General features: G+C 45.8%; 48 protein-coding genes (1 of these 48 cut by a window edge). 18 read left to right on the top strand and 30 right to left on the bottom strand.

Annotation, left to right across the window (positions count from 1 at the left end; all coding sequences use genetic code 11):
- Both HUX74_RS06140 and HUX74_RS06135 read right to left on the bottom strand, forming a co-directional pair.
- Positions 1–988, bottom strand: the 5' portion of a protein-coding gene (locus HUX74_RS06140; protein ID WP_138346400.1) for a RagB/SusD family nutrient uptake outer membrane protein. 602 nt of this gene lie to the left of the window's left edge; only the first 988 of its 1,590 coding nucleotides appear in the window; the start codon lies at positions 986–988; its stop codon lies off the left edge, out of view.
- A gap of 31 nt (positions 989–1,019) precedes the next feature.
- Positions 1,020–3,986 carry a SusC/RagA family TonB-linked outer membrane protein gene (locus HUX74_RS06135; protein WP_174646369.1) on the bottom strand — a complete coding sequence of 989 codons (2,967 nt, stop codon included), beginning with the start codon at positions 3,984–3,986 and terminating at the stop codon, positions 1,020–1,022.
- 696 nt (positions 3,987–4,682) lie between these two features.
- Here HUX74_RS06135 and HUX74_RS06130 point away from each other — a divergent pair.
- Positions 4,683–5,744 carry an IS5 family transposase gene (locus tag HUX74_RS06130; protein WP_174646368.1) on the top strand — a complete coding sequence of 354 codons (1,062 nt, stop codon included), beginning with the start codon at positions 4,683–4,685 and terminating at the stop codon, positions 5,742–5,744.
- Between the two features lie 396 nt (positions 5,745–6,140).
- On the opposite strand, the gene HUX74_RS06125 is transcribed toward HUX74_RS06130, so the two are convergent.
- Positions 6,141–7,331, bottom strand: a complete 1,191-nt coding sequence (locus HUX74_RS06125) for a site-specific integrase (protein ID WP_131225754.1) — start codon at positions 7,329–7,331, stop codon at positions 6,141–6,143.
- Positions 7,332–7,784: 453 nt separating this feature from the next.
- Here HUX74_RS06125 and HUX74_RS06120 point away from each other — a divergent pair, with 453 nt between their 5' ends.
- The 7 genes from HUX74_RS06120 to HUX74_RS06090 all read left to right on the top strand — a co-directional run bounded on the left by HUX74_RS06120 (position 7,785) and on the right by HUX74_RS06090 (position 20,433).
- The gene (locus HUX74_RS06120) at positions 7,785–11,003 is read left to right on the top strand and encodes a TonB-dependent receptor (RefSeq protein WP_254592835.1); all 3,219 of its coding nucleotides are present in this window, start codon (positions 7,785–7,787) and stop codon (positions 11,001–11,003) included.
- A 27-nt stretch (positions 11,004–11,030) separates the two neighbouring features.
- On the top strand, positions 11,031–12,659 hold the full coding sequence (locus HUX74_RS06115) for a RagB/SusD family nutrient uptake outer membrane protein (protein WP_226791303.1): 1,629 nt from the start codon (positions 11,031–11,033) through the stop codon (positions 12,657–12,659).
- 34 nt (positions 12,660–12,693) lie between these two features.
- Complete coding sequence (locus HUX74_RS06110; protein ID WP_138346406.1) at positions 12,694–13,611, top strand: hypothetical protein; 918 nt, start codon at positions 12,694–12,696, stop codon at positions 13,609–13,611.
- Between the two features lie 163 nt (positions 13,612–13,774).
- The gene (hflX, locus tag HUX74_RS06105; protein ID WP_119961765.1) at positions 13,775–15,031 is read left to right on the top strand and encodes a GTPase HflX; all 1,257 of its coding nucleotides are present in this window, start codon (positions 13,775–13,777) and stop codon (positions 15,029–15,031) included.
- A gap of 108 nt (positions 15,032–15,139) precedes the next feature.
- Positions 15,140–17,131 (top strand): DUF4954 family protein, encoded by a 1,992-nt coding sequence (locus tag HUX74_RS06100; RefSeq protein ID WP_165491381.1) that lies wholly within the window; start codon positions 15,140–15,142, stop codon positions 17,129–17,131.
- 132 nt (positions 17,132–17,263) lie between these two features.
- On the top strand, positions 17,264–18,904 hold the full coding sequence (locus tag HUX74_RS06095; RefSeq protein WP_005824254.1) for a fumarate hydratase: 1,641 nt from the start codon (positions 17,264–17,266) through the stop codon (positions 18,902–18,904).
- Positions 18,905–19,275: 371 nt separating this feature from the next.
- The gene (locus HUX74_RS06090; protein ID WP_174646367.1) at positions 19,276–20,433 is read left to right on the top strand and encodes an acyltransferase; all 1,158 of its coding nucleotides are present in this window, start codon (positions 19,276–19,278) and stop codon (positions 20,431–20,433) included.
- 47 nt (positions 20,434–20,480) lie between these two features.
- Here the strand turns inward: HUX74_RS06090 and HUX74_RS06085 are convergent, their stop codons facing one another.
- From HUX74_RS06085 to HUX74_RS06035, 11 genes are all read right to left on the bottom strand, one after another.
- Positions 20,481–22,121: an amino acid permease gene (locus HUX74_RS06085; protein WP_044467866.1), complete on the bottom strand. Its 1,641-nt coding sequence runs from the start codon at positions 22,119–22,121 to the stop codon at positions 20,481–20,483.
- Between the two features lie 48 nt (positions 22,122–22,169).
- Positions 22,170–23,495 carry a TolC family protein gene (locus HUX74_RS06080; RefSeq protein ID WP_117599267.1) on the bottom strand — a complete coding sequence of 442 codons (1,326 nt, stop codon included), beginning with the start codon at positions 23,493–23,495 and terminating at the stop codon, positions 22,170–22,172.
- Positions 23,492–26,524, bottom strand: coding sequence for an efflux RND transporter permease subunit (locus tag HUX74_RS06075; protein ID WP_131225758.1), 3,033 nt, complete (start codon positions 26,522–26,524; stop codon positions 23,492–23,494). The genes HUX74_RS06080 and HUX74_RS06075 overlap by 4 nt, the downstream gene beginning before the upstream one ends.
- A gap of 40 nt (positions 26,525–26,564) precedes the next feature.
- Positions 26,565–27,647 (bottom strand): efflux RND transporter periplasmic adaptor subunit, encoded by a 1,083-nt coding sequence (locus tag HUX74_RS06070; RefSeq protein ID WP_117599269.1) that lies wholly within the window; start codon positions 27,645–27,647, stop codon positions 26,565–26,567.
- A 121-nt stretch (positions 27,648–27,768) separates the two neighbouring features.
- Positions 27,769–28,701: a ribosome small subunit-dependent GTPase A gene (gene rsgA, locus HUX74_RS06065; RefSeq protein ID WP_117599270.1), complete on the bottom strand. Its 933-nt coding sequence runs from the start codon at positions 28,699–28,701 to the stop codon at positions 27,769–27,771.
- Positions 28,702–28,810: 109 nt separating this feature from the next.
- Positions 28,811–29,371, bottom strand: coding sequence for a ribosome recycling factor (gene frr, locus HUX74_RS06060; RefSeq protein WP_025834253.1), 561 nt, complete (start codon positions 29,369–29,371; stop codon positions 28,811–28,813).
- A 129-nt stretch (positions 29,372–29,500) separates the two neighbouring features.
- A complete protein-coding gene (gene pyrH, locus HUX74_RS06055) occupies positions 29,501–30,211 on the bottom strand; it encodes a UMP kinase (protein WP_174646366.1) in 711 nt (236 codons plus the stop codon).
- 82 nt (positions 30,212–30,293) lie between these two features.
- Positions 30,294–30,809: a nucleoside 2-deoxyribosyltransferase domain-containing protein gene (locus HUX74_RS06050; RefSeq protein ID WP_117964922.1), complete on the bottom strand. Its 516-nt coding sequence runs from the start codon at positions 30,807–30,809 to the stop codon at positions 30,294–30,296.
- A gap of 21 nt (positions 30,810–30,830) precedes the next feature.
- Positions 30,831–31,769 carry a DMT family transporter gene (locus HUX74_RS06045; protein ID WP_117964920.1) on the bottom strand — a complete coding sequence of 313 codons (939 nt, stop codon included), beginning with the start codon at positions 31,767–31,769 and terminating at the stop codon, positions 30,831–30,833.
- Positions 31,770–31,857: 88 nt separating this feature from the next.
- A complete protein-coding gene (locus HUX74_RS06040) occupies positions 31,858–34,356 on the bottom strand; it encodes a heavy metal translocating P-type ATPase (protein WP_174646365.1) in 2,499 nt (832 codons plus the stop codon).
- A gap of 129 nt (positions 34,357–34,485) precedes the next feature.
- Positions 34,486–35,838, bottom strand: coding sequence for an MATE family efflux transporter (locus tag HUX74_RS06035; RefSeq protein WP_174646364.1), 1,353 nt, complete (start codon positions 35,836–35,838; stop codon positions 34,486–34,488).
- 163 nt (positions 35,839–36,001) lie between these two features.
- On the opposite strand from HUX74_RS06035, the gene HUX74_RS06030 reads away from it, so the two are divergent.
- The gene (locus HUX74_RS06030; protein WP_117599444.1) at positions 36,002–36,682 is read left to right on the top strand and encodes a hypothetical protein; all 681 of its coding nucleotides are present in this window, start codon (positions 36,002–36,004) and stop codon (positions 36,680–36,682) included.
- Positions 36,683–36,803: 121 nt separating this feature from the next.
- On the opposite strand, the gene HUX74_RS06025 is transcribed toward HUX74_RS06030, so the two are convergent.
- The 3 genes from HUX74_RS06025 to HUX74_RS06015 are packed head-to-tail and all read right to left on the bottom strand — an operon-like array spanning position 36,804 to position 38,204.
- Entirely contained in the window at positions 36,804–37,274 is a 471-nt protein-coding gene (locus HUX74_RS06025; RefSeq protein WP_117599276.1) for an HlyD family secretion protein, read from the bottom strand.
- A 3-nt stretch (positions 37,275–37,277) separates the two neighbouring features.
- On the bottom strand, positions 37,278–38,018 hold the full coding sequence (locus HUX74_RS06020) for an ATP-binding cassette domain-containing protein (RefSeq protein WP_165853600.1): 741 nt from the start codon (positions 38,016–38,018) through the stop codon (positions 37,278–37,280).
- Between the two features lie 27 nt (positions 38,019–38,045).
- Positions 38,046–38,204, bottom strand: a complete 159-nt coding sequence (locus tag HUX74_RS06015) for a hypothetical protein (protein WP_158562813.1) — start codon at positions 38,202–38,204, stop codon at positions 38,046–38,048.
- 505 nt (positions 38,205–38,709) lie between these two features.
- Here HUX74_RS06015 and HUX74_RS06010 point away from each other — a divergent pair.
- From HUX74_RS06010 to HUX74_RS05995, 4 genes are all read left to right on the top strand, one after another.
- Positions 38,710–39,771, top strand: coding sequence for an IS5-like element IS1169 family transposase (locus tag HUX74_RS06010; protein WP_005794453.1), 1,062 nt, complete (start codon positions 38,710–38,712; stop codon positions 39,769–39,771).
- 333 nt (positions 39,772–40,104) lie between these two features.
- On the top strand, positions 40,105–41,229 hold the full coding sequence (locus tag HUX74_RS06005; protein WP_165491383.1) for an SH3 domain-containing protein: 1,125 nt from the start codon (positions 40,105–40,107) through the stop codon (positions 41,227–41,229).
- Between the two features lie 12 nt (positions 41,230–41,241).
- Positions 41,242–41,970: a zinc ribbon domain-containing protein gene (locus tag HUX74_RS06000; protein WP_117599278.1), complete on the top strand. Its 729-nt coding sequence runs from the start codon at positions 41,242–41,244 to the stop codon at positions 41,968–41,970.
- A 34-nt stretch (positions 41,971–42,004) separates the two neighbouring features.
- Complete coding sequence (locus tag HUX74_RS05995; RefSeq protein WP_117599279.1) at positions 42,005–42,421, top strand: zinc ribbon domain-containing protein; 417 nt, start codon at positions 42,005–42,007, stop codon at positions 42,419–42,421.
- A 188-nt stretch (positions 42,422–42,609) separates the two neighbouring features.
- Here the strand turns inward: HUX74_RS05995 and HUX74_RS05990 are convergent, their stop codons facing one another.
- The 6 genes from HUX74_RS05990 to HUX74_RS05965 form a co-directional block, all read right to left on the bottom strand.
- Positions 42,610–42,789 (bottom strand): hypothetical protein, encoded by a 180-nt coding sequence (locus HUX74_RS05990; RefSeq protein WP_117599280.1) that lies wholly within the window; start codon positions 42,787–42,789, stop codon positions 42,610–42,612.
- 391 nt (positions 42,790–43,180) lie between these two features.
- Positions 43,181–43,954, bottom strand: coding sequence for a biotin--[acetyl-CoA-carboxylase] ligase (locus HUX74_RS05985; RefSeq protein WP_005835105.1), 774 nt, complete (start codon positions 43,952–43,954; stop codon positions 43,181–43,183).
- The gene (locus HUX74_RS05980) at positions 43,938–44,294 is read right to left on the bottom strand and encodes an MmcQ/YjbR family DNA-binding protein (protein ID WP_025834268.1); all 357 of its coding nucleotides are present in this window, start codon (positions 44,292–44,294) and stop codon (positions 43,938–43,940) included. Before HUX74_RS05980 ends, HUX74_RS05985 begins: the two co-directional genes overlap by 17 nt.
- Before the next feature lie 75 nt (positions 44,295–44,369).
- Positions 44,370–44,735, bottom strand: a complete 366-nt coding sequence (locus HUX74_RS05975) for a YraN family protein (RefSeq protein ID WP_117599281.1) — start codon at positions 44,733–44,735, stop codon at positions 44,370–44,372.
- Positions 44,736–45,081: 346 nt separating this feature from the next.
- On the bottom strand, positions 45,082–46,143 hold the full coding sequence (locus tag HUX74_RS05970; protein WP_008657074.1) for an IS5-like element IS1169 family transposase: 1,062 nt from the start codon (positions 46,141–46,143) through the stop codon (positions 45,082–45,084).
- An 84-nt stretch (positions 46,144–46,227) separates the two neighbouring features.
- The gene (locus tag HUX74_RS05965; RefSeq protein WP_254592834.1) at positions 46,228–47,826 is read right to left on the bottom strand and encodes a S41 family peptidase; all 1,599 of its coding nucleotides are present in this window, start codon (positions 47,824–47,826) and stop codon (positions 46,228–46,230) included.
- 180 nt (positions 47,827–48,006) lie between these two features.
- Here HUX74_RS05965 and HUX74_RS05960 point away from each other — a divergent pair, with 180 nt between their 5' ends.
- Positions 48,007–48,240 (top strand): hypothetical protein, encoded by a 234-nt coding sequence (locus HUX74_RS05960; RefSeq protein WP_005824205.1) that lies wholly within the window; start codon positions 48,007–48,009, stop codon positions 48,238–48,240.
- Between the two features lie 40 nt (positions 48,241–48,280).
- On the top strand, positions 48,281–48,715 hold the full coding sequence (locus tag HUX74_RS05955; protein ID WP_117599445.1) for a nucleoside deaminase: 435 nt from the start codon (positions 48,281–48,283) through the stop codon (positions 48,713–48,715).
- Positions 48,716–48,739: 24 nt separating this feature from the next.
- On the opposite strand, the gene HUX74_RS05950 is transcribed toward HUX74_RS05955, so the two are convergent.
- From HUX74_RS05950 to HUX74_RS05940, 3 genes are all read right to left on the bottom strand, one after another.
- Entirely contained in the window at positions 48,740–49,039 is a 300-nt protein-coding gene (locus tag HUX74_RS05950; protein ID WP_016274162.1) for a DUF4834 family protein, read from the bottom strand.
- Positions 49,040–49,106: 67 nt separating this feature from the next.
- The gene (pssA, locus tag HUX74_RS05945; RefSeq protein WP_117599282.1) at positions 49,107–49,814 is read right to left on the bottom strand and encodes a CDP-diacylglycerol--serine O-phosphatidyltransferase; all 708 of its coding nucleotides are present in this window, start codon (positions 49,812–49,814) and stop codon (positions 49,107–49,109) included.
- A gap of 13 nt (positions 49,815–49,827) precedes the next feature.
- Positions 49,828–50,514: a phosphatidylserine decarboxylase family protein gene (locus HUX74_RS05940; protein ID WP_174646363.1), complete on the bottom strand. Its 687-nt coding sequence runs from the start codon at positions 50,512–50,514 to the stop codon at positions 49,828–49,830.
- Positions 50,515–50,684: 170 nt separating this feature from the next.
- Between HUX74_RS05940 and dnaE the strand changes: the two genes are divergently transcribed.
- The 3 genes from dnaE (at position 50,685) to HUX74_RS05925 (ending at position 55,414) form a co-directional block, all read left to right on the top strand.
- The gene (gene dnaE / locus HUX74_RS05935; RefSeq protein WP_174646362.1) at positions 50,685–54,482 is read left to right on the top strand and encodes a DNA polymerase III subunit alpha; all 3,798 of its coding nucleotides are present in this window, start codon (positions 50,685–50,687) and stop codon (positions 54,480–54,482) included.
- A 166-nt stretch (positions 54,483–54,648) separates the two neighbouring features.
- Positions 54,649–54,963: a thioredoxin gene (trxA, locus tag HUX74_RS05930; RefSeq protein WP_005824191.1), complete on the top strand. Its 315-nt coding sequence runs from the start codon at positions 54,649–54,651 to the stop codon at positions 54,961–54,963.
- A gap of 118 nt (positions 54,964–55,081) precedes the next feature.
- Positions 55,082–55,414: a hypothetical protein gene (locus tag HUX74_RS05925; RefSeq protein WP_005824189.1), complete on the top strand. Its 333-nt coding sequence runs from the start codon at positions 55,082–55,084 to the stop codon at positions 55,412–55,414.
- 61 nt (positions 55,415–55,475) lie between these two features.
- Here HUX74_RS05925 and HUX74_RS05920 read toward each other — a convergent pair whose 3' ends face one another.
- From HUX74_RS05920 to HUX74_RS05905, 4 genes are read right to left on the bottom strand one after another with little or no spacing between them, the layout of a single operon-like run.
- Entirely contained in the window at positions 55,476–55,694 is a 219-nt protein-coding gene (locus HUX74_RS05920; RefSeq protein WP_117599285.1) for an immunity 17 family protein, read from the bottom strand.
- Positions 55,695–55,743: 49 nt separating this feature from the next.
- Positions 55,744–56,169: a tRNA (adenosine(37)-N6)-threonylcarbamoyltransferase complex ATPase subunit type 1 TsaE gene (tsaE, locus tag HUX74_RS05915; protein WP_057097246.1), complete on the bottom strand. Its 426-nt coding sequence runs from the start codon at positions 56,167–56,169 to the stop codon at positions 55,744–55,746.
- A 17-nt stretch (positions 56,170–56,186) separates the two neighbouring features.
- Positions 56,187–56,999 carry a metal ABC transporter permease gene (locus tag HUX74_RS05910; protein ID WP_055288494.1) on the bottom strand — a complete coding sequence of 271 codons (813 nt, stop codon included), beginning with the start codon at positions 56,997–56,999 and terminating at the stop codon, positions 56,187–56,189.
- 50 nt (positions 57,000–57,049) lie between these two features.
- The gene (locus tag HUX74_RS05905) at positions 57,050–57,478 is read right to left on the bottom strand and encodes a phospholipase (RefSeq protein ID WP_138345846.1); all 429 of its coding nucleotides are present in this window, start codon (positions 57,476–57,478) and stop codon (positions 57,050–57,052) included.
- Between the last annotated feature and the right edge of the window lie 193 nt (positions 57,479–57,671).

The raw sequence follows: 57,671 nt of genomic DNA, 5'->3' as shown, positions 1-57,671 counted from the left end.
TACGCCATCCGCCTACAGAAGCATAACCATAATTCAAAGATCCCATGTGTGACGGGAAGTTACAAATACCGGTTGTACTTACACGGTCCTGTTCTGTAATCAAGATACCCCACATCCATGAATTGTCTTCGATATTAATGAATGAAGGCTTGCTTACATCAGCACGGGAGTATGGAGTGGCAGTAGTTTTGGCCAGTGCGGCTTCCGCATCCTTTAAAGCTTCTGCATAGTTGTGCATTGCCAAGTAGACACGCGCACGGATACCGTAAGCGACATCCAAGCTGACATAGCGCTTGTCAGCACGTTCTTTTGTAGTGGCTGTCAGCAACTCAATAGCTTTATTCAGGTCTGCCAAGATAAAATCATAAGTTTCCTGCACCGTAGAACGGGCGCAACCATTGGCTGCAACTTCTGTTGCATTCTGCTCTGTAATCAAAGGCATACCCATGGCACTCTCATGTCCTTTGTAATTGAACTGATACAACTGTATCAACGTAAAATAGTCAAAAGCACGGACAGCTAATGCCTGCGCCAGATAATATTGTAACGTAGGATCTTCAGTTTCGTTATCTACAGTACCGATTACGTTATTGGCTGTAAAAATCTGATTGTACAATGTACCCCAGAATTCAATGGTAGCTGTACTTGTATTCAAGCAGTCACTGTAATCGGCTGAATTGGAATACCAGTTATAACCAGTAATATCTGCCACCATGTCCGTACCTCTTGATTCCGTGGCCAGCATAATGGTCGGATAACCTATATCACTATGCACATTGTCATCTTCTGTGTAGATTTTGGCATATTGGGTGAAATTTGCAGCCACGGCTGCTACGCTGGCTTCCAATCTGGAAGGATCAGATTCAACAACTTCTTCCTTTTGGTCAGATGTAATAGTCGAACTCAGCGGTTCTGTATCCAGATCTGTACATCCAGCTACCATCAAACCGAGCATAACATACGGTGTTATCTTATATAATTTCTTCATATTTTTTCTGTATTTTATTATTGAACTATTATCAGAATGTTACTTTCAAACCGCCGGAAATAGTACGTATAGGCGTATATCTATCTGTAGAAGCTGTTGTGTAGCTCATACGTGGATCAAGCCCTTTACGGGCAGAGAAAAGAGCCACATTGTCAGCCGCACCGTAAATACGCAAGCTTCCGATACCCAGACTTCTCAACCATCTCTTAGGTAAAGTATAGCCCAGGGTGATGTTGTTGATAGAGAAATAATCAGAACTTGTCAACCAACGGTCTGATGAAGAGTTGGTGTATTTATCAATGGCATCTACACGCGGAATATTGGTATTTCTATTCTCCGGTGTCCATGCATTCAAGATATCCTTGTGCCAGTTATATCCCATGTAGTGGGAGTCACCGCCATGCATGAAAGCTTGATAGCCACTATCATAAATCGTACCACCCAACTGATAAGCACACTGGATGGAGAAATCAAAGCCACGGAACTCCAATGTTGTACCGACACCGCCATAGATAGTAGGCAACAGGTCACCGGAAGCTTGTCTATTGGAATTGTAGGCAGCAGACCAATCTTTATCCTTATACTCTACACCGTTTTCGTCCTTTGCCCAATACAGAGCTTCGCCGGAATCAGGATCTACCCCTGCATATTTTGTCAAATACATCTGGTACAAAGATTCACCTTCACGATAAATATAGGAACCATCAATCATCTCTCCTTTCAAATCCGGATGCAGCTCAAGAATCTTATTTTTCATCAATGTTCCATTCCAATTGATCACCCACTTTAAATCATTAGTTTCAATAGGAGTATAGTTCAATTCAATTTCCACACCGGAGTTGCGTACCGAACCGATATTCATAGGAAGTTGGGTATAACCGTTAGACATCGCTACCGGTTTATAATACAACATATCCTTAGTCTGGCGGTTGAAGTATTCGATTGTACCGTCAATACGTCCTCCCAAAAGAGCGAAATCCACACCTACATTGAATGAATTGGATGTTTCCCAAGTGATATCTTTGCTTCCCTTGTAGTAGAGCACACCATCAGAGAATACACCGTCAGACCCGCTAACCGTGAACTGATCCAGATACGGATAGTAGTTTGTATATCCTTTATAATAGAGGTTGTCATTACCCTGCTGACCGAAAGAAGCCTTCAGCTTCAGCATGTTGATCCAATCGTATTGACTGATAAAGTCTTCTTTTGCCATATCCCATGCTGCACTCACACTCCAGAAGTTACCCCAACGGTTATCCGGATGGAAGCGTGAAGAAGCATCACGACGATAAGAAACACTGCCATAATATTTTTCATTGAAATCGTAGCTGGCACGTGTAATGATACCGATTGTGGCATATTCATTGTAACTGCCAGAACCATTCTTGCGGTCGATAACATTAGATGCAGTCCAGTTCTTGTCACTATACATGTTATATCCTAAAATATAGTGACTTTCCGTGTTGAAGTCCATACTTTCATAGCCGGCAAGAATATCCAAGTTATGGTTGCCGAATGTCTTTTTGTAATTCAACAGATATTGTTGGTCAAGCGAATAAACGCGTGAGGAGTATTGCATAACAGAACCGCCATAGGAAGCCGACTGACCATAATACTTGTTACCCACACTATGCTGGCGTGTGTTGTCAATATGCAAGCCCAAAGAAGCTGTCAATGACAAACCGTCAATGATATCAATCTTTGAATACCATTTCCCATTCAGGATATCCATCAGATATTTTTCAGTATCATAAAGGAAACCGCTCATAGGATTGGACATACTCATAAAATTACGGGTGAAGTTTGTACTTGAACCATCACCATAGTCGTATACATGATAGCCGGTATTGGCATTATATTGGAAGCTGCCGTCTGCATTCCGTACATACATCGGATAGATTGGTGCAATAAAGTTACCAACAAAGAACGCATTGCCGGAAGAAGTAGCGGCATCGGTATCCTGATCGCCCGGTGAACGGCTTGTTACATTCGAATAGCTAAGATTCACTCCAAGTTTCAACCACTTTTTAGCCTGATAATCCACGTTCATACGAGTGGAGATACGTTCGAAACCTGAATTTTCAATAATACCTTCATCATTCAAATAACTGGCAGACAGATAGTAACTTAATTTGTCCGAACCACCAGAAACACTAAGATTATACTCTTGGCGCAAATTACTTTGGAACATCTCATCAGACCAGTTGTCCGGTGTATAATAATAGTCACCGTCACTATATCCCAAAGCTGCATGAGGGTTTAACTTGCCGTTCCGACCAATAAGATATTGTCCATCAGGTATGGTATAAACTTGATAGCCCAGCTTGGGAAACAAGTCTGCATTGGCCAATTGATAAGCCTGTTCTGCTGTATATCCGCTATTATATAGGTATCCGTTGTACAAAGCAGAATATGCAGTCTCCATATAGGTATTTGCATTCTGCAATACATCATAGTTTTTTACTAAGCGGGAGTTGACTCCCCAACGGGCGTCTAAAGAAATCTGCGTATCACCGCTCTTACCTTTTTTTGTAGTAACCAAAATAACACCGTTTGCACCACGTGCGCCATACAGAGCAGCAGCTGCAGCATCTTTCAATACGGTCATCGATTCAATATCTTGTGAATTGACAGCGGAGATATCTCCTTCATAAGGAATGCCATCCACTACATACAAAGGATTGTTGCTGGCATACATAGAACCAATACCGCGAATACGAACTGTCGCACTCGTACCCGGCTGGCCATTTGTACTTTGTGTCTGCACACCAGATACAGTACCGGAAAGTGCGTTCGATAAGTTGGAGACTTGACGCTTCTCCAATGTCTCAGACTTGATCACAGAGGCTGAACCAGTAAAAGCGGACTTCTTTGCTGTTCCGTAAGCTACCACCATTACCTCATCAAGCATCTCAGAATCGGAACGCATGAATACTTTTATATTCGGCTTAATCTCAACCTCTTGAGTCTGCATGCCAATGTACGAAATCACCAAAGTTTTCGCGGAACTATATTGTTATTTATTTCGCTAATAATCAGGTAATTATACTGTGTGATAGAAATAACTATAGCGAAATTTTCTTTCTTACAAGGTATGTGTATGGGGGGCAACGCATAAAACCTTACTGCTGTGATACTATTTGTTGGATTAACAACCAAGTTATCAGATGTATACCATAAAGTTAATACACTGCTTAAAGATTTTAAATGATTCTTCCTCTTATATGAAGCATGTCTTTTGTCAATATCTATCATCTTAGCTGCTTTCAATGAAGTATTTATTCTACATTGTCACTTTATTAGCGAAACTACTAAAGTCTATGTAAAAGAATATTTCAATAGCTTCAGAAAACAGCAAATTCAAAACTTTCTGATTGGCTAAACAATCAAGACAACAATTGTTTCCTCATAACAGTTTTCATCATTTTTGCTTCCACGCTTCCACCCGTTCCTTATATCCCTCTATTCATCGGCATCACAGATGCTGTGGAAGCAATGCAAAAGTGTGGAAGCAAATTTAGCTTCCACACCTCCAATCAGTTTAAATATTGATAAAACACCAATGTTAATCTTCTATTCACACTATGCTGTATCTAATTGATTATAGAGGAGTTCTATAAATTAAAATATTGTAGTACAGTTGTTTATATGGTTCCAAGAGCGTAAATTTGCAGAAAATAAGAATTTTATAATGAACAAGTTATCCCGATACCGTAAGCTTCGTTATAATCAACTATTTGAGTCAGAGAATCGTGAATTGCGTTTGAATGAAATGGGCAATCCTCTTGAAGTGTTGTCTCAGTATGTTGATTTTGAGATCTTTCGTCCTACTCTTGAATCAGCCCTTTTTACCGGAGAGCGCAAAAGTAATGCCGGTCGTCCGCCGATAGACTGTGTGCTGATGTTCAAGGTCTTGTTTCTTCAGCGTTATTATGGTTTGAGTGACCATCAGATAGAGTATCAGATAGTTGACCGTACGAGTTTCCGCAAGTTTCTTGGTATTGAATGTGTTGACGATGTTCCTGACGAGAAGACGGTGTGGAAGTATCGCGAACTCCTGACAAATACAGGCGTTTATGACAAGCTTTTTTCGGAATTTCATAGTTTCATGGAAAGTAAGGGTCTGCAATTCAATGAGGGTCGCATCATTGATGCCAGTTTTGTTATTGTCCCATGCCAACGTAACACCCGTGATGACAATGAGCAGATAAAACAGGGAGAGGGTAATAAGTTGTGGAATGACAATCCCCACAAGAAGTGCCACAAGGATGTAGATGCCCGCTGGACAAAGAAGCGTGATGAGACTTTTTACGGCTACAAGCAGCATACTAAAGTTGAGAAACGCAATAAGATCATACTTTCTTATGATACCACGTCGGCAGAAGTGCATGATTCCAAAGGCTTTGAAGGACTGCTGGATGAAAAAGACGAAGGCAAGGACTTGTATTTGGACGCCGGTTATGTCGGACAAGAGGAGATTGTAAAACAGCATAAGATGAATCCGATAATTTGCGAAAAGGGCTACCGTAACCGTCCGCTTACCAAGGAGCAGAAATCAGACAATAGGAAAAAATCCAAGACACGTTGCCTTGTCGAGCATGTATTCGGGTTTGAGGAACAAACCATGCGTGGACTTGTGGTGCGTACAGTAGGGCTTATTCGTGCTAAAGCCAATGTAGCACTCACCAGTCTTGTGTATAACATCAGTCGTTACACGCAAATAATCAGGCTGAAACCTGAGTTGTTGGGGTGAATTATGCCTGCACATCCAATTTTTACAACAAACACAAGTTAATTATTGTAAAAATTGGGGGGGGTAGAAAATATTCGCTAAATTTGAAAGACTAAAGCTCACAAATTGGGCAGTTAAAGAGTTCTGCTGTCTGATACAAGAGGATAAATTGAATTGATAGAACTCACCTATAAATAGTTTCTTGCTGCAAGATTTTGCAAACCTATTGCAGTGATACTGCAAAGCTGTTGCAGTGGTACTGCAAGCAATATGCAGTGGTACTGCAAACAATATGCAGTAATACTGCAAAACGTATGCAGTGAGTTTGCAGCGAGCAGGTTGAAACAGAATAGTGAGTGAATAGACTTTAAAGGAGAAGTATATGACTAATGATATGAAAGTGCAGTATTGACTATGCTAAGTTCGTGTTTTTTTAGGCAAAGGCATGAGTGCATGGCTCTTTTCTAAATCATGTACTATAGTCATATCCATTACATTCGTATACACTTGTGTGGTTTTAACACTTTTATGCCCCAACAATTTTTGCACCGTTGTAATGTTTACTCCATTATAAATCAATAGAGTTGCATTAGTATGGCGAGCGGTGTGAAATGAAATCTTTTTTGATAAACCGGCTAGGCGGGAAATCACAATTAAATTTTTGTTCACATTAGAGTTATCCCTTAAATGAAAGAAGCTTTGTAAGTCATCCCGATATTTGTCCAGAATAACAAGCCCTTTTCCTTCGAATAAGAGATAAAGAGGCAATCTGACTTCTGTACTCGTCTTTATGGATTTATAAATTAGCCAGGTTTCTTGACGGATCTCCACGATGTTATCGGGTGATAAACTGATAAAATCAGAATATCTCATTCCTGCATAGCAACAAAACAAGAATGCATCTAAAGTCTTCTGCAATTTAGTATATCTGCCAGCCAAGCTTAATTTCTCCAACTTCTCCAGCTCTTCAGGGGATAAGTGCGTATGCTTGTTTTCTATAGTTTTAATCTTGTACTTTCGAAAAGCGTATTTTTGTATCTCTATATAATCCTTGTTGATGGCAACATTTATATGCCGCTTCAGATGCTTCATATGTTTGGCTATCGTATTTGTGTGATAGCCTCTTGATTGCAAGAAATATTCAAAGGAGGATATGAATTCGAATGTTAAATCAGAAAAGGTTACATCCTTTTTGAACTGTTGTAATAATGAAAGAGTGGAGAGGTGATTTCGTTTTGTACTTTCTTTCAGAGCAGAGTTTGCTATCTCTTGTCTACAAAAAGAAATAAAAGAGGTTTTGTTTTCGCTTGTGCTCAAAACGTCCTTTAGTAATTCTAATGAAATACGCCTTCCTTGCTGCCACAATTCCAACTCTTTTTTTTCTATCATAGCCATAAATTCATATATCAATCTATTCAGTGCATCCGCATTAGGATGATTCTTCACGATAAGCTTTTTATTGTCCCATTGTTCTGGCTTTAGATAAACTTTGGTGGAGAAATACTTTTTTTTTCTATCCAAATAGGCTTCTACTTGCACTAACGCCATTCCTTTTTTATTCAGGCTTCTTTTTCTGTTGTACACTAGATTGTAAATAATTTTACTCATTTTGTTTGGTTTTAATTAATACTAATAACAAATAAGACGATATTCTGTGCTCGGTGAGAATAGAATAAGAATTAATATCTCTAAAAAGTGTCTTTTTGTGTTTAGCTATTAATTGGTATTTAATCTCCGGAAATTCTCATTTTGTTTCAAAATCAGGTATGTTTTTTGTTTTAGCGGCTTGTTTATTAACCATTTTGTTTTAAAATATGTGTATTTCTTGGAAAAATCACCTTGAAAGAGGGAATCATAGTGATAGTAAACATAAGCCGGTTTAGGTTTTTTAAGTATGAAAAATCTGTTATTAAGCATAAAGTAGCGTATTTAATTAACAGATTGATAGATTTACAAGGTTTTTTCAATAAAATAGTTGTTCGTTTCAGTTTTATTAATATATTTGCACTTTGTTAGAGTAAAGAAACAATTAATGTAAAGTTAAACTTTAAGAGAGAATTTATGAAAAGAAAATTAATGCTGTTATTGGCCTGTCTTTTTGTTGGAATAGGCCTAGTAACTGCCCAAACCCAGAAGGTTACAGGTGTTGTAATTTCTGAAGAAGACGGGCAGCCAGTTATTGGAGCCTCTGTATTGGTAAAAGGTACACAAGTTGGTGCTATTACCGGTGTAGATGGTGATTTTACATTACCAAACGTACCAAGTTCCGCGAAAACTCTGGTAATTTCGTATATTGGTATGCAAACCCAGGAGGTGACAATAAAACCTAGCGTAAAAGTGGTGATGAAGTCTGATACAGAGATGCTTGATGAGGTAATGGTAGTTGCTTTCGGTACAGCAAAGAAGTCTGCATTTACGGGTTCGGCTAAGGTGATAGGTACGGAAAAGCTGGAGCAGTCGCAGGTGACAAACGTTACCGATGCTTTGGCTGGTGCTGTGCCGGGTGTGACATTGACATCCAATGACGGTGCTCCTAGTTCAAAGTCATCCATCAAGATCCGTGGTTTCAGTTCACTCAATGCAGGAAACGACCCTCTGATTATTGTGGATGGTGCTCCTTATAGCGGTGATATCAATAATATCAATCCCAACGACGTTGAATCAATGACGGTATTGAAGGATGCGGCTTCCAATGCTCTTTACGGTGCGCGTGGTGCTAACGGTGTAATTATCATCACTACCAAGAAAGCCAATATGTCGGGTGAGGCCAAAGTAACTTTCGATGCCAAGTGGGGAGCAAATACCCGTGCGTTGCAGAAATATGACGTGATTGACAATCCTGGCATGTACTATGAGACGCACTATGAGGCAATGAAAAACTACTATAAATATGAGGGGGGAATGAGTGATCAGGCTGCATGGCTTGAGGCAAATAACAATTTGTTTGGCTCTAACGGTGGCTTGGGTTACAATGTCTATACGGTTCCCGAAGGACAATACCTTATCGGTCAGAATGGCAAGCTTAATCCCAATGCCACATTGGGTAGAGTTGTGAATTATAAAGGACGCGACTATCTGCTTACTCCGGATGATTGGGACGATGTAGGTATGCGTACCGGTTTACGTCAGGAATATAACTTCTCAGTGAGCGCAGCTAATGAAAAATCTTCTTTCTATGTTTCTTTAGGCTATCTTGGAAATGAGGGTATCACTGAAGGTTCTGACCTGAAACGTTTGACTGGCCGTTTAAAAGCCGACTATCAAGCCAAGAAGTGGTTGAAGATCGGTGGTAATATGGCATATGCGCGATTTGATTCCAATTCATTGAGTAATAATGGTTCCAGTAGTTCTCAAGGTAATGTATGGGCATTTATTACCCAAATGGCTCCCATCTATCCTGCTTACGTACGTAATGCTGATGGCAGTATCATGGTTGATAAGAATGGTATTGGAATGATGGACTACGGTAGCGGTATCAATGCAGGTATGCAACGTCCTTTCATTCCTGATGCCAATCCTATTCTGGACAACAAACTTAACACCCATAATGCTGAAGGAAATGCTATCAGTGGTAATGCTTTTGTAGACATAACTCCTATAGAAGGGTTAAAGGTGACATTCAATGGTACTTTCAACTTGGATGAGACACGCTTTACATATGTTTATAATCCTTATTATGGACAGTTCGATTCTACCGGTGGTACAGTAAGCAAGAGCCATCAGAGAACTTACGACTACAACTTGCAACAACTTGTCTCATATGCCAAATCATTCGGAAGCAATAATTTCGATATTTTGTTAGGACATGAATATTATGACTACCGCCTTTCTTATTTGGGAGCCAGTAAGTCACAGATGTTCTCTCAGGACAATCAGGAATTGGATGGTGCCATTATAGATGGACAGAGTGCTTCTTCATATAAGAGTCGTCGTAACAACGAAGGCTTCTTCGGACGTTTGCAATACAACTATGACGAACGAATCTTCGGCTCAGCTTCCTTGCGTCGTGATGCTTCCAGCCGTTTCCATCCAGACCACCGCTGGGGTACATTCTGGTCGGCAGGTGGTGCATGGCTCATCAACAAAGAAAGCTGGTTTGATGCTTCTTGGGTGCAGGAACTGAAGTTGAAGGCTTCAATCGGTTCACAAGGTAACGATAATATCGGTGATTTCCGCTATACGGATAGATTTAATATTATTAATTCCAATAATAGTCTCGGCACTTCGTTCTACTCTAAAGGTACTAAGGACATCACTTGGGAAACCAATACCAATTTCAATATCGGTGCGGAATTCCAATTGTGGGACCGCGTTACCGGTAGCATAGAGTACTACAGACGCAAGACTTCAGATATGTTATTCTCATTCTCCGTGGCTCCTTCATTGGGTTATTCTTCTTATCTGGACAATGTTGGTAACATGGTCAATAGTGGTGTAGAAATGGATTTCAATGTGAATATCTTCGATACACGTAACTTTACGTGGGACGTAAATTTGAACATCTCAACTTTGAAGAACCGTATTACGATGCTTGATCCTGACAAGTTGATTACTACTGAGTATACAGCTGACGGAAAGGGATATAAGGGTTATTCTAACGGAAGCTTCTTCATTGGTGAAGATTTGTCTATGTTTACATGGCGTATGAAGGAATATGCCGGAGTGGACGAAGAGGGAAGAGCCTTGTATTATAAGAATGTTAAGGATGAGGCCGGCAACATCACCGGACGCGAAACGACTTGGAACCATGCTGAAGCTGACTATTACATCACAGAAGAAAGCACGATGCCCAAGGTATACGGTGGTTTCGGTACCAAACTGAAAGTATATGGTGTAGATTTCGGTATTAACTTCACTTACCAGATTGGCGGCAAGCAGTATGATGGCACGTATGCATACTTTATGTCATCACCCAAAGGCACGGCAGGTTACAACTATCACAAGGATATCCTAAAGTCATGGACTCCCGAGAACACCAACACTGATATTCCGCGTTTCATGATGAATGACCCTTCATATCCGGCTTCATCATCTACACGTTTCTTGACCGATGCAAGTTTCTTGAATATCCAGAACATAAATGTGGGCTATACATTGCCTTCCAAGTGGACAAAGAAACTGGCTATAAGCTCTTTGCGCGTGTACATGTCGGCAGAAAATGTTTTCTACTGGTCTAAACGTAAAGGGTTCGACCCGCGTCAATCATATGACGAGACGACCAACGCTACTTTCTATTCACCGATGCGTACCATCTCCGGTGGTGTGTCATTCGAGTTCTAAAACTAAATATTATAGATAACAATGATTATGAAGAAAAATATATTCAAGTTGTTTTCAGCCATGGTGGTATCGGCTACAGTACTAACCGGCTGTATAGAAGAGGTTTTTCCCGAAGATTCTACTGCGACCTCCGAGCAAATCGGTGCGTCAGCTACGGCGCTTGAGGCTGCAGTCAGTGGCATGCCGTCACAAATGGTACAAGGCTATCTGGTATATGGTAGCCAAACCCATGAAACCGACCTTGGCTATCCTTCGCTGATGTTGGCACAGTCTGAATTGTTGGGCGATGTAGTGGACACAGACTATGGGTATGACTGGTGGTGGCCCTTCAATGCAAGCTTGCAGATGTATGACAATGGTTATTACTCATATTTGCCTTACTTTACTCTATATAAGTTTGTTAAATCGGCCAATGACGTGATTTCAGTTGTTGACGTTACCGATCCCACGATTACCGATGAGATACGTGGACTCGGCAGTATATCCCATGCTTTCCGTGCGTTTAGCTATTATACGCTGATGGTGCTTTTCGAGCCAGTAGAGAATATCTATACTGATTGTAGCAAGGTGTTGGGACTGACAGTGCCCATTGTAACTGAGGAAACAACTAATGACATTGCGAAGAGCAATCCGCGTGCGACTCACGAAGAAATGGTGAACTTTATCCTTTCTGACCTTGACAAAGCAGAGATAGGTTTGGAGTCTTATATACCTACTAGCAAGAATTTTCCCGACTTGGCTGTAGTATATGGTCTGAAGGCTAAGGTATATATGTGGGATGGCCAATTTGATAAAGCTGCCGAGTATGCCCGCAAGGCTATTGATAAGTCGGGTGCAACTCCTATGAACGAAGCACAGTGGCATAACCCCACTACAGGTTTCAATACGGCTACTTCTGCATGGATGTGGTATCTTCACCCCACAGCTTCCAACATGGGTAACCTTGCTAATTTCATCGGTCACATTTCCAATGAAGCGGATTGGGGATATGCTTCTTTGTCTAAACTCCAAATGGCACGTTCACTTTATGACGCGATTCCTACTACCGATTTCCGCAAATATTCTTACCTTGACCCGGACAGATCTGTTTACGCTTACCAGTCTGTGAGAGGCAATGAGTGGTTGGACGAACAGCCGGATTATATGTCATTGAAGTTCCGTCCCGTGGGCGGTGACTATAGCACTTATTCTGTGGGTGCGGCTGCTGATATTCCCGTGATGCGTGTGGAAGAGATGTATCTCATAGAGGCTGAAGCTGTAGGTGCCAGCCAGAGTGTGGCAGCAGGTGTACAACTGTTGAATAACTTTATGAAGCAAAATCGTCAGTCTGATTACAGTTTTAACGCAGGCGATTTGCGCAGTTTCCAACTTGAGGTCTTGAAGCAGATGCGTATCGAGTTTTGGGGAGAGGGGGTTGCATTCCCTACTGCCAAGCGTTTGAAACCGGATGTTATTCAGCACTATGAGGGTACCAATTTTAAAGAAGATAACTTCAAGATCAACTGTAAAGGTGTGAAGCCTAACTGGACGCTGATGATCCCCAAGACCGAGGTGGATTCAAATATCGCGCTTCAAGGAATGAACAATCCGGACCCGACCGGTGCTATTCCTAAGCGTCCTACTCCGATAGGAGAGTTTGCGCCTGGTAACAATTAAATTAAATGAACTAACTTTATAATTGAATTTGTATATGAATAAGATATTTAATAAACTGTTTTGGGTCATGGCTGTATGCGGCTTGACAATGACGGCTTGTTCAGACGATATTGACTGGAATCCCGGTGCTGCTGCCGATGGACAAGGGGTCTTCTTCCCTTCGAGTCAATCAAGCAGTATAACGCTGACCGAGACGTCTGGTTCTTTCGAGGTAAGTGTATTTCGTACAGTAAGTTCAGGAGCCTCCACCACACAAATAACTGTTACTCCCGGTGAGAATGCTGCTGGCATTTTTACAGTTCCTACCGAAGTAAGCTTTGCTGATGGTGTGACAGAGGCAAAAATAACGGTGACTTACCAGAATATGAAGCGTGATGTCCCCTATACTTTGACCCTCTCTGCAGTGGACGGCACTCCGTATGGCATTACTGACTTGACGATCAGTGCCATTTGTCCATTAGTTTGGGAAGTGGTAAGTACTAATGCCACATTGATAGACAATATGTTTGAGGCATTTGGTGCTACCGGTGTTAAACTGACCGGTATTACGGTGGAAAAGCATCCCGAACTTAACAAATATCGTTTTAAGAGTCCTTATGACAATTCTTATTTTAACTCTTTGTTTGGCATAGGAACTCTTCTTCCTGATGATTTTAAACTTCCTTATATTGAGTTGGACGGTAATACTTATCCGGGTGGATATTATATCACTGTTACAAAATTGGGATGGAAAATGGTAAATGGTGTAGGTCCTGAGGCCAATAGCGATTGGGGAACTTTCGGTTCTGTTTATGGAAATCTTTCCGAAGACCTTGGTACTTATCCATTGGGAAGCTACAACGATGCTGAGAAGGTATTTGATTTGGGAGCTCTCTTCTTTTGTATAGATGACAGTGGCTCTGAATTAAATTATCCTCTTAAGGGTACAACTTTGCTGTATTTGAACAACTGATTTTTGTTTGTATTCCGTGTGATACGGAACTTATGAATGTGGAGGGTGAATTATAATAGAATTCATCCTCCCTTTATTTTATCTCCCTTTCTAAGGAGCTTCCGCTAAAATTATATATATTTGCTGCCCGAACCAACAATATATATAATAAGGTATAGAAACTATGAAAGAATTTGTAATCTCCGAAGTGCGGGCAGAAACAGCGGTATTGGTAGGTCTTGTCACGAAGACTCAGGATGAGCGTAAGACCAACGAATACCTAGACGAGCTTGCATTCTTGGCTGAGACAGCCGGGGCGGAAGTAGTAAAGCGGTTTACCCAAAAGCTGGACCAGGCGCATTCCGTGACCTACGTCGGCAAGGGCAAGCTGGAAGAAATCAGAGAGTATATCCGGAATGAAGAAGAAGCCGAACGTGAAGTCGGCATGGTGATTTTTGACGATGAACTTTCTGCCAAACAGATACGTAACATTGAAGCGGAGCTGAAGATTAAGATATTGGACCGTACTTCGCTCATTCTCGATATTTTTGCCATGCGTGCCCAGACTGCCAATGCAAAAACGCAGGTGGAGCTGGCTCAATACAAGTATATGCTTCCTCGTCTGCAACGTTTGTGGACCCACTTGGAACGCCAGGGTGGTGGCTCCGGTGCCGGTGGAGGTAAAGGTTCCGTGGGACTTCGCGGTCCGGGTGAAACGCAGCTGGAAATGGACCGCCGTATCATTTTGAACCGTATGTCATTATTGAAGGAACGCTTGGCTGAGATTGACAAGCAGAAGTCTACCCAGCGGAAGAACCGCGGACGCTTGATTCGTGTGGCATTGGTGGGATATACCAATGTAGGAAAATCCACATTGATGACTTTGCTTTCGAAAAGTGAAGTCTTTGCCGAGAACAAGTTGTTTGCCACGTTGGATACTACGGTGCGTAAGGTGATTATTGAGAACCTGCCGTTCCTGCTTTCTGATACAGTGGGCTTTATCCGTAAATTGCCGACGGATTTGGTAGACTCCTTCAAGTCTACTCTGGACGAGGTACGCGAGGCAGACTTGCTGTTGCATATCGTAGACATCTCTCATCCGGATTTTGAAGAACAGATAGAAGTTGTGAACAAGACGTTGGCAGATATCGGTGCCGCCGGTAAGCCTATGATTCTTGTATTCAATAAGATAGACGCTTATACCTATATAGAGAAAGCGGCTGACGACCTTACCCCCAGAACCAAGGAAAACTTGACACTCGAAGAACTGATGAAGACGTGGATGGCTAAGATGGAGGATAACTGCCTCTTTATTTCTGCCCGCGAAAAAATCAATATGGAGGAACTGAAGAGTGTGGTTTATCAGCGTGTGAAGGAATTGCACGTGCAGAAGTACCCCTATAATGACTTTCTTTATCAGACCTACGAAGAAGAAGTTTAATTTTAGTTATGAGTGATAAGTTATGAGTTATTTGCTGGCAGCGGTTTGAATCGGTAGTGCCGGCAAAGGCAATAACTTATAACTCATAATTCATAACTCGTTATAAGGATGAATTACAGAAGACTGACCGAAGATGAAATTCTCCGGTTGAAGAGCCAGTCATGTCTGGCTGATGATTGGGGAAAAGTAGCTGTTGCAGAAGAGTTCTCAACGGAATTTGTGCATCATACCCGTTTTTCGGGTGAGGTGCGTTTGGGAGTGTTCCATTCAGAATTTATGTTGCCGGGAGGAATCAGGAAGCATTCCGGTTTGCGGCATGTGACGCTGCATAATGTAACGGTGGGAGATAACTGTTGCATTGAGAATATCCAGAACTATATTGCCAATTATGAAATAGGGCATGATACTTTTATTGAGAATGTGGATATTATTCTGGTAGACGGTGTGTCGAAGTTCGGTAACGGGGTAGAAGTGTCTGTCCTGAATGAGACGGGAGGCCGTGAGGTGCTGATTAATGATAAACTCTCCGCACACCAAGCCTATATTCTGGCGCTTTACCGCCATCGTCCGGAACTGATTACACGGATGAAGGAAATCACGGATTTTTATTCCAACAAACATGCTTCTGCTGTAGGAAGCATCGGGAACCATGTAATGATATTGAACACCGGTTCCATAAAGAATGTGCGCATCGGTGATTATTGCCGCATCTGTGGTACATGCCGTCTGTATAACGGAAGCATCAACAGCAACGAGGTGGCGCCGGTACACATTGGGCATGGGGTGATTTGCGATGATTTTATCATCTCTACCGGGTCTCATGTAGATGACGGAGCTATGCTGAGCCGCTGCTTCGTGGGGCAGGCATGCAAGTTGGGACACAACTACTCTGCTTCGGATTCTTTGTTTTTCAGCAACTGCCAGGGAGAGAACGGGGAGGCGTGCGCTATTTTTGCCGGACCTTATACGGTGACACACCATAAATCCACGTTGCTGATTGCCGGTATGTTTTCCTTTATGAATGCCGGTTCGGGGTCCAATCAGAGCAACCATATGTATAAGTTAGGACCTATCCATCAAGGCACTTTGGAGCGTGGTGCCAAGACGACTTCCGATTCGTACATCTTGTGGCCTGCAAGGGTGGGAGCGTTCTCCTTGGTAATGGGGCGCCATGTCAACCATTCTGATACTTCGAACCTGCCGTTCTCTTACTTGATAGAGCAGAATAATACCACCTACCTTGTACCCGGTGTCAACCTGCGTAGTGTGGGTACCATCCGTGATGCCCAGAAGTGGCCGAAACGTGACGGGCGTACCGACCCGAACAAACTGGATTACATCAACTATAATCTTCTCAGCCCCTACACGGTGCAGAAAATGTTCAAGGGACGGGAGACGTTGCAGAATCTGCGTCATGCCAGTGGCGAGCTTTCGGATATCTATTCTTTCCATAGTGCGAAGATACGTAACTCGGCTTTGGTGAAAGGTATCCGCTTCTATGAAATAGCCATTCATAAGTTCCTCGGAAACTCTGTCATCAAGCGCTTGGAAGGCATTGACTTCCGGAGCAATGAAGAAATACGTGCCCGTTTGAAGCCCGATACTGCCATTGGCAGCGGCGAATGGGTGGATATTTCCGGATTGATAGCCCCGAAGAGTGAGATAGATGCGCTGATAGACGGTATTGAGTCCGGTAAAGTCAATCGCTTGAAGTCTATCAATGCCGAGTTTGAGAAGATGCACAGCAACTACTATACCTACGAATGGACCTGGGCGTATGAGAAGTTGGAAGAGTTCTATGGTATCAAGCCGGAAGGTATGACGGCAGAAGACGTCATACATATTGTCGAAAAATGGAAAGAAGCAGTAGTTGGCCTCGACCGCATGGTTTATGAGGATGCCAAGAAAGAATTTTCACTGGCTTCCATGACGGGCTTTGGAGCCGATGGCTCACGCTTGGAAAAGGAACTCGACTTTGAGCAGGTACGCGGCGACTTTGAAAGCAATCCGTTTGTAATGGCTGTGTTGAAACACATTGAGGTGAAGACGGCGCTGGGCGATGAACTGATAGGGCGGATGCAGCGGGTGTCAGAAAATTAATTATGATTTGCCGCCTTTTTACTCTAATTAAAGAATTATTTCAATAATAGTTTTTACCTTTGCTCGGTAAAGGCGGTTTTGTGCTGCCTTTGCTACCCGAATCACTTTTAAACATTAAATATACGAGTAATTATGGCAACAACACCTCCGTTCAAGTATCAGCCCATGTTCGAGAAGGGGAAAGATACTACTGAGTATTATCTGCTTACAAAAGATTACGTGTCAGTAAGCGAGTTTGAAGGAAAACCTATCCTGAAGATTGAAAAAGAAGGTTTGACGGCAATGGCCAATGCGGCTTTCCGTGATGTATCGTTCATGTTGCGTCGTTCGCACAACGAGCAGGTTGCTAAGATTCTGAGTGACCCCGAAGCAAGCGATAACGATAAATACGTGGCACTCACCTTCCTGCGCAATGCAGAGGTAGCATCCAAGGGGGTACTTCCTTTCTGCCAGGATACGGGTACGGCAATCATCCACGGCGAAAAGGGACAACAAGTATGGACCGGCTACTGTGATGAAGAAGCTCTCTCACTGGGTGTTTACAAGACTTATACCGAAGAGAACCTGCGCTATTCGCAGAATGCTCCTCTCACCATGTACGATGAGGTGAATACGAAGTGCAACCTTCCCGCACAGATTGACATCGAAGCTACGGAAGGTATGGAGTACGAGTTCCTCTGCGTAACCAAGGGTGGTGGCTCTGCCAACAAGACTTATCTCTACCAGGAGACAAAGGCTATCCTCAACCCCGAAACATTGGTTCCCTTCCTTATCTCAAAAATCAAGACTTTGGGTACGGCAGCTTGTCCTCCCTATCACATCGCATTCGTTATCGGCGGTACCTCTGCCGAAAAGAACTTGCTGACAGTGAAACTGGCTTCCACCCACTTCTACGATAACCTACCCACTACCGGCAATGAGTTCGGCCGCGCTTTCCGCGATGTGGAACTGGAGAAGCTGGTACTGGAAGAAGCTCATAAGATTGGCCTCGGTGCCCAGTTCGGCGGCAAGTATCTGGCTCACGACATCCGCATCATCCGCCTGCCGCGTCACGGTGCGTCCTGCCCCGTGGGTCTGGGTGTTTCCTGCTCTGCCGACCGTAACATCAAGTGTAAAATCAATAAAGAAGGTATCTGGATTGAAAAGCTCGACAGCAATCCGGGTGAACTGATTCCCGAAGAACTCCGTAAGGCCGGTGAAGGCGACGTGGTGAAGATTGACTTGAACCAGCCGATGGCCGATATTCTGAAGGAACTGACCAAGTATCCGGTTTCCACCCGTTTGTCTCTGAATGGAACCATTATCGTAGGCCGTGACATCGCACACGCCAAGCTGAAAGAACGTCTGGACCGTGGCGAAGACCTGCCGCAGTACATCAAAGACCATCCCATCTACTACGCCGGTCCTGCCAAGACCCCTCAAGGCATGGCTTGCGGCTCCATGGGCCCGACTACTGCCGGACGTATGGACCCGTATGTAGACCTCTTCCAAAGCCACGGCGGCAGCATGATTATGCTTGCCAAAGGTAACCGCAGCCAGCAAGTGACAGATGCCTGCCAAAAGTATGGCGGTTTCTACTTGGGCTCTATCGGTGGTCCTGCCGCTATCTTGGCACAGAACAACATCAAGAGCATTGAGTGCGTGGAATATCCCGAACTCGGTATGGAAGCTATCTGGAAGATTGAGGTGGAGAACTTCCCTGCATTCATCTTGGTGGACGATAAGGGCAACGACTTCTTCAAGCAACTGAAGCCCTGGAATTGCAGCAAGTAAAACAGAAGCCTTTTAGAAAGGCATAATATAAGGAAAGCCGTAACGGAGAAAATCTTGTTACGGCTTTTTTGTTTTGTAGAGGAAAACAAAGTGTTTCGCGGCATAGAACACTCTGTTTCATCAAGCAAAACAAACTGTTCCTTTATGTTGAAACAAATTGTTTCTTCCTATTGAAACAAACTGTTCTTTCATGTTGGAACAAAGTGTTCTTCCCTATTGGAACACTCTGTTCTGCCTTGATAAAACAGATTGTTCTCTATAGGAGAATAAAACTGAAACTCGTTTGTTGTCGTATTTTTGTTACATTCTCCTTTTCATTTCTCAGTTAACTTCTTTATCTTTAGCCCTCCAAACAACCAATTTAATAAAACATGGAACTGACTCTTACACGACAAACTCCGGCACAACACATCGTATGGCTGGATGTGGTACGCCTTGTTGCAATGTTTACAGTAGTTTGCTGCCATTGCACAGACCCTTTTAACTTCTATCCGGGCACATCGCCCGACATTGTTGACATCAAGTTCTGGGGAGCTGTCTACGGTGCGGCGCTCCGTCCTTGCGTACCGCTTTTTGTAATGATTACCGGTGCATTGCTGTTGCCGGTACGGGGTGACGCCTCGGCATTCTACAAGAAACGTATCCCCCGCGTATTCTTTCCTTTCCTCATCTGGTCTGTGATTTACAATCTGTTCCCCTGGATAACGGGACTGCTGGGAGTGGAGCCGAAAGTGATTCTGGATTTCTTCCCTTATTCGGGTGAGGAAGTGATGCGCCAGTCTCTGGCAGTGAGCCTGGGATATATTGCAGAAATGCCTTTTAATTTCTCTCTATTGGATGTACACATGTGGTATATCTATCTGCTGATAGGGCTTTATCTCTATCTTCCGATATTCTCGGCATGGGTGGAGAAGGCCTCGGAACGTGCCAAACTATGGTTTCTTGCAGCATGGGGAGTGACACTGCTGCTGCCTTATTATACCGAGTTTGCCGCTCCGTACCTTTGGGGGACTTGCTCGTGGAACTCGTTCGGTATGCTGTATTACTTTGCCGGTTTTAACGGCTACCTATTGTTGGGCCATTATCTGAGGAACCATAACTGGACGGGCCGGCAACTCTGTGGCATCGGCATTCCCATGTTTGCCATTGGCTATGCCGTAACATTCCTTGGTTTCCGTCGTATGACCTCCTTGCCGGATTTTACGGATGAGATGCTCGAACTCTTCTTCACCTACTGTTCGCTGAATGTAGTAATGATGACCATCCCCGTGTGTATGCTTTGCAAGCGGGCCAATTTCCGTTCGGAGCGCATCAAGAAAGCTTTGGCAAATTTGACGCTCTGTGGTTTTGGAGTCTATATGATACACTATTTCTTTACCGGACCGAGCGTAGTCCTGATGCGTGCTATCCATGTTCCTATCTATCTTCAGATACCTTGTGCCGCAGTCGTCGCTTTCTGTACTTCCTGGTTTCTGGTGGCAATGGCATACCGTTGTTTCGGGAAGCGGACCAAGTGGGTGCTGGGGTAGTTTGGATGAAAGATTGTTTATCTTTAAAGGAGGAGATTTAGGGCTTATTATCTCCTCCAGATTCTCCACATATAGTAAGCGCAGTGCGTGAATGCGAAAACAAACGAGATAATCAGCAGCACTTTGCTTTCTCCCCATCCCACAGTCTGTTGGTGCCACAGTCCGGTGATGACACAAAGAACGGCAAGGATAAGTCCAATCATGTTCAAGGTCACCTGCCCGTGGCGGGTGTCGCCTCCATGCTCCAGCTTACTGTGCTTCATGCCGTAGCCCACGTAGATGTCCAGACCGATGAGCATCCACAGCACCAGGCGTATCCATGTATCGGCAGGAAGGAACAACATCATGCAAAGGCAAGTAAGAATACCCAGTATGGGGATAAGTGGAACAAGTGGGGTTTTAAAGGAACGGGGCACGTCAGGCATGGTTCTGCGTACTACCAGTACAGCGGCACAGACCAGCGTGAAGGCCATCAGCGTGCCGATGCTTGTCATCTCTCCGGCCAGCCGTGCGGGTACAAAAGCTGCCAGCAGGCCCACAAGTACCATGAAGAGCAGGTTGCTGCGTGCCGGAGTACGGAACTTTTCGTTGATATGCGAGAAGAAAGGAGGCAGCAGCCCGTCATGGCTCATGCTTAGGAATACGCGGCTCTGTCCCAGCAGTGTCACCATGATGACGGAGCAATATCCGAACAGAATGGACAGCACGATGGCACGGTTCAGCCAGGGATAGTCCGGCTGGATGATACCTGCAGCATCAGCCTGCCCCATGTGCTCTATGGCTATGGCAACGGGAGCAATGCCTTGCTGTCCGCTGAAGGCGGTGTAGTGTGCCACTCCCGTCATGACGTGGGCAAAAACCATATAGAGCACGGTGCATACCAGCAAGGAGACCAGAATGCCGATAGGCATGTTCCGCTTCGGGTTCTTCGTCTCTTGGGCGGCTGTGCTCACAGCGTCGAACCCGAGGAAGGCGAAGAATACGATGGCCGCCCCTCGCAGGATGCCGGAGAAGCCATATTCGCCCAGCACGCCCGTATTGGCAGGGATGTAAGGTGTATAGTTGTCGGTATTGATGTATTTCCAGCCGAGTATGACAAAAATCAGTATGACGGAAACCTTCAGGAATACAATGAAGCCGTTGAAGATGGAGCTGCCTTCCGTACCCCGTATCAGGAAGAGGCTCATCAGCACGACGATAAGGAAGGCGGGGATATTTACGACTCCACCATCCCAGGGACAGGCGGTGAGGACTTGCGGTAGATGTATGTCCAGTCCCTCGAGAAAGACGACCAGATAGCGGCTCCAACTGATGCTTACCGTGGTTGCGGCTACGGTGTATTCCAATACCAGGTCCCACCCGATAATCCAGGCGATGAGTTCGCCCATCGTGGCATACGAGTAGGTGTATGCGCTGCCGGCTACGGGTATCATGGATGCAAATTCCGCATAACATAGTCCGGCGAAGCAGCATCCCAGTGCGGCAATGGCAAAGGACAGTGTGATGGCCGGTCCCGTATAGCCTGCCGCCACCGTTCCGGTGATGGAGAATAGACCCGCTCCGATGATGACTCCCACGCCCAGGGCAACAAGGCTCCACGGACCAAGTACACGTTTCAATGTTTTCTTTCCGGAGGCATTAGCCTCCGCTTGCAGTGCCTCGAATGGCTTTCTGATGAATAATCCCATTGTGCTTCAATTCTGATAAACCGGGCGCAAAGGTACGGATTATATTGCTTATTCCATATAGCGCGCTACTTTTCCACTGATTTGCAGTAGGGAGATTTCACATAATTTGGTATCATATTCCGCGGAGAGAATACGTTCTTCTGCATCCAGCAGACTCTTTTGGGCTTCGCGCATCTCGATTCCCGAGAGGTTGCCCAGCATATATCGTTCCATGGCAATCTCGTGGTTCTCCTTGGCAGCCACAAGGTTCTGGCGTTCCAGGTTCAGCATTTGCAGGTTGTTTTGGTAGGCCTGCCATAGGTTGCTGAGGTCGGCGCGCAGGGCTTGCTCCAGTTGCTCCCGTTCCAGGCGAGCGTTCTGCACGGCAATGCGGGCATTCTTGCGTTCGCGGCGCCGGTTGCCGTCGAACAGATTGAAGCCGACCGTGACGCCGAAGTTCAGACCGAGGTTGCTGCGGCGGCTGTTGGCAGAGATGTCATACTTGTTGAGGGTGTAGCCGTATCCGCCGTTCATCTTCACGTATGGGTAGTCGCGCGAGCAGACTTTCTTGTAGTCCAGACGGGCCAGGGTATTGTTCTGTTCGGCACGTAGCAGTGAGGCGTTGATGGTGAGGGTGGCGTTCCACAGCTCCTCGAAGTTCAGGGAGGCGGTCACGTTGATGAGGCTGTCTTGTATGATAAACGGCTGGTCTACATCTTTGTTTGCCATGAGTTCGTTCAGCTGGATACGTGAGGTGTGCAGCAGTTCCTGCTGTTTCATGTATTGGGCACTGTCGGCATTGAAGTCCACTTTGGCCTGCTGGTAGTCCAGGCGCGAGAAGTTACCGATGTGGTAACGCTCTTCCACAATGCGCAGGCGCTCTTTGGATAGCGATACGGCATAACGGAAGTTCTTCAAGCGGATTTTTTGCTGCACATAGTTATAGTATTCAGCGGCTATGTTGGCTATCAGGTCCTCGATGGCGATGCGCGTATTGGTCTCGCCTTGGCGTTCCAGCTCCTTGAGCCGTTGGTAGTTGGCGGTAATGTTGAAACCGTCGAAGATGGTCCAGTTCAGGTTGATGCCTGCATCGAGAGTTTGGTCAAACACTCCGTTGTCCTTGGTTGTCTCTCCGGTGGCTCGGGCTTTGGTTTCGATATTGTCTATGGTTCCCTTGTAGCCGGCGGAGAGGTCCAGTGTGGGCAGGTAGCCCGCATTGCCCAGTGTGGCGTTGTTCTTGCTGACCTGCTCTTCATTGCGGACAATGCGCAGGGAGTAGTTGTTCAGCAATCCCTGCTCCAGGCAGGACTTCAAGGTGTAGGTAGGCGCAGGCTGTGCGTAAAGGCCCAGCGCTGTGCAGGCAGTGGCTATGAAAATTAAAACAATGCGTTTCATTCGGTCTTCAGTTTACTTCGGTTCGTTGATACATAACTATATATGGCAGGCACGATGTACATCGTCAGTAGTGTGGAGATGAGCATGCCGCCTACGACGGCAGTACCCATGGCGATGCGTTGGTTGCAACCTTCGCCGGTGGCGTAGGCAAGCGGTATCAGTCCCAGGATGGTGGAGGCACTCGTCATCAGGATGGGGCGCAGACGTTGCAGGGAGGCGTCCTTGATGGCTCGCATCTTGTCTTCACCCGCTTCCTGCTTCTGATTGGCAAATTCCACAATCAGGATACCGTTCTTTGCCACCAGACCAATCAGCATGATAATACCAATCTGGCTGAATATATTCATTGTAATTCCCCCGAAATACATGAATACCAGTGCACCGGCAATGGCGAGAGGCACCGTCAGCATGATAACCAGCGGGTCCTTGAAACTTTCGAACTGGGCGGCAAGAATCAGGTAAATCAGCACAATGGCCAGGATGAAGGCGAACATCAGACTGGAGGAACTTTCCCGATACTCTTTGGAGTCTCCGGTCAGTGCGGTGCGGAAGGTCTCGTCCAGTGTCTCTTTGGCAATCTTGTCCATTTCATCCAGACCTTGTCCGATGGTCTTGCCGTCCGCCAGTCCCGCGGAGATGGTGGCGGAAACGAAACGGTTGTAACGGTACAACTTCGGAGGGGCGATACCGCCGGTCAGTTCAATCAGGTTGTCCAGCTGCACCATGGTTCCATTGTCGCTACGGATATAGATGCCTTTCAGGTCGGCAGGCTTGTTGCGTTGCTGGCGGTTGATTTCGCCCAATATCTCGTATTGCTTTCCGTTCATGTAGAAGTAGCCCATGCGCTGTCCGCTCAAGCCGTATTGCAGGGTTTGGGCAATGTTCTTGGTGCTTACGCCCATGATGCTCGCCTTGTCACGGTTGATGTTGATGCGCGCTTCGGGCTTGCTGAACTTCAGGTTTACGTCTGCCATCTGGAATACCGGATTTTCGTAGACCTTCGTCATGAACTTGGGGAGCACCTCCTGCAATTTCTCGATATTGGTTGCCTGCAATACATACTGCACGGGCATACCGCCGCGCCGTCCTCCGAATGAGGAGGACTGCTGTACGAAAGAGCGTGCCATTGTCTTTTTCTGCACTGCCTTCGACAACTTTTCAGCAACTTCCATTTGGGTATAGTCACGGTCTTTCATGTCTTTCAGTGTGATACGTACGTTACCGCTACCACTGGACACACGCGCTGTTACCGCTTCTGCATCCGGGATAATGGAGTCCACCAGATGATTGATGTCTTCGGTATAGTCGCGGATATATTCGTAAGTCACTCCTTCGGCACCCATTGTATTGATACTGATTTGCGAACGGTCCTCCAATGGCGCCATTTCAGCCGGGATAGTATTCCAAAGGACTCCGATAAGCAGAATGGTGACGATGGTGAAGGGCAAGGCAATCCAGCGCCGTTTCAGGAAGGCGGCCAGTGACTGGCTGTATACCCGGTTCATCCCTTCGAAGAAAGGTTCGGTCTTGCGATAGAACCAGCTCTGCTGTTCCCTTTTGATTAAAAGTTTGGTGGCAAGCATCGGCGTAAAAGTCAATGCGGCGAAGGAGGAGATAATCACCGAACCGGAGACCACGATACTGAATTCGCGGAACAGTCGTCCCGTCGTCCCGTCCATGAATACAATAGGGAAGAATACCGCCACCAGCGTAATGGTAGTGGAAATGACGGCAAAGAAAATCTCCTTGGCTCCTTCTATGCCGGCTTCTTTCGGTGGCATCCCTTTCTCGATGCGGACATAAATGTTCTCCGTCATCACGATGGCGTCGTCCACCACCAAGCCCACGGCAAGCACCACGGCAAGCATGGAGAGCACATTGATGGAGAAACCGGCCAGATACATGACGAAGAAAGCTCCAATCAGCGAAACGGGGATTACAATACATGGCACAAGCGTCACACGCCAGTCGCGCAAGAAGAGGAAAATGATGATGATAACCAGTACAAAGGCCTCATACACCGTCTGCTTCACCTCGTCGATAGAGGCACGGATAAACTTGGTATTGTCAAAACCGTAGTTGTAATGAACGTCTTCGGGAAGGTCTTTCTTCATCTTCTCCATGCGGTCATATACGGCGTTGGCTATTTCAATGTGGTTGGCACCCGGCTGCGGAATTACTACGACACCTACCATGGGCACACCGTTCATCTTCATATAACTTTTGATGTCGGCTGGTCCCAGTTCGGCACGTCCAATGTCGCTGAAGCGGACAATGCGGTTACCGTCTTCCTTCAGGATAAGATTGTTGAACTCTTCGGCTGTATGCATCAGCCCCAACGTGCGGATGGTGAGCTCGGTAGTGTTTCCTTCGATACTTCCGGAAGGGAGCTCTACGTTTTCGTTGTCCACCGCATTCTTTACATCCAGGGGAGTGATTCCATAGCCGGACATCTTGATGGGGTCCAGCCAAAGCCGCATGGAATAGCGCTTTTCTCCCCAGATACTTACACTACTTACATCTGAAATAGTCTGAAGCTGCTCCTTGACAGTTAGGTCGGCTATTTCACTGAGCTCCAGTAGGGAACGTTTGTCACTTTGGAGGGCAACCATCAGGATAGGGGTGGCGTCCGCATCGGCTTTTGATACGGTAGGCGGATCACAGTCACGAGGCAGATAGCGCTGTGCACGCGACACTTTATCACGTACGTCGTTGGCGGCGGTTTCCAAGTCAACGGAAAGCTCAAACTCTACTGTAATGCGTGATGAACCTTGCTGGCTGACACTGGAGAGGGAGCGTATGCCGGGAATACCGTTGATGTTCTGCTCCAGAGGCTCCGTTATCTGGTTCTCGATGACATCGGCGTTGGCACCCGGATAGGAGCAGGATACTGATATGATGGGATTATCTACAGACGGGTATTCGCGTACACCCAGATAATTGTAGCCGATGAAGCCAAACAGCAGGATTATCAGGGTAAGTACTGTCGAGAGTACCGGTCGCCGTATACTTAATTCGGATATATTCATTCTTTACAATTGATAATTAATGGTTGATAATTGACAGTTGTCAATTGATATTGTCCAGTGTTACCGGCAGTCCGGTACGGAGTTGCAGGGTTCCCGAGGTGATGATGGTATCTCCTGCCTGCAAGCCTTGCAATACTTGTACTTCCGCTTCCGTACGGATTCCCGTAGTAATCTCTACCGGCTGGGCTTTTCCCGACTTATAGAGGAATATTTTGTCTTTTCCCATTTCCGGTACAATGGCTTCGGACGGTACGGCGAGGGCGTTCTGAATTTCGTCCTTGTTCAGCTTGATGCTGGCATAGCGGCCCGGAAGCACGGCTCCGTTGGCATTGGGATAAAGTGCACGGATTGTCAAGGTATGGGTAGTAGGGTCTATCTTTGATTCGCGTGCATAAACCGTGGCGTGGAAGGTGTTTAGTTTTCCTTCGAGAGTGAAGTCCAGTCCGGCGCCGGTCTTTACGTCATTGGCATACCGCTCGGGTACGGCAAATTCCACCTTCAACGGTGAAATCTTGGTGAGCTTGGCTACAATGGTTGTAGGGGAAGCGTAAGTACCCACACTGACTTGGCGCAGACCGATGACACCGTCGAAAGGGGCACGCAGCTCGGTTTGTGCGATGTTCGATTCTATCAAGTCAATGTCGGCATTCAGGGTGGCCAGCTCGGTCTTTACTTGTTCGTAGGCTTCTTTACTGACCGCATCCCTTTCCAACAGGGCGTTCTGGCGAAACACGCGGTCTTCTGCCAACTTTAATTGGGAGACGAGGCGTTGCAATTGTGCTTGCAGCGGCCGGTCATTAACTTTGGCAAGTAATTGTCCTTTCTTGACGAAACTGCCTTCTTCAAAATTTATCTCTATGATTTTGCCGGATGTCTCGAAAGAAAGGTCCACTTCCTCATCAGGCAGCAGGCTGCCGCTGATTTGTATTTCATCCTTCAGCAATTGCGGTTTGATTATTTTTGCGTTTACGTTTAGAATTTTCTTACCGCTACGTTGACCGGTCATCACCTTGTCTGCAGCGGCTAATTCTTCATTCTCTTTAGGTAATTGGGAGTAGATTCCTCCTCCAATCAGTCCGGCACCAATCACGATAATGATGCCCCATTTAACTCTCTTATTCATGTTGTAGTATTAGTAGTAATAAAATCAGCCTTAGATTAGACAGCAGGAAAAAGGAAAGGTTTAAAATATAAAGAGTTAAAAAGTGTAAGAATATGAGATGGAAAGATGATAAAATGACAAATCAGTAAGCAGCCCGGTATTTCCCCTCCTCCTTGTCTTCCAGCATGTTCAGATAAGAAGCGTATCGTGACTCACTGATATAGTGCTTCTCAACCGCCTCGCGTACAGCGCATCCGGGTTCGTGGCGGTGGGTACAGTTGCCGTAACGGCAGTCGGCAGATACTTTGAATATTTCCGGGAAATAGTGGCCTATTTCTTCTTCTTCCATATCGAATGTTCCAAAACCTTTGATGCCCGGGGTGTCAATGATATATCCGTCACCGGGAACCGGGAACATTTCTGAGAAGGTAGTGGTGTGCATACCTTTATTATGATAGGTGGATATCTCTCCGGTTTTAATCTCTATATCGGGCAGTATTGCCTTGATGAGTGTCGATTTCCCTACTCCGGAATGTCCGGAAAAGAGGGTTATACGTCCTTTGAGCTCTTCCTCGATAATATCGATGCCTTCCCCTTTTTTGGCAGAAACCTTGAAACATGGATAACCGATGGTGGTATAAAGGTTGATGAGACTGTTCAGATAGTGCAGTTCCTCTTCGTTGTAGGCATCCACTTTGTTGAATATAATCTTGACGGGAACACGGTATGCCTCGGCAGAGGCGAGAAAACGGTCTATAAATGTGGTGGAGGTTTCGGGATAGTTCACCGTCACTATGAGCATGCACTGGTCGAGGTTGGCGGCAAGAATATGTGATTGCTTGGAAAGGTTGGAGGCACGGCGGATGATGTAATTCTTCCGGTCCTCTATCTCACTGATAAAGGCCGTACCTTCCTGGTTCAGTATGATGTTCACGTAATCGCCTACAGCCACGGGATTGGTGCTTCGTATGCCTTTCAACCGGAAGTTCCCTTTGATTTTACATTCAATCTCTCTTCCGTCGTCAGTCCGTACCAAGTACCAGCTTCCGGTGTTTTTTATAACGAGTCCCCTCAAAATATTTGATAATTGATAATTGATAATTGATAATTGATTGCTGGATAATTAACTACAGGTATTATTACACATGGTAATTATCAACTGTCAATCATCAATTATCAATTCATTAAACGGTCATGATTTCTTTATCCTTTGCAGCCAGCATGTCATCAATCCGCTTGATGAACTTGTCGTGAATCTTCTGCAGCTTTTCTTCACCGCCTTTCTGGGCGTCTTCTGCCAGTCCGTCCTTTACGGATTTCTTCAAGGCGTCGATGGCATCACGGCGTGCATTACGTACACTTACTTTGGCTGTTTCTCCTTCTCCCTTGCATTGTTTGGCAAGCTGCTTCCGGCGTTCTTCCGTCAGCGGTGGGATGCCGATACGGATAATTTCACCGTTGTTTTCGGGCATGATGCCGAGACTGGAGTCAATGATGGCCTTTTCAATGACGCGGAACATGCTCTTATCCCATGGCTTGATGGCAATGCTGCGTGCGTCCGGAGTGGTTACGGCTGCCACATTGTTGATAGGAACCATACTTCCGTAAGAATCCACACGGATACCATCCAGCAAACGGATATCAGCTTTTCCGGCGCGGATATGAGCCAATGCCTCGTCCAGATACATGATGGCCATGTCCATACTTTCTTGCGCTTCGTCTAAGATGTCTTTTACGTCTCTCATATTATTTTCGTTTTTGGAATAGCTTTAATTTGAAACTTTGCAAATATAATTATTAAATCGGGAATTGAGAATTAAGAATTAAATAACATTCATTTTTTTATTCTCAATTCTTCGTTTTCCGTTTTTAATTCAATTATGTACCAGTGTACCGATTTCTTCTCCTTGCATCACTCTTTTCAGATTCCCCACTGTATCCATGTCAAAAACGATGATGGGTAGGTTGTTCTCCTTGCACATGCAGGTGGCGGTGAGGTCCATCACTTTCAGACCGCGCTTCAGTACTTCGTCGTAAGTGATGTCGTGGAATTTCGTGGCTGTCGGGTCCTTCTCCGGATCGGCGGTATAGATGCCATCCACACGGGGACCTTTCAACATGACATCTGCCTCAATCTCGATGCCGCGCAGACTGGAACCGGGATCGGTAGTGAAGAACGGATTGCCTGTAACGGCGGGCATGATGACTACTTCGCCTGCTTCCATACATTCGATGGCACGCCATTTATTGTAGAATTCACCGATGGGTTCCATACGTACGGCAGTCAGCACGCGGACCTTCACGCCGGTAGCTGCCAGAGCTGAACTGAGGGCAAGGCTGTTGATGACGGTTGCTAGCATTCCCATCTGGTCGCCTTTCACGCGGTCGAATCCTTTGTGGGTACCGTTCAATCCGCGAAAAATGTTTCCACCGCCTATCACGATGCCTATTTGTACTCCCAATTCGTGGATTTCTTTGATTTGAGCTGCGTACTCGGCAAGGCGTTTTTCGTCAATGCCGTATTGCTTTTCACCCATCAGGCTCTCGCCGCTGAGCTTCAATAAGATTCTTTTATAGGTTGTCATAATATATAGTTTGTTATATTTCTTTGCAGCAAAGATAAAGAATAAAACTGAAAAGTGCTGCAGAATGAGGGAGGATAGTTGCCTAACGTATTGTCTTTAGGAACTCGTCCATGCTGTGATATAACGGAATACCATAATGGTTACAAGTAATTCGCACATTGTCGTAGCGGTAGAAGCCGGGCTCGCAGATGACGTGCAGTTTGCCGGAACGCATGTGCAGCCCCATCTCCAGCAGAGTGATGGGAGACTTACTGCTTGCCAGGATATTCATGATTATCAGGTCGGCTTTTTCCAGATGTTCCAGTTCCCAGTTCACTTGATGTTCAAAGTCGGACATTTCACCGCTCAACCCCTTGTCCCTTCGGGGGTTGTATAGGAGATATTTGCCTTCGGGACGTGCTCGGAACCAGTCGCAGGTTGCCTTTTGCCAGTCTATGCTCTTGCCCATGTCAATGGTTCCAGCCAGGAAAATTTTGGTATATTCAGCTTCGTTCACTTCGGCTTTGTCTTCATCCGGACGGAGTACGATCACCTCGGACTGAGCTTGTAGGCCGATAGGGAATAACAGAACTAAAAGCAGGTAGAGATTTTTTTTCATGGTTGATGATGGTTTATAGAATTAGTTGTTTTTCTTGCTCTTTATCGGGAGTCTTGGAAACAGTTTCCTGAAACGAACCAGTTGGCCTGTAATGTTTCCCCCTGCGATGACGAGCGTTACGGCTACAATAATCATCACCAGTCCGATGCTTTCTCTGACAGTCAAGCTTTCTCCAAAGACAGCTATTCCGAAGAAGATGGCTGTCACGGGTTCCAATGCACCGAGAATAGCGGTCGGGGTGGAGCCGATGTATTGGATGGCTCCAGTAGTGCAGAGGAAGGATATGGCGGTGGGAAAGACAGCCAGTGCAAGCAAATTGCCCCACAGATACCACTGGTCCGGTGTGTTCAGTACTCCGGAATAGAGTAGGCGTGCTACGAAGAGCGATAAGCCGAAGAGAAGGACATAGAAGGTGACTTTGAGTGTAGCTACATTTTTCAATGACGTCTGGTTGATGCCCACAATGTATATGGCATAGGAAAGGGAGGAAGCGAAAACCAGCAATGTCCCTATCAGGCTCAGCGTACTGCCGTCCTCACTTTTATAGAGCAGCCCGATGCCTCCCAGTGCAAGTAGCATGCAGACGATGGTTTGCAGTGCCAGCTTCTCTTTGAAGACCATAGCCATAATAAGAGCCACCATGATGGGGTAGACGAACAGCAGTGTCGACGCTATGCCGGCGGCCATATAATTATAACTCAGAAAAAGCGTCAGTGAGGAGAGGGCTACGAGTAATCCCATGATGATGAGCGGAAATGTTTCTTTCCGTTGTATCTTGAATGTCCGCCCTCTCGCTTTTATCATAATGCCCAGCAATGGGATGGCAAAAAGGTATCTGAAAAAGAGTACGGAGTCCGGATCCATGCCGGCTTTGTACAACGGGAGGGCAAACAATGGATTCATACCGTAGGAGGCTGCGGCGATAGAACCCAAAATATATCCTTTAGCTTTTGCATTCATATCTTTATATGTAGATTAGCGTGCAAAGGTAGATATTTACTTTGATTTCCTCTTTCTTTTCTGTATGAAAACCGTATGAATTTTACCCTTATACCTTCAGTGTGTAGTCACCGGCTTCTTCTGTCACTGCCTTCTGCAATTCTTCGAGTGTCTTTTCTCCGTCTGAAAACTCTACGATGGCCACCGGAGGGTTCAGAGTTACGGTGGCATGTACGCCCTCCATACTATTTAATGCTTTCTCTACGTGCATGCGGCAATGGTTGCACATCATACCTTCTACCTTGAATTCTTTTTTCATGATTGTTTCTGTTGATGGTTCAACTTTTTTGTTTTCTTCTCCTTCATGTATCTTTTTCCGTTTTAGCAGCAAGCTGTTGCTCACCACACTGACACTGCTGAATGCCATGGCTGCGCCGGCTATCATCGGATTCAACAGGAAGCCGTTGATGGGATAGAGTATTCCGGCTGCAATGGGCACACCTACTATATTGTATATAAACGCCCAGAACAGATTCTGCCGGATGGTCCGGACTGTCAGACGGGACAGCCGGAGGGCTTCCGGAATTTTTGTCAAATCGGAGGAGATGATGGTCATTTTGGCTACGTCCATGGCGATGTCACTACCTCCGCCCATAGCGATACTCAAGTCGGCTTGGGCAAGGGCGGCGCTGTCGTTGATGCCATCGCCCACCATCGCCACTTTCCGTCCTTCTGCTTGTAACCGGCTGATAAAGGCTGCCTTGTCCTGCGGCAGTACGCTCGCTTGATAATGCGCAATACCTGCTTTGCGGGCAATTTCGCGGGCGGTGGTTTCATTGTCTCCGGTCAGCATGTGGACTTCGATACCGGTGGCACGCAGCTCGTCGACGGCACGAATGGAAGTTTCCTTTATCCGGTCCGTGATTCCGGCTATTGCCAGTGCGTTTTCTTCGTCGGCAAACCAGATGACGGTTTGTGCTTTCGCTGTCAGTCGGGTGGCTTCTTCCCGAAGAGACCGGCTGATGGCAATCCGGTTCTCTTCCAGTAGTTTCAGGTTTCCGGCAAAGTAAATCCGGCCTTGTGTCCGCCCTTTTACACCTTTTCCGGTGATGGTTTCGAAATCTTGGATGTCGTCTATGGAAGCCGATTCCTTGAGGTGATTCACTACGGCGTCTGCCAATGGATGTTCCGATAACTTTTCCAGACTGTAGAAAATGTCCGGCAAGACATCTTTTGAGGAAATGCTTGGATTGGGAGTAGTTGTCGGCGTATTCCATACCAGCTTACTGACTACCGGTTTTCCTTCGGTTACGGTTCCGGTTTTGTCGAGTACTACGGTATTTACCTTTTTGGCAATCTCCAGACTCTCGGCATCTTTTATCAGGATACCCCTTTCGGCTCCCTTGCCGATGCCTACCATGATGGCTGTAGGAGTGGCTAGCCCCAGCGCACACGGGCAGGCGATGATAATCACTGTGACAAATGCCAATAATCCGTGGGTGAATCCGTCGGTTCCGTCCAGCATCATCCATACGATGAAGGCGAGCACTGCAATGCCGATAATGGTAGGCACGAATATCCCTGCTATCTTGTCGACCAGTTGCTGTACCGGTGCTTTGCTCCCTTGTGCGTCTTGCACCATGTGTATAATCTTTGCCAGCAGTGTATCTGTGCCGACTTTCTCTGCCCGGAAGCGGAAACTCCCCTTCTGGTTGATGGTACCTGCGAAGACTTTGGCATCTTTTTGCTTGGACACTGCTACCGGTTCGCCGCTCAGCATACTTTCGTCTACGTACGAAGAACCTTCCGTCACGATGCCGTCCACTGCAATCCGTTCGCCGGGCTTCACCAGTATGATGTCGCCGGGGCGAATCTGCTCAATAGGGACAATGCGTTCCTCATTCCCAACGACGGTCACGGTCTTGGGTTGGAGTCCCATCAGCTTCTTGATGGCTGTTGAAGTGTTTCCTTTCGCCTTTTCTTCCAGCAGGCGCCCCAGCAGGATAAAAGCTATGATGACACTTGCCGCTTCAAAATACACATGCGGGTGGATGCCCCTGGACAGCCAGAAGTCCGGAAATAACATGTTGAACAGACTGAACAGATAGGCTGTTCCGGTGCTGATGGCTACCAGTGTATCCATATTGGCGCTGCCATGTCTCAACTGTTTCCAGGCACTGCTGAAGAATCCCCGTCCCAGCCAAAATACAATAGGAGTGGATAGTGTCCACATGATAGGATTGGCATAGGGCATATCCATGAAAAACATACCTATTATGATAACAGGTAAGGATAGAATAACGGCCCAGACAGTGCGGAGTTTCAGTGTAGTGAATTTTTTGTTGTGGGCCTCTTCCGCTTCTTCGAGCGTATTGCCGTCCCGATTTATCAGCAAGTCATATCCAGCGGCCTGCACGGCTTGCTGCAATGCCTCGGAAGAACAGTTCTTGGGATCATATTCTACGGTTGCCGTTGCCGAAGCGTAGTTTACGGCTGCTATCTTGACACCGGACTGCCGGTTCAGCGTCTTTTCTATCCGTGCGGCACATGATGCACAGCTCATTCCCAATACGGGAAATGTCTCTTGAACAATATTCTTGTCTGTCATAACAATTATGTATTTAAGTTTCGTAAGTTCTTGAACTTGCGAAACTTGAGTTATGTATAAGTCATAGCGATACAAAGATAATGCTTTTTCCCCTTGAAATGTTCATCGCTTAAAATCGCAATAAATAGGCTACTTCTCACTGGGGAATGCTTTTTTAATGACTCCCCGACTCAATCCCGTCTGCACCGCTCCCCGCATCAGGAGGTAGGTGAGGAAGGCAAGCCATAAAGCATGGTTTGCCAGGACGGGATGTAGGCCATAATACAAGACAAAGAAGCTGACGGCTGCTGCAGTCATGGACAGCAGCATGCCGCGCGTGGCTGTGGCACCTATAAAAATGCCGTCCCAAATGAAGGCGGCTATACCAACGGCAGGAACGGCAAGCGCCCAGTAGAAATAGGTGTCGGCAACCGCTATCACTTCTTTGTCATCCGTCAATAGCCCGAGGAAGGCATTACCTCCCAGTGCATAGGTCAACGTAAAGAGAACTGCCATTACCGCTCCCCATCCAAAGAGATGTCGGACGGTGTCTGTAAAGGCTTCCCGGTTGTGTGCGCCTATGTATCTGCCGCTCAGGGCCTCGCCTGCGTAGGCAAAACCATCCATTACATACGAGAACAAAGTGAAGAGCTGCATCAGCAGCGTGTTGACAGCCAAAATGATTTCGCCCTGCGAGGCTCCTGCTGAAGTAAAGAACAGAGTAACCACCACCAGGCAAAGGGTGCGCAGAAAAATGTCCCTGTTCACTTGGAAGAATTTTAGCATTGTCTCCTTCTCCCAGATACCTTTTCTTTCTTCCCCTTTAATTTCCAATTTATAATTTTTAATTTCCCAGTATCTCTGCAACTTTCCATAATTGCGTATCCAGAGCATCAGCCCTATCAGGAAACCGGCGTACTGGGCTATCAGCGTCCCCAGGGCAACTCCTTCGACTTTCATTTCGCATAGATAGACCAGGCAGAGGCTGGCAATGATATTGACTATATTCTGTGTGATGGCTATATACATGGGAATGCGTGAATTCTGCATGCCGATGAACCATCCCGTGAGCCCGTATAGTCCCAGCATGGCGGGTGCACCCCAGATGCAGATGTGGAAATAAAGCGTTGCCATCTCTTTGACCTCGTCTGTAGGATGAATCAGCAGGAATGCGCCTTGTCTGATGGGGACTTGCAATGCTATGAGGCAGGACGCGACAGCCAGCCCTATGCCGACGGAGCGCACTAATAGGCGTACAACTTCCGGCAAATCCCGTTTTCCGTATGCTTGTGAAGTCATTCCGCTGGTCCCCATGCGCAGGAAACCGAAAATCCAGTAGATGATGTTGAACAGCATCCCGCCTACGGCAATGGCTCCGATATAGGCCGGTGAGCCTAAGTGTCCGACAATGGCTACATCAATCAGTCCGAGCAAAGGAACGGTGATGTTTGATACGATGGAAGGCAGTGCTATTTGCAAGATTTGCTTGTCTCTGAGCTTCATTGGTAACGCTTATTTCATAAGATTGGCAAAGTTACGCAGAAAAGGGGAAAATAGTGGGAAAGATTAACTATATTTTGTTGATGTTTGCAGTGAAAGTGTGTAAATTTGTAGGTGAATTTCTATGGAGATGATTCAGGCTGTTAAACTATTATATACTTTAAAAATGAAATCCTTAACTTTATTTTTCTCTTTGTTTCTGATGTTGCCTCTGTCAGTTTTCGCTCAGTCGGCGGGTGAATTGTTACAGAAAGTTTCCGAAGCGTTGTCCGAAGGCAAGGACGATTATGCCGTAAGTCTGTTTCGTCAGTCGGCAGATGCCGGTGTGGACCAGGCGGAAATGTTCTATTGGGCCAATGTTGACAAGAACACTGTGGTAGCTTCCCGTTTGGCCAATGAGCTGGCTGCCCATTACAAGGAAATGCGGAATTACGACAAGGCCTATCTCTTCTATAAGGAGTTCTTGCAACGCCATCCCGAAGATGTGCCTGCCCTTGTTTCTTGTGCCGAGATGGAAATGATGCGGGGAAAAGAGAAGGATGCTCTGAAAACCTACGAGAAGGTGCTGATGCTCGACGGTGATAACCTGCAGGCAAATATCTTCTTGGGGAATTATTTCTATCTTCAGGCAGAAAAGGAAAGGAAGAAGCTCGATGATGACTTTAAGAAGATAACTTCCCCTACGCGGATGCAATATGCCCGTTATCGTAACGGTTTGTCGGACGTGCTTACCAATAGCTATAGCAAGGCAAAGACCTATCTGCAACGGGTGCTCCAGGTATTTCCTTCCATGGAGGCAGGCAATACGCTGGAAAGAATAAAGAAGATGGAGGCGGAGATGCGTTAATAGTAGCTCAATCTCCTTTTTGAGATACGGATTGCGCAAGTAATAGATTTCTAACGCTTATTCATCGCGGGTGCGAAGCGAGGTGTTGTGCGGGAAGACTTGTTTGGCGAGGCATAGCTGTTCACTCCCATATTCTTCCGAGCAGCGTCTTCTCCGACAAGATGATGGATGCCTTTCCTTTCATGCCTTTCTGCATGAAAGGGACTTCTTTCAGTGACAGTATAAAACAGAAATAGTTGTGCCCGTTGCGGCTGATTATCCGTGTAGAAACGGTTGTGACAGTTCCTTGCAGATAGCCGTATTCCTTGCTTGTATATCCTTCCAGTTCAATTTCTGCTTTCATGCCGGTACTTACTTGTGTGATGCAGGCATACGGCAGTTCTCCGGTAGCTGACACTTCTCCTTGCTGAATGTCCGTCAGGGTGATGTTGCATTCCGTTGTTTCGGGATAGGGGACAAATGCGGCTACAGCCAGCAGCAAAGCTATAATTATTCCGATGATGCCGATTCCGCTACGTACCAGCAGCGGAGGAATCTGCCCGATGATTTTCCGTACCTGTTTGCTTCTGAGTTCTATATCCTTGCTTTCCATATGCTAACTGCCCAATTCCAATTGATTCTTCACAAGATTATAATAAGCTCCCCGGCTGGCTATCAGTTCCTGATGCTTTCCGGCTTCTATGATTTTCCCTTTGTCTATCACTACTATCCGGTCGGCGTTCTTTACAGTGCTTAGGCGATGGGCCACCACGATCACCGTTTTCCCTTTGTAGAACTCCGTCAGGTTCTCTACAATTATCCGCTCGTTGTTGGCATCCAGCGCATTGGTGGCTTCGTCCAGAAAGATGTACTGCGGATTCTTGTAGACGGCTCGGGCAATCAGTATCCGTTGTTTCTGCCCTTGACTCAGACCCACACCGTCTTGCCCTATCAGAGTGTTGTATTTCAGGGGGAGGCGCATGATGTAGTCGTTTATATTGGCAATCCGGGCAGCCTCTGCCAGCCGTTCCTTGTCTATTTTAGGTTGAACTGGTTGAGATCTGTGTCGCCGATGGAGATTTCTCCGCCCAATGCCTTGTAGTAGCCCAACAGCAATTTGATGATGGTCGTCTTTCCGCTTCCTGTTCTTTATTTCGTTGATGAAGATGCTGCCTGCTTCTTGTGTCTGTTGCAGTTTCAGGTTCTTCATGTTGGCTTCGAAAAGTTCGGCCTGCACGTCTTCCCACTCCCAGCGGCGGCGTTGCTCGCAGTCTTGCAGCTTTATCTCCTGCATGGCGGTGATGAACTGGTAGGTTTTGTTGTTGTTCTTAAGGTTAGGCACAAAGTCTCCTCCCATGTAAAAGGCGGCATTGCGCAAATAGTTTCAGGTTTCTGTATTGTAGTATTTTTCTGTTCCGGAGTAGTGCTGTTCTCCGTATTCAGTTCCTTTTTCACGGTTGTTTCCCGCCCAGGAAAAGATGGTGTAGAAAGAGAATTTATCGTTCCCGGTTTCAAAACTTCCACTATGAGAATTTGTCAACATTCCCGGATGGACGTCATTGTTCAGATTTAGCAGCTGGTAAGTCTAGCTCCTTTTTTTGAGTTTTATATTGAGCACCGTTGCATATCCGTCTTTGAGATATTTATGCGCCAACATAAAAAATGCAGGAAATGTTATTGCGCTTCCTACATTTTTCATATTTTTGCATTTGGAGAGAGGAGTTCTCTCCAAGACATTTTAGAATTTGAAGAAGCGTTATGCTTATCTTGTGGTTGGGAACCTAGGAAATTCGCAATTGTACACAAGGATAGCATAGTGGTTCTCACGCATATAGCGTGGGCTGCTATAACCATATCCGTGTACAAGGTTTTCCTAGGACCTCCAACCAGAACGTGGCATTGCAGTCTCACGCTTTTATGTTGAATGGTTCCCGGGAGAGACTGAGGGAGATTAATTATTTAAGAGGAGTTCTATAAATTAAAATATTGTAGTACAGTTGTTTATATGGTTCCAAGAGCGTAAATTTGCAGAAAATAAGAATTTTATAATGAACAAGTTATCCCGATACCGTAAGCTTCGTTATAATCAACTATTTGAGTCAGAGAATCGTGAATTGCGTTTGAATGAAATGGGCAATCCTCTTGAAGTGTTGTCTCAGTATGTTGATTTTGAGATCTTTCGTCCTACTCTTGAATCAGCCCTTTTTACCGGAGAGCGCAAAAGTAATGCCGGTCGTCCGCCGATAGACTGTGTGCTGATGTTCAAGGTCTTGTTTCTTCAGCGTTATTATGGTTTGAGTGACCATCAGATAGAGTATCAGATAGTTGACCGTACGAGTTTCCGCAAGTTTCTTGGTATTGAATGTGTTGACGATGTTCCTGACGAGAAGACGGTGTGGAAGTATCGCGAACTCCTGACAAATACAGGCGTTTATGACAAGCTTTTTTCGGAATTTCATAGTTTCATGGAAAGTAAGGGTCTGCAATTCAATGAGGGTCGCATCATTGATGCCAGTTTTGTTATTGCCCCTCGCCAACGTAACACCCGTGATGAAAATGAGCAGATAAAACAGGGAGCGGGTGATAAGTTGTGGAATGACAATCCCCACAAGAAGTGCCACAAGGATGTAGATGCCCGCTGGACAAAGAAGCGTGATGAGACTTTTTACGGCTACAAGCAGCATACTAAAGTTGAGAAACGCAATAAGATCATACTTTCTTATGATACCACGTCGGCAGAAGTGCATGATTCCAAAGGCTTTGAAGGACTGCTGGATGAAAAAGACGAAGGCAAGGACTTGTATTTGGACGCCGGTTATGTCGGACAAGAGGAGATTGTAAAACAGCATAAGATGAATCCGATAATTTGCGAAAAGGGCTACCGTAACCGTCCGCTTACCAAGGAGCAGAAATCAGACAATAGGAAAAAATCCAAGACACGTTGCCTTGTCGAGCATGTATTCGGGTTTGAGGAACAAACCATGCGTGGACTTGTGGTGCGTACAGTAGGGCTTATTCGTGCTAAAGCCAATGTAGCACTCACCAGTCTTGTGTATAACATCAGTCGTTACACGCAAATAATCAGGCTGAAACCTGAGTTGTTGGGGTGAATTATGCCTGCACATCCAATTTTTACAACAAACACAAGTTAATTATTGTAAAAATTGGGGGGGGTAGAAAATATTCGCTAAATTTGAAAGACTAAAGCTCACAAATTGGGCAGTTAAAGAGTTCTGCTGTCTGATACAAGAGGATAAATTGAATTGATAGAACTCACCTTAAATATTATGAATGCACGTCACCTATTCATTTTATGCGGTACGTTTTTGTTATTCATGGCCTGCAAAGACTCTCCCAAGCAAAAGTCTCTTTCTGCCTCAAAGAATCCAAACCACACGTATGTAATTGCAATAAAGTCGGACATTAGCGTCAAAAAGGAATCGGTGGAAGGCAAACAGGTAGGGGTTGTTGAACGTGGAGAAATGTGCGAACTGGTAGATTCGGTCAACGGATGGTATAAAGTTCGGTTACGTACAGGTGAAGAGGGCTATGTCAACAGCGAATTTTCCAAAGTGCTATCCCATGATTCTATTCCGAAGAAGGCTTTTGAAGCGTATTGTCCTTTGGCAGAGCAGAGAGTACAATACGGTGCCCTATCTTTCAGACTGGATGGAAACAACGTATTTATGGCGAGGGGTTATAATTCTGTGCCAGAGGATGGAAATCTTTGGAATTCGGTCTACCAAGGGGCAACGGTCTATTATGGAAAGATAGAAGGAAATCGGCTGGTCTTCACACGTCACTTGGAATCCTTTAGGGGACTGCTGGAAGACGTTACTCCGGAGGAGATGGAGGAAGTAAAGCCTTATACCGCATATTATTCGCCCGTTGAGGGAGGATTCATCTTTGAAGGGGCACTATTTAAGACTTCAGATGTTGATGGCATTTTGAATGCGGCTCCCGTTAATAAAGAAACTGAAACTCCTCATCCTTTGTCGGCACGTAAAGGTCTCGGCCTATATGGGAGCGTAGAAAGTCTGACCAATAGTGAAGGGGAAACCACTCGGTTTGACAAGGTTGGGAATATACTGGAAATCAGTAAAGGGGAAGAATATTCCCTGATTTATAAGTACAATGACAACCGTACAGAATACAGCCGAAGCGATTGGGGCTCTTACACCATCACATACAGCGACCATAAGCGGAGCGATATGAGTAAGAATGAATCCGATATGGAAGGTTCTGTAGAATATCTTTTTGACGAGCAGGACAGAATCATAGAACGTAAAAGTCAGGTAAGAATGATTTACCTCACAGAAACATTCACTTACACCGGTGTGAACCTTCTTCCTGATAGTAAAAGTGTACACGATTACGATGAAACCGGAGATTACCTTACCACAGATAGATATGAGTATCTGGAAGTGGACGAGCATGGGAATTGGTTAAAGCGAAAAGTTACCCGCACCAATCAGGTGAAAGAGTATAAGGAGAATGGTGAGTCATTCTCTACCAAAACAGAACCGGAACGTATCGAGACACAATCCCTTGAGTATTTCAACAACTAAAAATAACTATTTATGAGTACGAAAATGAAATTCAAGTGTACTTCATGCCAACACATATTTGAACATGATGCTTATCAAAAGGAATGTTTCTGTCCGAAGTGTGGTAACATCAGTGAACGTTGTGCAGAAGAGGAACAGTTTATTGTTTGTAGTGAATGTGGAACTGAAATCCCTAACGGTGTAACATCGTGCCCCACATGCGGGTGCCCCATATCTGCCACGAAAAATCGCCATTGCCATGAATGTGGTGCTGAGCTGGCTGATTCCGTATACGTTTGTCCGCAATGCGGATGTCCCGTTGTACCAGCTACGCCGATTGCCGCTTCATCTATCCCTCCGGTATCCATTACACAGACAGCATCTCCTATAGAGGTTGAAGAGCAGGAACTTTCCCTTCCCCCAAGGAGTAGGGCTTTATATTGGTTTATTGGTGGTATTGTATTGGTGCTGTTAGTAAGTTTCGGTATATTTTATTATACGACCGATTATTTTAAGGATAAGACCAACACATTGGAATCTGTCGTAGGTACTTCGCGGCAAGTAGTGATTGATGGTGTCAACCTACGTTTACGGTATGCACCATCGTCGGATGCAGAAACATACAAGTGGGCTGACGGAACCAACCGTCACCCGGAGAAAGGTGAACGGTTTCCTTATTTAGGAGAAGTAGGAGACTTTTATAAGGTTGATTATAAGGGACTTGTGCTGTATGTTTCCAAACAACATACTCACCTAGAATAGTTTTTTATTTATTAACGCTAATATATTTTGTATTATGGCACTCATTTTTTGTTCCCATTGTGGAAAGCAGGTTTCGGACAAAGCTACCACCTGCCCTCATTGTAATGCAGTCCTGCAAGCAGGACAACCTCAGGTTCAACCTCAAACAGCCCAGCAGCCGTTCCAGCAGAACACAAATGCTACGCAACAGTCGGTTTACGTAAATGTTCCAGGTAAGCAATCCAATGGTATCGGCACTACTGGGCTGGTATTCGCCATTCTTGGAATCTTTCTTGGGTGGATACCTATTCTTGGGTGGATTATCTGGTTCCTCGGTGCGCTTTTTAGTTTCATCGGCTTATTCAAAAGTCCGCGCGGCTGCGCCATTGCAGGTTTCATTATCTCATTTATATGGGTGATTGTCGCTGTGTTCGTCGTTGGGTCTATTGGAGCCTTTTCACTCTTTAGTTAATGGTTGTTATACATAGAAGGTTCTATCGTTTAAGAATTTTAGATACCAATTAAGTGATGCTGGCAAAAAGAACAAATTCACTTTTTGCCAGCATATTTTGTTACTTTTGTAATCAAAACAAAAGAAAGTAGAGCTAAAGAAATTTCATAATTTTCATTCTCACATTTCCGGTGTCCCTTTTTCTCCGGTCACTTTCTGATAAAGTCGTCTTCGGATGGAAGAAATGCTTTCCGGCTTGGGTGCATCAACCGTGCGATGTCTGTTTGGCGGAATTGGAGCTTGATAAGCATACATACGTGCAGTTCGTTTTCGTTGGGATTGTGCAGTGAATGCAGCTTTTCAAAGAAGTTGGGGCAGACAGGAGACATCAGTTCTTTCAGTATTTCCCATTCTTCAGGGGTGATGTATGCCTCGCCACGAGCGAAGTTTGCCCGTTCTTATAGTTTCTGCTATATATTGGAACCAAGCAGATACTCTTGGCCCTCCTGCTCTTGCTCGTTTTCTATCGCTTTTTGTTGCAAGATGTGGTTGAGCAACTCTAAGTTGTCGCTTTCAGCCGGTTGTTCTCTTTTTCACGCAGTTGATAGTTGTAGAGGGAAGTGCATCCGGTGGATGGTTTCCGTCTGTGTCGCTTGTTCGATGGTGAGTTCCAAAAGTTTGCGATAGGCAACTTGTTTGGCATAGATGGTTCCTCCCTTGTGACGTGATAGCGTGACAGATGAATTTCAAAATAAACTTTGTGATAGGGATGAATCTCCTTTACAGAATGTATTGCACTTCCTTGAACAGATATTCCCGTTCACTTCCTCCTTCATCCTCCAGCACGAACCGTCCGTCTTGCTCTACACGCAGCAACCGGGCAAGGAACTTGCCGTTGGCATCTTCATAAGGGTGCAATCCCCGGCGACGGAAAAGGGAGCGGGCATACCGTGTGGATATCTCGTCGGAGTAGACGGCGAAGTCCTCCATTTGGAGGCTGTTGTAGTAGATTTGTACACGTCTCAGGATATGGGCAAGGATTTCATAACGGTCGTGCTCCTTTCCGGTGATTTGTTTCAGTGAGACGGGGTTGGGAGCATCACTGTTGAAGACTTCCTGGTTGATGTTGATGCCGATTCCGGCAATGCTGCGCCTGATATGATGTCCGGAAAGGTCGTTCTCTATCAGTATACCGCAGATTTTCTTGTCTTTCCAATAAATGTCGTTCGGCCATTTGATGGTGATTTCATCAGACCATCTGCTCAGTTCTTCCTTAATGGCGAGGGAAACGATTTGTGAAAGGATGAACTGTCGGCGGGCTTCCAGAAAAGAAGGGTAGAGTACAAAGCTGAAAAGCAGGTTCTTGCCTTCTTCAGCTTCCCAGGTGTTGCCGCGCTGGCCTTTACCGGCGGTTTGGAACTCGGCAGTCACGGTTGTTAGTTCGGCAACGGATTCTTGCAACTGGTTGCAAAGCTGGCTGAGGTATTGGTTGGTCGATGCCGTTTCGTCCAATGCTACCAGCGGGAACGGGAATGTGTCAGGGCAGGGCTTCATATTCGGTACGCATTTTTTTGGTGAACTTCTTCAATACTTCTTCCATAGAGTGGTCTATCAGTTGCTTCAACAGTTTGTCGTCGACGTCACCGTCAAGGAACACCTGGTTCCAGTACTTTTTGTTGAAGTGATAGGCACCTTCGATGGCAGCATAGTGCTCCCGCAGTTCGAGTGCATATTCGGGGTCGCATTTCAGACAAATCTTGTTGGCGCTTTCCAGGTCGATAAGTGCAAACATTTTATCCATGACTTTCATCACGAGCGAGTATTCGTCGAACGGAAGGCATTCCGTGACGGCCTTTTTGCTGAGGCAATATTCGCGGGCGGTTTCTATGTCCATGATGGTATTTACGGTTTACAATTTATAATCTACGATTTACGATTGAAATAACTCTCACTTATCAATTGTCAATTATCAAAATATGGGTGGATAGAAGGCATCCTTCATGTGCTCTATCCTGAATGCTCCCGGTTCGCCTACAGCAGTTATGATGTCGAAGCGGACGGGTGCATCCAAACAGAAGTGCTTGATATAGGCATCGGCCGCTACGACAATACGTCGTATTTTCTGCCAGTTCACGGCATTCTGCGGCTCGATGTAGTCCGTATTGCTACGGGTTTTCACTTCCACAATAATCAGTTCCTTATCTTTGTCGGCTACAATATCCAGCTCAAGGTGATTCTTCCGCCAGTTACGGTCACGTATGGTGTAACCGTTCTGTTCCAAATATTTGGCAGCGGCGTCTTCACCGGCTTTTCCAAGAATATTGTGTATTGCCATTATTCCGGCAACTTAATCATGCCTTCATGTCCTCGTCGGTAGATGGCAGGGACCTTCAAGGCTTTGCCTCTCATCAGGGGTTCTGCACTGCGTGTTGTGGGTGCCGGAGCCTGACCGGTGATTTCCTGGATGGCACGGGCATATAGGAACTCTTTATCCGAACCATAGTCTCTGTATAGGTGAGTTCTATCAATTCAATTTATCCTCTTGTATCAGACAGCAGAACTCTTTAACTGCCCAATTTGTGAGCTTTAGTCTTTCAAATTTAGCGAATATTTTCTACCCCCCCCAATTTTTACAATAATTAACTTGTGTTTGTTGTAAAAATTGGATGTGCAGGCATAATTCACCCCAACAACTCAGGTTTCAGCCTGATTATTTGCGTGTAACGACTGATGTTATACACAAGACTGGTGAGTGCTACATTGGCTTTAGCACGAATAAGCCCTACTGTACGCACCACAAGTCCACGCATGGTTTGTTCCTCAAACCCGAATACATGCTCGACAAGGCAACGTGTCTTGGATTTTTTCCTATTGTCTGATTTCTGCTCCTTGGTAAGCGGACGGTTACGGTAGCCCTTTTCGCAAATTATCGGATTCATCTTATGCTGTTTTACAATCTCCTCTTGTCCGACATAACCGGCGTCCAAATACAAGTCCTTGCCTTCGTCTTTTTCATCCAGCAGTCCTTCAAAGCCTTTGGAATCATGCACTTCTGCCGACGTGGTATCATAAGAAAGTATGATCTTATTGCGTTTCTCAACTTTAGTATGCTGCTTGTAGCCGTAAAAAGTCTCATCACGCTTCTTTGTCCAGCGGGCATCTACATCCTTGTGGCACTTCTTGTGGGGATTGTCATTCCACAACTTATTACCCGCTCCCTGTTTTATCTGCTCATTTTCATCACGGGTGTTACGTTGGCGAGGGGCAATAACAAAACTGGCATCAATGATGCGACCCTCATTGAATTGCAGACCCTTACTTTCCATGAAACTATGAAATTCCGAAAAAAGCTTGTCATAAACGCCTGTATTTGTCAGGAGTTCGCGATACTTCCACACCGTCTTCTCGTCAGGAACATCGTCAACACATTCAATACCAAGAAACTTGCGGAAACTCGTACGGTCAACTATCTGATACTCTATCTGATGGTCACTCAAACCATAATAACGCTGAAGAAACAAGACCTTGAACATCAGCACACAGTCTATCGGCGGACGACCGGCATTACTTTTGCGCTCTCCGGTAAAAAGGGCTGATTCAAGAGTAGGACGAAAGATCTCAAAATCAACATACTGAGACAACACTTCAAGAGGATTGCCCATTTCATTCAAACGCAATTCACGATTCTCTGACTCAAATAGTTGATTATAACGAAGCTTACGGTATCGGGATAACTTGTTCATTATAAAATTCTTATTTTCTGCAAATTTACGCTCTTGGAACCATATAAACAACTGTACTACAATATTTTAATTTATAGAACTCCTCTATATGTAATATCCGTCTCCTCTGCCGTAAGGGTCGTTTTCATCTATTTCGATGTCAGGTGTGAACCCATTTTCATAATCTCCAACTCCTTTGGCATTATAGCTTTGGAAGGTGATGGGAACCACTTCGTAGACGTTATTTCTTATGGTATATTCTACTGGTTCCATACCTACATTTTTACCGGTAGTTCTTTTACCTATAAGTGTTACTTCTACATCTATTCCCTTTAGAGAATTGATGACAAGTTCACTGGCTGATGCTGTTCCGTTACCTACGATACAATAGACGTGCTGAAGGTTTAAGGCACCTGCTGATAGAGACGTAGCCAGATTCTCATAGTTGGAATATGCAAACAATTCTTCCTCACGTTTATCATTGCGTTTTTTCATTCTTTCTTTATTATATCTCAGGCTTGTGAACACTTTGCCTTCAGATTTTGCGCCGGCTATACAAGTTGCTATTAGGTTGGCTGATATAACGTGGCCACCTCCATTGTAACGTAAATCCAAAATTAGGTCCGTGATATTCTGACTTTTGAATTCTTTGAATACATCGAATAATTCTTGGTCAAATCCGGCCTCAAATCCAGAATAAACAAGATAGCCAATTCTGTGCCCTGGGGTTTCTTCTTCTGTTGTCACTTTACTGAAAAGAATAGGATTGCAGTACATGGCTTCGGAAGATATGTCTTTTTCTTGGGTTCCTCCCTCTGTCTTTTCCTCTGTAATTTTCAGGCTGAAAGCCGAAGCTGGTATCAGTAAATCTAGGTAATGTTGCCAATAATTACTCATGGTTAACTTCTCTCCGTTTATTTGCATGATTGAGGAACCTCGTTTAATACCTGCCCGTGCTGCCGGTGAATTGGGGTAAACACCTTGTACAAAGAAGTAGATAGTGTAATTATCTTCGCTTCCAATTGCTCGAACGTCTGCTCCGGTAATGCCGAAACTGTAAGTTTGTTCTTTTTTTACCCATTGAGTGGAACGGGTTGAACCGATGGGATTTTTTTTCTGTATGTATGAAAAGAGAGTATATTTTCCATCCGCAGTGGCCTTTTTATCCAAAGTATTAGTAGTCATACTTCCCAATGCATCATAGAAGAAGTCTTCATAGCCTTTGTTATGGTCAAGATTCAATGTTTTGTATTCATCGTTCCAGAGATACATTTCTCTCAGATATTCATCAACTTTTGCGTTAATCTCCATATCTTCAGTGGTTTGGGGAGCACTGGTCCCTTTTTGTGTAACTTCAAAACTTGCAGGAGAATAGCCGTCTATATTAATGGAGATTCTGGCTGTCCGGTCGGTGGTGGAACTTGTACTTACAGATAATTTCAAGGTACTTTGTCCTTTTGTGCCCGAGGTCGTATTCAGTTTGCACCAATCCGCTCCAGAGGTGACGGAAGCTACCCATTTAGCTGCAGCATTGAAGCTTACAGACAAGTCATTATCCTGGCTGATCTCCAGGGATTTTCCCTCTGTCCAACTTTGATTGGTTATGCCGGTATTAAGCTTATTATCGTCATCGTCACTACATGAGATAAAACTTATACTGAACAACGCGAGTAGAAAGAAGCTGAGATAATTTACATGTTTCATACCTTTTAAATTTAGAACTCTCCAAAAATACGTTTTTAATTATTAAATTAAAATGTTTTTAAGAAATTCTTTAAGTTTATCGGTCAAAAAAATATTTCAGTGCCATTTAAGCGTTTCTGATATAAAAATTACGTAGGTTCGTTTTGTTTTTACAGAAGTAAAAGTAATTTTGCAGGAAATATGAGAAAGAGAGATAAAACGTGTGCGAAAGCAACGCCCGAAGAACCGAAGCGCGAGCAGCGCATGGTATGCCTGATGAGCGAGGAAGAGCAGCGGATTGTGGATCGTTATCTGGAGAAATACAAGATAACGAACAAGTCGCGTTGGCTGCGGGAGACTATTCTCATGTTTATCCATAAGAATATGGAAGAGGATTATCCTACTTTGTTCGGTGAGCACGACATGAGGAGATGAGCATTAAAAATTAGAAATTAACAATTAAAAGGGGATGGCGTTGGACGATAGCTATTATATGAAGCAGGCACTTCAGGAAGCGCAGAAGGCAGGTGAACGGGGAGAAGTTCCTGTAGGTGCGGTTGTGGTTTGCAAGGACCGTATCATAGCTCGTGCCCATAATCTGACGGAGACCTTGACAGATGTCACCGCCCATGCCGAGATGCAAGCCATTACCGCTGCCGCTGCATCCCTTGGCGGCAAATATCTGAATGAATGTACTCTCTATGTCACAGTGGAACCCTGCGTGATGTGTGCCGGTGCCATTGCCTGGGCGCAGATGGGACGTCTGGTCTTTGGTGCTGAAGATGAGAAAAGAGGGTATCAGCGCTATGCCTCGCAGGCATTGCATCCCAAAACACAAGTGGTAAAAGGAATTCTGGCAGATGAATGTGCCGCCCTGATGAAAGAGTTCTTTGCCGCCAAGCGCAAATAATCTCTAATCCTTTATCCCTAATCCCTACTCTTTGATTTCTTCAAAATCCACATACTCTCCCTCGTCTTTGGAGAACAGTTTCTTGTGGCGGGGGCGTATTTCACCTTCTTCAGCTTGTACCTCTTCAGACGATTGTCTATTATCATTGTAGGAGTACCCTCCCGGCTGGTAGTTACCATTTCCTTTTTGGTAGGGACCGGAGTTGGAGGAAGTACGGCGTCCGCCCAATCCGAATATGTTCCGGATGACAGTACCGATAATGCTGAGGCCAATGAGCAGAATGGCAATTATGATGATGAATAAAAATCCTAAAATATGAAACATGGGCTAATGTCTTTTTATGTGTTCGTTTTCTGCGAACTTCAATACAACAACCGTGCCAAAGATTTGTTTATTTACTTTTCCTTGTAATAAGCGAAAGTAGTATATACCACACGATAATTGCAGCAAAGCTGCAGATTCCCAAGAAGATGAGGAACGGAATGCAGACAAGCAGGAAAATGAAGCTTGTTTTATTGTCTTTCCATGACAGATTCTTGAATTTGAGTGAGAACATTGGAATCTCCGATACAAGTAGCCATGAGAAAAGGCAGACCAGCAGCAACAGATAAACCGGATGGAAGCTGCCGCTCACCAGCCAGTCGTGAGCGCCCGTCACCAATGAAGCCCAGAACAAGGCGTTTGCCGGGACGGGAAGTCCTACGAAAGAGCTCGTCTGGCGGGTATCGTTGTTGAACTTGGCAAGCCGCAGTGCAGAGAATACGGACAAAAGAAATGCGAGATAGGGGAAAACACCGGCCAAGCTTTCCATTGCGCCCGAATAGTCCATTTCCTTGAACAAGGAAAATACAATCAGGGAAGGGGCCACTCCGAAACTGACATCATCTGCCAGAGAATCCAAATCCTTGCCGATAATGGAGTGTGCGTCCAGTGCACGTGCCATCATGCCGTCGAAGAAATCGAATACGGCACTGAAAATAATGAAAGCGAGTGCCCATTCATATCTGGCTTCGAATGCCATGACACAAGCAATACACCCGGAGAATAGGTTCAGGCAGGTCAGAGTATTTGGAATATGGCGGGTAATGCAGTTTGCCATTGTTGTTCTTTTATTATTTAAGTTTGGCTATCACTGTCTGATTGCCAGTAGTCAGTTGTCCTAGTTTAACGAATACTTCGGTGCCCAACGGCAGAAAGACATCCACGCGAGAGCCGAATTTGATGAAACCCATATGTTCGTCAATATAGCATTCCTCGCCTGGTTCGGCATAGGTCACGATGCGGCGCGCCATGGCTCCGGCTATCTGTCGTGCCATAATCTCCACGCCTTCCGGGGTTTCTATTACTACGGTGGAACGCTCGTTGTCGGTGCTGGCTTTGGGCAGCCAGGCTTTCATGAACTTTCCGTTTTGGTGCCACACCTTCTTTACCGTACCGTCTACCGGATACCAGTTGGCGTGTACATTAACCAGACTCATGAATATAGATACCATGATACGGCGGTCGTGGAAGTATTCGTTTTTCTCCACTTCTTCCACCACTACGATTTTACCGTCGGCAGGAGCTACCACGACTTTCTCCGTTTCTTGTTCGAACAAACGGATGGGGCAGCGGAAGAAGTTCACGAGTATGCCATATACTATGAGGCTGATGACCGCTACTACGTAAAAAGGAACTTTGCATTCCAATCCGAAGTAAAGGGCAGTGTTGACAGCCAGAATCAAGGCCAGGCTGCCTGCCAATGTATGTGTTCCTTCACGGTGTATGCGTATCTTTTTTAATCTTTTTAATCGACTCATGTATATCGTATTTGCTAATTTAGATAGAAATTATCTGCAAAAATAGGCTTATTTTGAAAATCTAACAAGGATTTGGAGAGAGAAATGTGTATGTTGATAACTTTTTGGGAAATATTTTTGTTAGCTGTGATAGAGGTTGTAATTTTAGGCTCTGAATAGAAAGGATATATATGCAAGATTTTGTTCATTTACATGTCCATACCCAATACTCTCTTCTGGATGGCCAGGCAAGTGTCAGCAGGTTGGTTGACAAGGCCATGAAGGATGGTATGAAAGGCATTGCCGTGACCGACCATGGAAATATGTTCGGTATCAAGGAGTTCACCAACTATGTCAACAAGAAGAACAGCGGGCCGAAGGGGGAGATAAAGGACCTCAAGAAAAGGATTGCCGGTATTGAAAGCGGTGAGATAGAGTGTGAAGACAAGGAAGCGGAGATTGCCGGTTGCCGTGCCAAGATGGCAGAAGCGGAAAGCAAGTTGTTCAAGCCGATTGTAGGCTGTGAAATGTATGTGGCTCGCCGAACCATGGATAAGAAGGAGGGGAAGCCGGACCAGAGTGGCTATCACCTGATTGTGCTGGCGAAGAATGAGAAGGGGTATCACAATCTGATAAAACTTGTATCGCATGCCTGGACAAGGGGATACTATATGCGTCCGCGTACAGACCGCAGTGAACTGGAAAAGTATCATGAGGGGCTGATTGTCTGCTCGGCTTGTATCGGTGGCGAGGTCCCTAAGAAGATTATCAATGACCAGCTGGAAGAGGCGGAAGAAGCTGTACGCTGGTATAAGAATTTGTTTGGCGATGATTACTACCTGGAGCTTCAGCGCCATAAAGCCACTGTTCCCCGTGCCAATCACGAAGCCTATCCGCTTCAGCAGAAGGCGAATGCCAAGTTGCTGGAGCTTGCCCGGAAATATGACATTAAGGTTATCTGCTCTAATGACGTCCACTTTGTGGATGAAGAGAATGCGGAAGCGCACGACCGCCTGATTTGTCTGAGCACGGGTAAAGACCTGGATGACCCTACCCGAATGCTCTATACCAAGCAGGAATGGATGAAGACAAAGGCTGAGATGAGCGCCTTGTTTGAGGATATTCCCGAAGCCTTGTCCAATACCTTGGAGATTTTGGACAAGGTGGAATATTATTCCATCGACCATGCTCCTATTATGCCTACGTTTGCTATTCCGGAAGATTTTGGAACGGAAGAGGGCTATCGGCAGAAATATACCGAAAAGGACTTATTTGATGAGTTTACCCAGGATGAAAACGGCAAGGTGGTGCTGGATGAGGATGCCGCCAATGCCAAGATAAAGCGTCTGGGGGGCTACGACAAGCTGTACCGTATCAAGCTGGAAGCCGACTATCTGGCAAAATTGGCATTCGACGGTGCCAAGAAACTGTACGGTGATCCCTTGTCCGACGAGGTGAAGGAACGTCTGGTCTTTGAGCTGTACATCATGAAGACGATGGGTTTCCCGGGATACTTCTTGATTGTGCAGGACTTTATCAATGCCGCCCGCACACAGCTGGGCGTTTCGGTAGGACCGGGACGTGGTTCGGCTGCCGGCTCGGCGGTGGCCTATTGCTTGGGCATCACGAAAATAGACCCGATTCAATACGACCTTCTGTTCGAGCGTTTCCTGAATCCCGACCGTATCTCTTTGCCTGATATCGATGTGGACTTCGATGATGACGGACGTGGAGAAGTGCTCCGCTGGGTGACGGAGAAATACGGGCAAGAGAAGGTGGCGCACATCATTACATACGGCACAATGGCGACCAAGATGGCCATCAAGGACGTGGCGCGCGTACAGAAACTGCCTTTGAGCGAATCGGACCGTCTGTGCAAGCTCGTGCCGGATAAGATTCCCGACAAGAAACTCAACCTGCCGAATGCTATCGCGTACGTACCCGAATTGCAGGCTGCGGAAGCTTCACCCGATCCCCTGGTGCGCGATACGATGAAATACGCCAAGATGCTGGAAGGTAATGTGCGCGGTACGGGTGTGCATGCCTGCGGTACTATTATTTGTCGTGACGACATCACGGATTGGGTACCCGTCAGCACGGCGGATGATAAGGAGACGGGCGAGAAGATGCTCGTTACCCAATACGAAGGTTCCGTCATCGAAGATACGGGACTTATCAAGATGGACTTCCTCGGACTGAAAACCTTGTCCATCATTAAGGAAGCCGTTGCCAATGTACGTCTGCACCGCGGCTTGGAACTCGACATCGACAAGATATCCATTTCTGACCCTGCTACCTATAAACTCTATTGCGACGGCCGCACCATCGGTACGTTCCAGTTTGAATCGGCCGGTATGCAGAAGTATCTGCGCGAGTTGCAACCTAGCACTTTCGAGGATTTGATTGCCATGAATGCCCTCTACCGTCCGGGTCCTATGGATTATATCCCCGACTTCATCGACCGTAAGTGGGGACGCAAGCCCATCGAGTATGACATCCCCATCATGGAGAAGTATCTGAAGGATACCTACGGCATTACGGTCTACCAGGAGCAGGTCATGCTTCTGTCGCGTTTGCTGGCAGACTTCACCCGTGGTGAGTCCGATGCCTTGCGTAAGGCGATGGGTAAGAAACTGCGTGACAAGCTGGACCACATGAAGCCGAAATTCATTTCGGGTGGACAAAAGAACGGCCACGACCCGAAGGTGCTCGAGAAAATCTGGGCCGACTGGGAAAAGTTTGCATCCTATGCCTTCAATAAGTCACATGCCACTTGCTATTCGTGGGTGGCCTATCAGACGGCTTTCCTCAAGGCCAATTATCCGGCCGAATACATGGCGGCGGTCATGAGCCGAAGTTTGGCGAATATTACCGATATAACCAAACTGATGGATGAATGCAAGGTAATGGGTATCAATACATTGGGACCGGATGTAAATGAAAGTAACCTGAAGTTCACCGTGAACAAGGAAGGCAATATCCGTTTTGGCCTTGGTGCGGTGAAAGGGGTAGGCGAGGGTGCTGTGCAGAGCATCGTGGAGGAACGCGAGAAGAATGGTCCTTTCAAAGGTATATTTGATTTTGTGCAGCGTGTCAATCTGACAGCCTGCAACAAGAAGAACCTGGAATGTCTTGCTTTGGCAGGCGGGTTCGACAGCTTCCCGGAGCTGAAGCGAGAGCAGTATTTTGCCGTAAACTCCAAGAACGAGGTCTTCCTCGAAACCTTGGTGCGTTATGGTAACCGTTATCAGGCCGATCAGGCTGCGGCTGCAAACTCCCTGTTCGGTGGTGAGAATGTGGTGGATATCGCCACTCCGGAAATACCGGTAGCGGAACGTTGGAGCGACCTCGACCGTTTGAACCGGGAGCGCGATTTGGTAGGTATCTATCTGTCCGCACACCCGTTGGATGAGTATTCCGTAGTTCTGGAGCATGTTTGCAACACTCACATGGCAGAGCTGGAAGATAAGACGGCACTTGTGGGACGCGAAATAACAATGGGTGGCATCGTGACCGCCGTGCGTCGCGGTATCAGCAAAAATGGAAATCCTTACGGCATAGCCAAGATTGAAGACTATTCCGGTTCGGCAGAGCTTCCTTTCTTCGGAAATGATTGGGTGACCTATCAGGGGTATTTGGGTGAGCGTACCTTCTTGTTCATCAAAGCCCGTTGCCAGCCCAAGCAATGGCGGCAGGATGAGTTGGAGCTGAAGATAACCTCCATGGAACTGTTGCCTGACGTCAAGGAGAAACTGATTGAGAAGATAACCATTCTCATTCCGCTGAGTGTGCTGAACAAGGCTTTGATAACTGAACTGGCGGAACTGACCAAGGAACGTCCGGGCAGTACGGAGCTTTATTTCAAAGTCAGAGATGAGGATAGCAAGATGACGGTCGATTTGATTTCCCGTCCCGTGAAGCTTTCCGTGGGGCGTGAACTGATTACTTATTTAAAAGAGCGTCCGGATCTTGAGTTCAGGATTAATTAGTTATCTTTGTTGGAAAACGAAGATAGGCTGCATCTCAGCATAAAAAATGAACTAGTTCATTTTGTTTTGCATTCGGTTTGCACTATCTTTGCTTCGAAAGCGAAGGTTGATAAAACGCAATTGACAGTAAATTAATAATTATAGTTGACATTTAATATTAAAAGAAATGGCTTTAGAAATTACAGACAGCAATTTTCAAGAAATCCTGGCAGAGGGAAAGCCGGTCGTTATGGATTTCTGGGCACCTTGGTGCGGCCCTTGTAAGATGGTGGGACCAATCATCGATGAATTGGCTACTGAATATGAAGGAAAGGTAATCATTGGCAAATGTGACGTGGATGAGAACGGCGACGTGGCTGCCGAATATGGTATACGCAACATCCCTACAGTCTTGTTCTTCAAGAATGGAGAGCTGGTGGACAAGCAAGTAGGTTCTGCTCCGAAATCTGCTTACGTGGCCAAGATAGAAGCGATATTATAAGGTACTATTTGACGATTTACTATTTACGATTTACCCTTTCGGTATCATAGCGCAGCCAAATAGTAAATCGTAAATCGTCAAATAGTCAATAACATTAACCCTTTAAGCAATAGTAAGTATGGGAATGGAAGACGATTTTTTGCAGAATGATGTCGATGATGAAAAGACCATCGAGTACATCAAGAATTATTTGCCGCAGGAGTTGAAAGAGAAGTTCTCTGACGACGAGTTCTATTATTTTCTCGATTTGATTGACGAGTACTATTCCGAGAGCGGCATCCTTGATGCGCAGCCGGATGCGGATGGGTACATCGAGATTGATTTGGGGAAAATCGTGGACTATATTGTCAAGGAAGCCCATAAGGATGAGATGGGTGACTATGATCCGGAAGAAATCCTTTTCATCGTACAAGGTGAGATGGAATATACGGAATCTTTGGACGAAGAATAGTCTGTATCAAAAGTATAGGAAAATCGCGGATGAGCATGGCTTCATCCGCGATTTTTTGTTTTTATGTAGCCGGTGGCGTATTCAGAAAAAAGAAGATGGACGTGCCGATGAGGATGACACCCAATACGCCGTAGAACAGGCGGGCTTGTCGCCGCCCTACATTTTGTACGATAAACTGGGTGTTTCGGGCAGTAAAGAACCAGTTCCAGTCCAATATGGCTGCCAGCAAGGCGGTGATGCCCGCGACGGCAAAAATTCCTTGAACGAAGTATTGGCTCATCAGAAATAAAAATTAAGAATTAAAAATTAAAGTGGGGGAAAAGCATGCCTTATTCAAAGTTCTCTAACGTGACTTTCCGCTCTCCGTTCTCCACTTCTTCGATGGTGACCTTGATGGTATTACCCGGCAAGAGCTCCTCTACCAGCTCCGGCCATTCTATGAAGCAGAGGGCGCCGCTGTAGAAGTAATCTTCGTACCCCATGTCATACACTTCTTCCAGTTTCTTGATGCGGTAGAAGTCAAAATGGTAAATCAGTTCGCCGGCAGTGTCGGAACGGTATTCGTTGACAATGGCGAAAGTAGGGGAGGTGATGACGTCGGAAACGCCCAACTCCTCGCAAACGGCTTTGATGAAAGTCGTCTTGCCCGCCCCCATTTTTCCATAGAGGGCGAAGACGGTATTGTCGCCCATTTCAGCGATGAACTGGCGGGCGGCTTCATGAATCTGGTCTAATGACTGAATTTTGATTTCCATTGTGTTTATAGATTTCTTTAGCGTTGCAAATATAGCCAAAAACTTTTTCCCGTCTTGCAAATGGCATAGATAATGATGGAAAAGAATATGATGGATGCACCCGAGGGGACATTCAAGTAGAAAGAAATCATCAGCCCGCCCAGGCAACTGAGGTAACCGATGCCGATGGAAAGCCAGATGATGCGGTGGAACCGATGCGAGAACAAGTTGGCGGTCATCTGCGGAACGGTGAGCAGCGAAATGACCAGCACGATGCCCACCATGCGCAGGCATGCCACGATGGTAAGCGCAATGAACATCATCAGTGCATATTCGAATACCTGCACCGGAATGCCTTGCGAGCGGGCAAACTCCCGGTCGAAAGCCACGTAGATGATAGGATGGAGATACAGTGCAAAAAACAGTATCAGCAGCAGGGCAAGCCCACCCAATAGAGCGATGTCGCTCCAGGTAATCGTGAGAATGTTACCGAAGAGATAGGCGGACAAGTCGGGTGCGAATCCCGGCGAAAGGAAAGTGAACATAATGCCCAATGCCATGCCCAATGTCCAGAATACGGCAATAGCGGAGTCTTCCCGCATATCCTTTCGTTTGCTGAGCCACTCTACACCGAAAGCGGACAAGACTGCAAACAAGGCTGCCGACAGAATGGGAGAAATGCCGGTATACAATCCCAGACCGATACCGCCGAAGGAGGCATGCGTCAATCCGCCGCTGATGAACACCAGTCTCCGGGTGACGATGTATGTGCCTATCAGCCCGCAAGCAATGCTTGCCAGCAGACTGCCGATGAGGGCATGTTGGAAAAAGGTGTATTGCAGTAGCTCCATTTATTCAATTAAAAATTAAGAATTACAAATTAAAAGTTGGATGTGGAGTGTTAGGAATGGGGGGGGAGACGACGTTCGCCGATAATGAGGAATACTTCATCCTTGATATTTTCCGGCAGGGCTATGCCGCGTAATTGCAGGCTGCGCACCCATCCGGCTACGTCCGTGTCTTGCATGGTGTAGAACACGTCGCGGAACTCGTCTTCCTGCTCGGGAGTATAGGCATCGGGAGCGGTGCCGATGTATTTGTCCAGTTCCTCGTCATCGTAATATTCAATTTGTTTGCTGACGGCTGCCAGTAAGCTGTCACGTTCGCAGATTTCATGCTGTCCGCAGCATTCGGAATCCACTTCCTGCACTTCGGGCATGGCGTCCAGTTCGCCGCGGTCTATCTTCTTCTGCAGTTTCCGGTTGCGTATAATTCCGGCTGTGGCTGCCACGAGGGCAAGGGCAATCAGGCTAATAATCAATATCCACATAGGCCTCCTTTTCTTGAAAAACATGTTCCATTAATAGAACGGACAAAGATACACATTGTTTTGTACACGACAAAATAATGAGTCAGATTGCAGGTAGGCAGATTACTTTCGCCCGACGCAGGCATTACTTGCTTGGAACGTAGTATAAAACTACTTTGGATGCATCCTAATCTTAGAATGTATCCTTTATTCC

It is taken from the genome of Bacteroides sp. Marseille-P8574, assembly GCF_902825465.1.
Classification (GTDB): domain Bacteria; phylum Bacteroidota; class Bacteroidia; order Bacteroidales; family Bacteroidaceae; genus Bacteroides; species Bacteroides uniformis.
The sequence above is the reverse complement of the archived record's forward strand: the minus strand, read 5'-3'. Positions and strand labels throughout refer to the sequence as shown.

Excerpts from the sequence above, each read along its gene's own strand:
- HUX74_RS06130 (WP_174646368.1), top strand. The coding sequence starts at position 4,683 with ATGAACAAGTTATCCCGATACCGTAAGCTTCGTTATAATCAACTATTT.
- HUX74_RS06125 (WP_131225754.1), bottom strand. The coding sequence starts at position 7,331 with ATGAGTAAAATTATTTACAATCTAGTGTACAACAGAAAAAGAAGCCTG.
- HUX74_RS06120 (WP_254592835.1), top strand. The coding sequence starts at position 7,785 with ATGAAAAGAAAATTAATGCTGTTATTGGCCTGTCTTTTTGTTGGAATA.
- HUX74_RS06115 (WP_226791303.1), top strand. The coding sequence starts at position 11,031 with ATGAAGAAAAATATATTCAAGTTGTTTTCAGCCATGGTGGTATCGGCT.
- HUX74_RS06110 (WP_138346406.1), top strand. The coding sequence starts at position 12,694 with ATGAATAAGATATTTAATAAACTGTTTTGGGTCATGGCTGTATGCGGC.
- hflX (WP_119961765.1), top strand. The coding sequence starts at position 13,775 with ATGAAAGAATTTGTAATCTCCGAAGTGCGGGCAGAAACAGCGGTATTG.
- HUX74_RS06100 (WP_165491381.1), top strand. The coding sequence starts at position 15,140 with ATGAATTACAGAAGACTGACCGAAGATGAAATTCTCCGGTTGAAGAGC.
- HUX74_RS06095 (WP_005824254.1), top strand. The coding sequence starts at position 17,264 with ATGGCAACAACACCTCCGTTCAAGTATCAGCCCATGTTCGAGAAGGGG.
- HUX74_RS06090 (WP_174646367.1), top strand. The coding sequence starts at position 19,276 with ATGGAACTGACTCTTACACGACAAACTCCGGCACAACACATCGTATGG.
- HUX74_RS06085 (WP_044467866.1), bottom strand. The coding sequence starts at position 22,121 with ATGGGATTATTCATCAGAAAGCCATTCGAGGCACTGCAAGCGGAGGCT.
- HUX74_RS06080 (WP_117599267.1), bottom strand. The coding sequence starts at position 23,495 with ATGAAACGCATTGTTTTAATTTTCATAGCCACTGCCTGCACAGCGCTG.
- HUX74_RS06075 (WP_131225758.1), bottom strand. The coding sequence starts at position 26,524 with ATGAATATATCCGAATTAAGTATACGGCGACCGGTACTCTCGACAGTA.
- HUX74_RS06070 (WP_117599269.1), bottom strand. The coding sequence starts at position 27,647 with ATGAATAAGAGAGTTAAATGGGGCATCATTATCGTGATTGGTGCCGGA.
- frr (WP_025834253.1), bottom strand. The coding sequence starts at position 29,371 with ATGAGAGACGTAAAAGACATCTTAGACGAAGCGCAAGAAAGTATGGAC.
- pyrH (WP_174646366.1), bottom strand. The coding sequence starts at position 30,211 with ATGACAACCTATAAAAGAATCTTATTGAAGCTCAGCGGCGAGAGCCTG.
- HUX74_RS06050 (WP_117964922.1), bottom strand. The coding sequence starts at position 30,809 with ATGAAAAAAAATCTCTACCTGCTTTTAGTTCTGTTATTCCCTATCGGC.
- HUX74_RS06045 (WP_117964920.1), bottom strand. The coding sequence starts at position 31,769 with ATGAATGCAAAAGCTAAAGGATATATTTTGGGTTCTATCGCCGCAGCC.
- HUX74_RS06040 (WP_174646365.1), bottom strand. The coding sequence starts at position 34,356 with ATGACAGACAAGAATATTGTTCAAGAGACATTTCCCGTATTGGGAATG.
- HUX74_RS06035 (WP_174646364.1), bottom strand. The coding sequence starts at position 35,838 with ATGAAGCTCAGAGACAAGCAAATCTTGCAAATAGCACTGCCTTCCATC.
- HUX74_RS06030 (WP_117599444.1), top strand. The coding sequence starts at position 36,002 with ATGAAATCCTTAACTTTATTTTTCTCTTTGTTTCTGATGTTGCCTCTG.
- HUX74_RS06025 (WP_117599276.1), bottom strand. The coding sequence starts at position 37,274 with ATGGAAAGCAAGGATATAGAACTCAGAAGCAAACAGGTACGGAAAATC.
- HUX74_RS06020 (WP_165853600.1), bottom strand. The coding sequence starts at position 38,018 with ATGGGAGGAGACTTTGTGCCTAACCTTAAGAACAACAACAAAACCTAC.
- HUX74_RS06015 (WP_158562813.1), bottom strand. The coding sequence starts at position 38,204 with ATGTTGACAAATTCTCATAGTGGAAGTTTTGAAACCGGGAACGATAAA.
- HUX74_RS06010 (WP_005794453.1), top strand. The coding sequence starts at position 38,710 with ATGAACAAGTTATCCCGATACCGTAAGCTTCGTTATAATCAACTATTT.
- HUX74_RS06000 (WP_117599278.1), top strand. The coding sequence starts at position 41,242 with ATGAGTACGAAAATGAAATTCAAGTGTACTTCATGCCAACACATATTT.
- HUX74_RS05995 (WP_117599279.1), top strand. The coding sequence starts at position 42,005 with ATGGCACTCATTTTTTGTTCCCATTGTGGAAAGCAGGTTTCGGACAAA.
- HUX74_RS05990 (WP_117599280.1), bottom strand. The coding sequence starts at position 42,789 with ATGTCTCCTGTCTGCCCCAACTTCTTTGAAAAGCTGCATTCACTGCAC.
- HUX74_RS05985 (WP_005835105.1), bottom strand. The coding sequence starts at position 43,954 with ATGAAGCCCTGCCCTGACACATTCCCGTTCCCGCTGGTAGCATTGGAC.
- HUX74_RS05980 (WP_025834268.1), bottom strand. The coding sequence starts at position 44,294 with ATGGACATAGAAACCGCCCGCGAATATTGCCTCAGCAAAAAGGCCGTC.
- HUX74_RS05975 (WP_117599281.1), bottom strand. The coding sequence starts at position 44,735 with ATGGCAATACACAATATTCTTGGAAAAGCCGGTGAAGACGCCGCTGCC.
- HUX74_RS05970 (WP_008657074.1), bottom strand. The coding sequence starts at position 46,143 with ATGAACAAGTTATCCCGATACCGTAAGCTTCGTTATAATCAACTATTT.
- HUX74_RS05965 (WP_254592834.1), bottom strand. The coding sequence starts at position 47,826 with ATGAAACATGTAAATTATCTCAGCTTCTTTCTACTCGCGTTGTTCAGT.
- HUX74_RS05960 (WP_005824205.1), top strand. The coding sequence starts at position 48,007 with ATGAGAAAGAGAGATAAAACGTGTGCGAAAGCAACGCCCGAAGAACCG.
- HUX74_RS05950 (WP_016274162.1), bottom strand. The coding sequence starts at position 49,039 with ATGTTTCATATTTTAGGATTTTTATTCATCATCATAATTGCCATTCTG.
- pssA (WP_117599282.1), bottom strand. The coding sequence starts at position 49,814 with ATGGCAAACTGCATTACCCGCCATATTCCAAATACTCTGACCTGCCTG.
- HUX74_RS05940 (WP_174646363.1), bottom strand. The coding sequence starts at position 50,514 with ATGAGTCGATTAAAAAGATTAAAAAAGATACGCATACACCGTGAAGGA.
- dnaE (WP_174646362.1), top strand. The coding sequence starts at position 50,685 with ATGCAAGATTTTGTTCATTTACATGTCCATACCCAATACTCTCTTCTG.
- trxA (WP_005824191.1), top strand. The coding sequence starts at position 54,649 with ATGGCTTTAGAAATTACAGACAGCAATTTTCAAGAAATCCTGGCAGAG.
- HUX74_RS05925 (WP_005824189.1), top strand. The coding sequence starts at position 55,082 with ATGGGAATGGAAGACGATTTTTTGCAGAATGATGTCGATGATGAAAAG.
- HUX74_RS05920 (WP_117599285.1), bottom strand. The coding sequence starts at position 55,694 with ATGAGCCAATACTTCGTTCAAGGAATTTTTGCCGTCGCGGGCATCACC.
- tsaE (WP_057097246.1), bottom strand. The coding sequence starts at position 56,169 with ATGGAAATCAAAATTCAGTCATTAGACCAGATTCATGAAGCCGCCCGC.
- HUX74_RS05910 (WP_055288494.1), bottom strand. The coding sequence starts at position 56,999 with ATGGAGCTACTGCAATACACCTTTTTCCAACATGCCCTCATCGGCAGT.
- HUX74_RS05905 (WP_138345846.1), bottom strand. The coding sequence starts at position 57,478 with ATGTGGATATTGATTATTAGCCTGATTGCCCTTGCCCTCGTGGCAGCC.